The organism is Alteromonas sp. CH_MED4-4 (genome assembly GCF_037029575.1).
Lineage (GTDB): Bacteria > Pseudomonadota > Gammaproteobacteria > Enterobacterales > Alteromonadaceae > Alteromonas > Alteromonas macleodii.
The window spans coordinates 115,343-172,905 of the sequence record NZ_JAYMEU010000007.1 but is presented as its reverse complement, the minus strand read 5'-3'; the positions used below and the strand labels follow the sequence as shown (position 1 = coordinate 172,905).

At 45.8% G+C, this 57,563-nt stretch carries 41 protein-coding genes (1 of these 41 cut by a window edge); 23 read left to right on the top strand and 18 right to left on the bottom strand.

Annotated elements, in window-relative coordinates; genetic code table 11:
- Positions 1-63 precede the first annotated feature (63 nt).
- From WA381_RS07245 to WA381_RS07220, 6 genes are all read right to left on the bottom strand, one after another.
- Positions 64-897: a hypothetical protein gene (locus tag WA381_RS07245; protein ID WP_197044431.1), complete on the bottom strand. Its 834-nt coding sequence runs from the start codon at positions 895-897 to the stop codon at positions 64-66.
- A 558-nt stretch (positions 898-1,455) separates the two neighbouring features.
- On the bottom strand, positions 1,456-3,279 hold the full coding sequence (locus WA381_RS07240) for a DUF885 domain-containing protein (RefSeq protein WP_156087220.1): 1,824 nt from the start codon (positions 3,277-3,279) through the stop codon (positions 1,456-1,458).
- 144 nt (positions 3,280-3,423) lie between these two features.
- Positions 3,424-9,561 (bottom strand): pectinesterase family protein, encoded by a 6,138-nt coding sequence (locus WA381_RS07235; RefSeq protein WP_156087218.1) that lies wholly within the window; start codon positions 9,559-9,561, stop codon positions 3,424-3,426.
- A gap of 98 nt (positions 9,562-9,659) precedes the next feature.
- Positions 9,660-12,593: a TonB-dependent receptor gene (locus tag WA381_RS07230; protein WP_156087216.1), complete on the bottom strand. Its 2,934-nt coding sequence runs from the start codon at positions 12,591-12,593 to the stop codon at positions 9,660-9,662.
- Between the two features lie 147 nt (positions 12,594-12,740).
- A complete protein-coding gene (locus WA381_RS07225; protein WP_156087214.1) occupies positions 12,741-14,063 on the bottom strand; it encodes a pectate lyase family protein in 1,323 nt (440 codons plus the stop codon).
- Positions 14,063-14,806, bottom strand: coding sequence for an IclR family transcriptional regulator (locus WA381_RS07220; protein WP_231506588.1), 744 nt, complete (start codon positions 14,804-14,806; stop codon positions 14,063-14,065). Before WA381_RS07220 ends, WA381_RS07225 begins: the two co-directional genes overlap by 1 nt.
- A 516-nt stretch (positions 14,807-15,322) precedes the next feature.
- Between WA381_RS07220 and WA381_RS07215 the strand changes: the two genes are divergently transcribed.
- From WA381_RS07215 to cyoE, 6 genes are all read left to right on the top strand, one after another.
- Positions 15,323-15,730, top strand: coding sequence for a hypothetical protein (locus tag WA381_RS07215; RefSeq protein ID WP_014951265.1), 408 nt, complete (start codon positions 15,323-15,325; stop codon positions 15,728-15,730).
- 150 nt (positions 15,731-15,880) lie between these two features.
- Positions 15,881-16,822 carry a ubiquinol oxidase subunit II gene (gene cyoA / locus WA381_RS07210; RefSeq protein WP_014951264.1) on the top strand — a complete coding sequence of 314 codons (942 nt, stop codon included), beginning with the start codon at positions 15,881-15,883 and terminating at the stop codon, positions 16,820-16,822.
- A gap of 2 nt (positions 16,823-16,824) precedes the next feature.
- Positions 16,825-18,813 (top strand): cytochrome o ubiquinol oxidase subunit I, encoded by a 1,989-nt coding sequence (cyoB, locus tag WA381_RS07205; protein ID WP_014999972.1) that lies wholly within the window; start codon positions 16,825-16,827, stop codon positions 18,811-18,813.
- Positions 18,810-19,427 carry a cytochrome o ubiquinol oxidase subunit III gene (cyoC, locus tag WA381_RS07200; protein ID WP_014977735.1) on the top strand — a complete coding sequence of 206 codons (618 nt, stop codon included), beginning with the start codon at positions 18,810-18,812 and terminating at the stop codon, positions 19,425-19,427. Before cyoB ends, cyoC begins: the two co-directional genes overlap by 4 nt.
- On the top strand, positions 19,427-19,798 hold the full coding sequence (gene cyoD / locus WA381_RS07195; protein ID WP_014977734.1) for a cytochrome o ubiquinol oxidase subunit IV: 372 nt from the start codon (positions 19,427-19,429) through the stop codon (positions 19,796-19,798). Before cyoC ends, cyoD begins: the two co-directional genes overlap by 1 nt.
- A 197-nt stretch (positions 19,799-19,995) precedes the next feature.
- The gene (gene cyoE / locus WA381_RS07190) at positions 19,996-20,892 is read left to right on the top strand and encodes a heme o synthase (RefSeq protein ID WP_156087212.1); all 897 of its coding nucleotides are present in this window, start codon (positions 19,996-19,998) and stop codon (positions 20,890-20,892) included.
- Positions 20,893-20,976: 84 nt separating this feature from the next.
- Here cyoE and WA381_RS07185 read toward each other — a convergent pair whose 3' ends face one another.
- Positions 20,977-21,489, bottom strand: a complete 513-nt coding sequence (locus WA381_RS07185; RefSeq protein WP_071960224.1) for a YgjV family protein — start codon at positions 21,487-21,489, stop codon at positions 20,977-20,979.
- A gap of 185 nt (positions 21,490-21,674) precedes the next feature.
- Here WA381_RS07185 and ppiC point away from each other — a divergent pair, with 185 nt between their 5' ends.
- Complete coding sequence (ppiC, locus tag WA381_RS07180; RefSeq protein WP_012520075.1) at positions 21,675-21,956, top strand: peptidylprolyl isomerase PpiC; 282 nt, start codon at positions 21,675-21,677, stop codon at positions 21,954-21,956.
- A 93-nt stretch (positions 21,957-22,049) separates the two neighbouring features.
- Here the strand turns inward: ppiC and WA381_RS07175 are convergent, their stop codons facing one another.
- The 3 genes from WA381_RS07175 to WA381_RS07165 form a co-directional block, all read right to left on the bottom strand.
- Positions 22,050-22,796, bottom strand: a complete 747-nt coding sequence (locus WA381_RS07175; RefSeq protein WP_024017216.1) for a hypothetical protein — start codon at positions 22,794-22,796, stop codon at positions 22,050-22,052.
- Positions 22,797-22,972: 176 nt separating this feature from the next.
- On the bottom strand, positions 22,973-24,079 hold the full coding sequence (locus tag WA381_RS07170; protein ID WP_156087210.1) for a FecR family protein: 1,107 nt from the start codon (positions 24,077-24,079) through the stop codon (positions 22,973-22,975).
- Positions 24,072-24,662, bottom strand: a complete 591-nt coding sequence (locus WA381_RS07165) for a sigma-70 family RNA polymerase sigma factor (protein ID WP_014951257.1) — start codon at positions 24,660-24,662, stop codon at positions 24,072-24,074. The genes WA381_RS07170 and WA381_RS07165 overlap by 8 nt, the downstream gene beginning before the upstream one ends.
- Positions 24,663-24,872: 210 nt before the next feature.
- Here WA381_RS07165 and WA381_RS07160 point away from each other — a divergent pair, with 210 nt between their 5' ends.
- On the top strand, positions 24,873-28,037 hold the full coding sequence (locus WA381_RS07160; protein ID WP_231506587.1) for a TonB-dependent receptor: 3,165 nt from the start codon (positions 24,873-24,875) through the stop codon (positions 28,035-28,037).
- 35 nt (positions 28,038-28,072) lie between these two features.
- On the opposite strand, the gene WA381_RS07155 is transcribed toward WA381_RS07160, so the two are convergent.
- Complete coding sequence (locus WA381_RS07155) at positions 28,073-28,255, bottom strand: DUF6435 family protein (RefSeq protein WP_039229326.1); 183 nt, start codon at positions 28,253-28,255, stop codon at positions 28,073-28,075.
- 164 nt (positions 28,256-28,419) lie between these two features.
- The gene (locus WA381_RS07150) at positions 28,420-30,747 is read right to left on the bottom strand and encodes a TonB-dependent hemoglobin/transferrin/lactoferrin family receptor (RefSeq protein ID WP_156087208.1); all 2,328 of its coding nucleotides are present in this window, start codon (positions 30,745-30,747) and stop codon (positions 28,420-28,422) included.
- Between the two features lie 225 nt (positions 30,748-30,972).
- Here WA381_RS07150 and WA381_RS07145 point away from each other — a divergent pair, with 225 nt between their 5' ends.
- From WA381_RS07145 to WA381_RS07135, 3 genes are read left to right on the top strand one after another with little or no spacing between them, the layout of a single operon-like run.
- Entirely contained in the window at positions 30,973-31,767 is a 795-nt protein-coding gene (locus WA381_RS07145) for a DUF4198 domain-containing protein (RefSeq protein WP_156087206.1), read from the top strand.
- A 25-nt stretch (positions 31,768-31,792) separates the two neighbouring features.
- Positions 31,793-32,692, top strand: coding sequence for a calcium-binding protein (locus tag WA381_RS07140; protein ID WP_156087204.1), 900 nt, complete (start codon positions 31,793-31,795; stop codon positions 32,690-32,692).
- Positions 32,692-34,131: a DUF2271 domain-containing protein gene (locus WA381_RS07135; protein WP_156087202.1), complete on the top strand. Its 1,440-nt coding sequence runs from the start codon at positions 32,692-32,694 to the stop codon at positions 34,129-34,131. The genes WA381_RS07140 and WA381_RS07135 overlap by 1 nt, the downstream gene beginning before the upstream one ends.
- Positions 34,132-34,235: 104 nt before the next feature.
- Here the strand turns inward: WA381_RS07135 and WA381_RS07130 are convergent, their stop codons facing one another.
- The 4 genes from WA381_RS07130 to WA381_RS07115 all read right to left on the bottom strand — a co-directional run bounded on the left by WA381_RS07130 (position 34,236) and on the right by WA381_RS07115 (position 40,251).
- On the bottom strand, positions 34,236-34,943 hold the full coding sequence (locus WA381_RS07130; RefSeq protein ID WP_075177216.1) for a DUF6445 family protein: 708 nt from the start codon (positions 34,941-34,943) through the stop codon (positions 34,236-34,238).
- Positions 34,922-35,665: a SapC family protein gene (locus WA381_RS07125; protein ID WP_014951249.1), complete on the bottom strand. Its 744-nt coding sequence runs from the start codon at positions 35,663-35,665 to the stop codon at positions 34,922-34,924. The genes WA381_RS07130 and WA381_RS07125 overlap by 22 nt, the downstream gene beginning before the upstream one ends.
- A gap of 26 nt (positions 35,666-35,691) precedes the next feature.
- Complete coding sequence (locus WA381_RS07120; protein WP_156087199.1) at positions 35,692-37,260, bottom strand: tryptophan halogenase family protein; 1,569 nt, start codon at positions 37,258-37,260, stop codon at positions 35,692-35,694.
- A gap of 84 nt (positions 37,261-37,344) precedes the next feature.
- Positions 37,345-40,251 carry a TonB-dependent receptor gene (locus WA381_RS07115; RefSeq protein ID WP_156087197.1) on the bottom strand — a complete coding sequence of 969 codons (2,907 nt, stop codon included), beginning with the start codon at positions 40,249-40,251 and terminating at the stop codon, positions 37,345-37,347.
- Positions 40,252-40,792: 541 nt separating this feature from the next.
- Between WA381_RS07115 and WA381_RS07110 the strand changes: the two genes are divergently transcribed.
- From WA381_RS07110 to speA, 5 genes are all read left to right on the top strand, one after another.
- Positions 40,793-41,950 carry an NAD(P) transhydrogenase subunit alpha gene (locus tag WA381_RS07110; RefSeq protein ID WP_156087195.1) on the top strand — a complete coding sequence of 386 codons (1,158 nt, stop codon included), beginning with the start codon at positions 40,793-40,795 and terminating at the stop codon, positions 41,948-41,950.
- Positions 41,951-41,952: 2 nt separating this feature from the next.
- The gene (locus WA381_RS07105; protein ID WP_014951245.1) at positions 41,953-42,234 is read left to right on the top strand and encodes an NAD(P) transhydrogenase subunit alpha; all 282 of its coding nucleotides are present in this window, start codon (positions 41,953-41,955) and stop codon (positions 42,232-42,234) included.
- 11 nt (positions 42,235-42,245) lie between these two features.
- A complete protein-coding gene (locus WA381_RS07100; RefSeq protein ID WP_156087192.1) occupies positions 42,246-43,634 on the top strand; it encodes an NAD(P)(+) transhydrogenase (Re/Si-specific) subunit beta in 1,389 nt (462 codons plus the stop codon).
- Positions 43,635-43,820: 186 nt separating this feature from the next.
- Entirely contained in the window at positions 43,821-44,243 is a 423-nt protein-coding gene (locus WA381_RS07095) for an arginine decarboxylase (RefSeq protein ID WP_156087190.1), read from the top strand.
- 158 nt (positions 44,244-44,401) lie between these two features.
- Positions 44,402-46,312, top strand: a complete 1,911-nt coding sequence (gene speA / locus WA381_RS07090; protein ID WP_014951242.1) for a biosynthetic arginine decarboxylase — start codon at positions 44,402-44,404, stop codon at positions 46,310-46,312.
- A 43-nt stretch (positions 46,313-46,355) separates the two neighbouring features.
- On the opposite strand, the gene WA381_RS07085 is transcribed toward speA, so the two are convergent.
- Entirely contained in the window at positions 46,356-47,504 is a 1,149-nt protein-coding gene (locus tag WA381_RS07085) for a serine hydrolase domain-containing protein (RefSeq protein ID WP_039229068.1), read from the bottom strand.
- Positions 47,505-47,803: 299 nt separating this feature from the next.
- On the opposite strand from WA381_RS07085, the gene WA381_RS07080 reads away from it, so the two are divergent.
- From WA381_RS07080 to WA381_RS07070, 3 genes are read left to right on the top strand one after another with little or no spacing between them, the layout of a single operon-like run.
- Entirely contained in the window at positions 47,804-49,246 is a 1,443-nt protein-coding gene (locus WA381_RS07080) for a DNA-3-methyladenine glycosylase 2 family protein (RefSeq protein ID WP_156087188.1), read from the top strand.
- Positions 49,247-49,260: 14 nt separating this feature from the next.
- The gene (locus WA381_RS07075) at positions 49,261-49,809 is read left to right on the top strand and encodes a methylated-DNA--[protein]-cysteine S-methyltransferase (protein ID WP_069945168.1); all 549 of its coding nucleotides are present in this window, start codon (positions 49,261-49,263) and stop codon (positions 49,807-49,809) included.
- 33 nt (positions 49,810-49,842) lie between these two features.
- Entirely contained in the window at positions 49,843-50,727 is an 885-nt protein-coding gene (locus WA381_RS07070) for a DMT family transporter (protein ID WP_014951239.1), read from the top strand.
- Between the two features lie 17 nt (positions 50,728-50,744).
- Here the strand turns inward: WA381_RS07070 and WA381_RS07065 are convergent, their stop codons facing one another.
- On the bottom strand, positions 50,745-52,166 hold the full coding sequence (locus tag WA381_RS07065) for a sensor domain-containing diguanylate cyclase (RefSeq protein WP_014977725.1): 1,422 nt from the start codon (positions 52,164-52,166) through the stop codon (positions 50,745-50,747).
- A gap of 237 nt (positions 52,167-52,403) precedes the next feature.
- Between WA381_RS07065 and glmU the strand changes: the two genes are divergently transcribed.
- From glmU to glmS, 4 genes are all read left to right on the top strand, one after another.
- Positions 52,404-53,762 (top strand): bifunctional UDP-N-acetylglucosamine diphosphorylase/glucosamine-1-phosphate N-acetyltransferase GlmU, encoded by a 1,359-nt coding sequence (gene glmU, locus WA381_RS07060; protein WP_069945167.1) that lies wholly within the window; start codon positions 52,404-52,406, stop codon positions 53,760-53,762.
- A 289-nt stretch (positions 53,763-54,051) separates the two neighbouring features.
- Positions 54,052-55,092, top strand: a complete 1,041-nt coding sequence (locus WA381_RS07055) for a Gfo/Idh/MocA family oxidoreductase (RefSeq protein WP_014951236.1) — start codon at positions 54,052-54,054, stop codon at positions 55,090-55,092.
- A 197-nt stretch (positions 55,093-55,289) separates the two neighbouring features.
- On the top strand, positions 55,290-56,102 hold the full coding sequence (locus WA381_RS07050) for a DeoR/GlpR family DNA-binding transcription regulator (protein WP_156078992.1): 813 nt from the start codon (positions 55,290-55,292) through the stop codon (positions 56,100-56,102).
- A 2-nt stretch (positions 56,103-56,104) separates the two neighbouring features.
- Positions 56,105-57,563 carry the 5' portion of a glutamine--fructose-6-phosphate transaminase (isomerizing) gene (gene glmS / locus WA381_RS07045; protein WP_014951234.1) on the top strand. It continues 374 nt past the right edge of the window, so only the first 1,459 of its 1,833 coding nucleotides appear in the window; it begins with the start codon at positions 56,105-56,107; the stop codon falls past the right edge of the window.

Sequence of the window (57,563 nt, the reverse complement as noted above, 5' to 3'; positions counted from 1 at the left end):
TCATGTTCATCTGCCTATCCTTAACTCTCTATAGAGTAAATTGAGATAGGCAGTTACACAAAATTAGTTACAGTCTCCTGAGAGACCTATATGGTCAGTATATAAATCTATTAGTTTTTTCTTGTCATGAGTTCTATAAAGGCTACTCAAAAATTCATATCTTTCGGTTAATTTTTGTTCGCCACTACTAACTAAATGAGAGAATACTTTTATAGTGTCTGTGACTGTAAAACCAAATATGTTGTTAACTTCAAAATCAAAATATGTGTAGAGCTCCGTAATTATTGTTTTAATCTGAGAGTTAAAACCCCAATTACGGACTATTTGAGTATGTCCTCTTAGCAGCTCCTGAATGGTAGATATTGCTTTTTCTTCATTAGACTGATTGAGTTCTGCTGTTCTATATCTACTTAGAGATGAGTTTTGTTGAATTTCTTTTATTAGCTCAAAAACAACTTCAATATCTCTATTCGTAGGCATTTTTGTACCTAACGAATCTTTAGGTATCGTCAGAATTAAAGCTTGTAGTAACTCCACATGAAATTGCTCAACCCCAATAGGAGATTCTTTATTAACAACCCCATCGTCACTGACACCCTGACTTAAAGAATAAGTAGAGACAATTGATAAAGTAGTTAACGGACAGTACTCACAAAGGAACTCCTTTAGGTCATCGATTCCTTCTTTTAGCTTAACTTTACTCTCAGAAGAAATTTTTTCGATTAAAGACTCTTGTTGTTCTCGAGTCAACGAGGATAGAGGATTTTCAATGCTAGTTAAGACTGGACCTCCATCTGATTTAACCTGAGTTGGGGAGAAGTTTTTATCTACGTTATGATTTTTGTTCTTTAACTTCTTTTTCTTCGCGTCACGTCTTGCTTTACTTTTTTTACTCATGGCATTCCTTTCGAGTATTTCCTTAAGGATATTATCGTAAATGACTAAACCTGTTGTGTACACTTACTTACGGTTACCTATGATTCTCTAGTTTTTCTAGATGGTTACTCTCATTGCTGTACCCTTAAGCTTCTTCCCAAGTTGATTCTCTGGATATAGTCAAACCTAGTTCCTGTCCTCTAACAGTCTTCCTTAGGGCTTTCCTAAAGACACCTGCACCATAATATTCAGTCATATTATTGAAGCTCTCCACGGCTTGTTTAACCTGATGATCGGTTTACTCCTAGCCACCTTCGATCGAAGACTTTACATTGCCTATACGCCGTTTGAGATTTTTATTATGAGAAGTGGTATCGGCCATTGAAATGTATACTCTAATTTGTAGTCAAATATAGAGACATTGTTTATACAAGTCCTTTAAATACAAAAAGTTTGGTCTTGGGAGGTTAAACTAACGGCATGATGTAAACATCTCCCAAGCTTAACGCTTAAAAGAAAGGCGCTGCTCATAGAGCAGCGCCTTTTTTAATTGTATAGCAAATCTAGAGCGTAGCAGGGCTATGCGCCCTGTTTTTCTGCAATATACTCGTCCACCAACTCTTCAAGAATGGCAAGTGGCACGGCACCGTTTTTAAGCACCACGTCATGGAAATCGCGTAAGTCGAACTTATCGCCTAATTCTTGTTTCGCTTTTTCACGAATTTCTAAAATCTTAATCATGCCTACTTTGTAAGAGGTGGCCTGCCCCGGCATAACAATATAGCGCTCAATTTCAGACGTAACGTCGCTAAGTGCCATACCTGTGTTGCGTACCATATAGTCAATTGCTTCTTCACGGGTCCAACGTTTATCGTGAATGCCCGTATCTACCACCAAGCGCACGGCCCTGAACAGTTCAGCTTGAAGGCGCCCCAAGTTATCTAGAGGTTTATCTTGAAAGCCCATCTCCCATGCTAAGTATTCTGAATACAAAGCCCAGCCCTCGGTGTAGGCAGTAAAAGGCGACATTTTGCGAATAAAGGGCATGCCTTCCAGTTCCATCGCCAAGGCTACCTGGAAATGATGGCCCGGAATGCCTTCGTGATAGGCCAATGTACGCATGCTGTACTTAGGGGTTGCTTTAATATCATATAAGTTGGCATAAAATCGTCCCGGACGAGAGCCGTCAATAGCGGGCTGCTGGTAGTAGGCGCCAGGAGCAGTTTTCTCTTTAAACTCCGGAATACGTACCACTTCCATGCCAGCCTCAGGGCGAATTCTAAATACATCACTTATACCTGCATCAATCTCATCAAGTATGGTTTGGTAATCTTTTAGAATTTGCTCGCGGCCTTCATCACTGTCTTCGTAATAGTGAGAAGGATCGGCGGCTAACGCGTCCATCGCGCTAGAGAAGCCCTGAGTTACGTCGTAGCCTTCACCAGTAAGAATAGTCAACATTTCGCCCTGAATTCTTGCTACCTCTTTTAAGCCTAGGTTGTGAATTTCATCGGCAGTCATGTCGGTGGTAGTGAAAAAACGCAGCGCATTGGCGTACACTTTGTCGCCGTCAGGTAAATGCCAGTAGCCGTGGTCATTGCCAGCTTTGGCTTGAAGCGTGGTGAAGTAATCTATAAATAGCTGGTAGGCGCGGTCAACGTCATCACCTATGACTGTTTGAGCTTCAGCTAAAAATGCGTCTTGCTGTTCCGCAGAGATTTCTTCAGCCTTAGACATCTTTTCTTTCAGTGAGCTGTAAAGAATATTCTCTTCTATTGGCGAAGATATAAAGCCATTCATTTCATCTAGTACGCGGTCTATCACGAAGCGCGGAGGGATAATGCCTTTTTCTTCACGAAGCTTAAGCCCTTCAAGTACTTGCGCAAATTTTTCATCTACAGCACGCAAACGGCTTAAGTAGTTTTCTACGTCGGCGGCATCATTAATTTGATGCTGACCTTCCATAAAGCTTGGAAACCCGTTTTGTACACCGAAAAGCTGGTTTACTGGGTAGCTGTGATACTGAAATGGCTCGTTACTAATGAGATAATCAAGCAAGTACAGCGTGATTTCTTTTGAAAGCTGCTCATCGTCGTTTAAATCTTCGTCGTCATACGCTAAAACCCTTTCGCGTATGTGGCGCGCTTTGTCGAACAAAGCTGCGTTTTTCTCTATGCTAGCGTCATCAAGTTCGGCGTTATGACCTTTAATACCCACTGATTCTAAGAAACCGAGAGAGGTTAAGGTTTCAGGGCTATCAAAAGCTACTTTCACCATTTCACGGTTAAGTAGGTTATTAAAGTAAAAGGGTTTATCCGCATACCACTCGTGCGCAGCAAATGCACCGCCTGCTAACAAAATTATCAGTAAGCCGGTACCAATCCATTTAAAAAATCGTTTCATCGTTATTGTTGTCCGAATTTTGTCCAATGTTTACGTTAACGGAAAAAGTTAATAAAAGTAAATGGTAATAATGAACTCGATATAAAAAGAAAGGCGCTGCTTATACAGCAGCGCCTTTGTTATTGTTGTTAAACGTTTTTAGGCTTAATTTAACGGAGGAATGTCATCGGCATTCTGGTTAATTTTACCTACGCCCGAGTAGTTGATAACTCGCTGCTTAACCACGTCGGCATCATCTAGTACGTAGTCGTACGGCACTTCGTAGCTGGATGTTGGCGTGGCATCAGGTCCTGCTACAACGTCACCATCAGCTGGCGTTGTCCAAGTTACGCCTTCGCCAAACAGGTTGCCTGACGTGTTCCAATATCCAATAACGTCTGAGTAGAAAGAAACAATTGGGTTTTGCGTGTTCTCAAACACATTGTTTTCTACCTGTAGCTCTGCACCAATTCTTGAATTGATTGCCGTAGAGGATATCTGATTGTAATAGTTGTTATACAAGTGACCGTGACCGTAGCGGAATAACGGTAAACGTGACTCGATATTCTCAAAGCGGTTGTGGTGGAAGGTAATTAAACGCTCGGTATTATCACTGTCTACATCATTCTCAGTGTGGCCGTGTAACGAGGCTTTCCAATGATCATGAAGGTAGTTGTAAGAGATAGTGATGTTTTTCGCGCCGCGTTTACTATCTACTAACCCGTCGTAGAAATCCTTGTCCACAGACAATGTGCTGTAAAGCTCATTGTGGTCAATCCAAATGTTGCTGGTGGTAGAGCCGTCGTTATCACCTTCAATAGAGATAGCATCTTTACCATCAGTAAGCACGTGGTGGATTTTCAGGTTTTGAATGATCACGTTATTTGCACGTCGAATTAAGATGCCAATGCCGTCGAATTCGCCTCTGTCTGCAACCCCGATAATTGACACATCGTTCATGTCTTTTATTTCAATCGGTGAGCCCGTACCGCCATTGTTTGCGTCGGTAATGGTGCCATCTACATAAACCGTCACTGGGGTGTTGCTGTTCGCTGCGCTATCTAGTGCCGCTTGCAGGTCTGCGCCGTTATCTACGGTGACTACTGTACCGCCAGTACCGCCGGTTAATGCATAGTTGTATTGCGCAAAACCGTACGCATCAAGCGTTGGAGCAGGTGCTACATTCGGTAAGTTAGGCTCGCTTGGCACCCAGCCTTCGCCGTTATTAAAGTGAGAGAATATTGCCGTTCTGCTGGTAAGTTCAGTCACTTCGCTGTCGGTAAGAATGTGGGCAAACTGACGGCTTGAAAGATCAAGCGGGTTACCCTGCATATCCATGCTGCCGTATTCACGCCATCCAGCTGCTGCGGTTGCAGGGCTAGGGTTTGGTGCAGGTTGGTCGCGTACTCCTTCGCCCGCCCAGCCGATAGTGGCAATGTGGGTGTCGAAACGGTTATTAATAAGCGTAATATTGTCGAAGTAGCTCGCGCTGCCGCCACTTCTTGCAATATACGTAGAGTCGTCGAGTACACCGTTACCAATAGGGCCTGGGCCATTGGTGAAGCTGCTGTTTAAGAAGATAAACCCTTTATAAGAAATATCAGGTACGCGAGCTTGTAGAATGTAGCCGCCCGCTGTGTCTTCGTCAGGGTTGCCATTTTTAGAGTCGCCAATGGTGCGAATTTCGCTGTTTTCAAACAGTGCGGTATTTACGTAACCCCAAATGAAATCAACGTTGCCGGCAATCAATGAGTTGTAGAACCAACTGAAGCCTTTTAACAGCAGCGTATCTTGTTCACTCACAAAGTTCATATCAACGGCAGTTAGACGACCTGAATCACTGTTAAAGTAAATCGTCTCAGCTTGGTTAGAGTAGTCGTTGCTTCTGATGTGTGAGTTTTTCAAAGTGAAGTTCGTTAGCGTCAGGTTATCTACGCCTTCCACTAAAAATACGCTTCTTCCGCCTGATGGCGTGCCCGCCGCAGGTGCTTCGCTCTTGCCGCTACCGCTGTTAAAGCTTTCAAAGTTATCGTAGTACACCACGGTATTGTCTCGGCTCTCGCCTTGAAGCGTGACATTGTTGTTACCGCGAAGGAACAGCATTTCCTGATACTCGCCGTCACGAATCGTAATGCGAGATGGCGTATCGCTACTTACGTTTTGCATCACGTAATTAAGCGCACCTTGCACCGTGCGGAAATCCGCTTCGCCGTCATCATCTACGGTAACATTCGCGCCAGAAGGTGCAGCGGCTCTTGTTGCAAAGCGCCAGTTCGCACTCTTGCCAATACCACTAAAGCTTTCACCATTTAGCGTTGCGCCGGTTACCGTACCATCGCTAATGGCTACGTAATACGACTGACCATATTGAAGAGCATTTGTATGAGGCTTAATCACTAATTTGTTGCCTACAACTGATGCTGGGCGGTAAGCCACTTTGCGCTGTCTGTCTTGGCCTTCAAAGCCAATAAAGTCTTCATCAGCTGCAATATTGATAACGTCTACCAGGGTGTCGTCTGTCGCATTGTAAATGCGCACTTCACCGCTACTTCCTAAGGTGGGTTCGCTGTCGAAGGTTAACGAGAGTAGGGTATCGGGATACGCATTGTTATTGCCCGAATACGGTGTGGTGTCTGGGAATAAGTCGCCATAGGTGGCGGTAGGCATTGTGAAGCCTTCGCCAACATTAACGGCAATGTGTTTGCTTAACGTAGGGTCAGAGCCAGAAGTAAAAGTTACCATTGCGCTGCCGGCAGCGCGAGGGGTAATGGTAACTTGTGGACCTTGCTGCTCTACGCTGACCACACTCGCATCACTGCTGGTTACGGTAAACGTGTCTTCAGTTATACCGTCGTTTTGTACTGCGGTAACGTAAACGAACAACGGATCGCTACTGGTGGTGGTTTCCCACTCTGTTTCTTTGAAATCTAGAGTAAGTTGAACTGGTTTAACAGCGGGGTCACCCACTTTTAAATCGTCCAGCTCGAACGAGCGGTTATTAGTGAAGAGGCCAATCAGTCCCGCTGCACTATAGGTTGTATCTTCTGCTGTACCCATGTTCTCGCCGTCTAAATAAACGGTGAGTTTCTCGTTTTCCATTTCAAAACGTACGCGATACCACGTGCCGTCTGTACCGTCTTTTTCACCCAGTACAATAGGTGACTTAGCTTGGACAGGGCGAGAAATACTACCTTCGGTACTTACCGCTACTTCCACTTGTGTACTGCTTGATGAGTTTTGTACATTCAAACCACCGCCGTACCAGTTTCCAGCGCTATCATAACGACCTAGAAGGAAGATCTGTTTGTTTCGCGTGGTGCTGTTTTGTCTTGGACGAATGCGCGCTTCAACAAAGTAATTTCCATTTTCTGGCAGGTTGCTTAGCGCAGACTCTTTAACCAAGAAAATTTCGCCACCTTCACCGCCAGCGGTGTAGCGCATCACTTTGTTGCCGTCATCTTCTACAATATCAAACGTGCCTTGTGGGCCGTTTGAGCCTGCGTCGTCTGAAATAAGCGTGAAGTTATCTAAAGAGCCCGAAGCAAAATCGTCGCAGAAGTAAAGCTGTGGTTCATTTTCACAGCTAAACTTGCTGTCATCTGGCGCTTCACCCACATACGATATAACAAAGTTATCGATAACTACTTTGCCGCCACTTTCAGTACGTAGCTGTATGAACGAGGTGGGTGTACCAATAAATCCATCGATAGTTAGGCGTTGCCCTGGCACAAGGTTATTAACCAGTTCGCTGTAGAATTTAGAGTCGCCGCCATGTATCGATTTGCTGCTACTGCTGGTGTTGTTATCTACATATATCTGGAAGTTGTTGTCGCCTTCACTGTCTTCAACCGCAATGATGTCCATACTAATGGTATATTCACGGCTTAAATCTAATATACCCGTGGTTACAGTGTCATCAGCGGTTGTGTCTGTATCAGGGGTACTGTTGCCCATGGTAAAGCGTGCACTGTCGATGGCTAGTTGGCCTTCGGAGATCACTAAACCTGAGCCGCCGCCCGTTACGCTATAAAACGGTGTCGCACCACCATCGGTCGACTTGTATTCAGGGCTGAAGAAGGTGTCAGCGTCTGTTTCAAACGTCTCCTCTAACAGGGTGTTTTCATCAATATATTCAATGCGAATATTGTCGATGACCACAATAGAGCCACTTTCCGTTCTAAATTGAAGGTACGAGTTAGGCGTTGCTATCTGTCCTTCTACTGTCATAGTGGTTCCCGGTACTAAATCGAGCACAGGCTCATTAAAGAAACGAGAATCTGAACCTAGGTGTGAGTTGGCGCTGCCAGAAGTATTGTTATCCACGTAAATCTGGAATTTGTTGTCGCCTTCGGAATCTTCAGCAGAAATAACATCAAAGATAACCTTGTAAGGACGGCTCAAATCCAGTGCACCGGTTGATGATGTATCGTCAGACGAGCTTTGGGTATCAGGTTCAGTATTACCAAGGGTAAAGCGTCCGCCGTCAAGCTGAATACCAGTGTCAATTTGCGTTACCGAGCCACCGGTAATGGTAAACATGGCGACTTGCTCACCCGCTGCATTTTCAATCGCGGCAAAGTTTGTCGAGAAAATATCCTCGCTTTCGCCTGCAAAGGTATAGGAAAGCGGCAGCGGTACACTTGGAATAACTTCGGGCTCTTCAGGCTCGGTAGGCTCAGGCTCAACCGGAGGCACTGGGTCAACTGCGTCAGCTACCGTTTCAATTTTTAAGTTATCGATAGTGATAGTGGCACTCGAATCTGTGCGCAATTGGAAGAAACTATTGGTTACCGAGCTGTCGAGAATTTTCGCGTCAGGTGCACTAGGATTGCCGCCACCAATATCGTCACCTGGCTCATAGGTATAGGTAAATCGCGTGCCGGGTACCATTGTGCCGTCCGCTAACCCTTCGCTTACAAACTTAGAAGCAGCACCGTGTACAGAGTTATCTTGCCCTGTGGTGTTGTTATCTACATAAAGGCTAAATGTACCGCCGCCATTGTGAGAAATAACGTCGAAGCTGATGGTAAAACCTTCGCTAAGGTTATAAATACCCATGCCTACCGTATCTGATGCCGACGTATTGGCACCTGGGTTGGCTGCAGCATTACCTATGCTGAATCGATCGCCTTCAAGGGTAAGTTGACCTGTGGTGGCGTCGACTAGTGGGCTACCACCTGTTACATAATAAAGCGCGCCAGCATCTGGCTCTTCACTTAAACGCTTGTACGACGATGAGAAAAACGTATCGGTGTCGGTATCGAAATTCTCTTCAAGCGCTGCCTGGATAGAATTCGCTGCTTCCTCTAACTTTGCCAGTTCAACATCTGCTTGTTCTTGGGTAAATGCAAACAGGTAGTTCTGTGGATCTTCGTTGGCAAGGCAATTTTCAACATGCAGCACTAGCGGCATAGACTGAGCGTTATCTGGGGATATCACGCACAGGCTGTATACCTCGTTAACCGTGTTGAAAGCACGGGAAATAAGATACTCAGTTTGCTCACCGTAGCTAAGGGCAATAACTTTTCGTCCAAAAGAGAATTCATAGCTACCTGTTGTGCTTTCCTCACCGTGCACTCTTACAAAAGTACCTGACAAGTTCGTTTCGTCGTCTGGCGTAAAGGTGTAAGTGGCTTGCGATACACTTCTGCCTTCCAGTGTTGGTGCGTAAATGTCGCCTGTGAAGCAGGTTACATCAAAGGTGTTAGGGAAGAGCGTGCCTAATTCGGCTTCAAGGTAATTTACGAAATGGCTGATAGCCTGTGCTTTATCCACAAGCGTAGCACTGGCTCCGCCAGCGGAACCCAGCCACACCTCTACATCGGCTGCAAAATCTGCATCAGATTGATTAAAGAAGTCTTCAATGGTTTGCCCTTCGTCTAGCGTAGCTACCGCCACATCGCCAGCACTGGCGCTTAGCGATATACCGTTACTTGGGTCGCCATCGGTATCGAGGGATTGTAAAAGTCGAAGCGTGTTTACGACCGACTGGTTAAAAGGGTTGTCAGTTGCGAACAGGTCAAGAGGAGAAATAACGCTTGATGCCGGTGTTTCTGGAAACGTCAGCTGGCCTATGCTGAAAGCGAGCTGCTCGCCTCTGAAGTAAGAGTATTCACCCTGCGCATTGGTAGTGCCGTTTTCCACAGAAGCAGAGGAATAATTGATTCCTTCAACGGGGCTATCAACAAATACGCCAGTAAGTGCTGGGTCGGGGGGGAGGGTTACGTTGGTAGAGCTTTTCTCGCCGCAGGCAGTAACGAGAACAACACCACCCATCAGGGCAGCAATTTTCGTGAGTTTCATGGTACTCAATCTCCATATTTTACTGGGCGTACTACCGCACTACATGTCCGCTCCAGCTTTATTATGTGGAAAAGGCCGGGTTTCCCCGGCACAGACAATTAGTAGAACTTGATATTTACACCCAGCTGATAGCTGCGGCCGTACTCTTCTTTCTGGTACAGAATATTACCGCCGCTTAACGCGTTACCCTGGAAGTAGCGAAGGTCTGACTCCTCGGTAAGGTTGATGGCGTCAAAGTACAATTGTGCGTACTCGGTAATGTCGTACTGAAGTTTAAAGTCTAAGCTTTTAACCGAATCTTGATATTGGTCACCCCAAATCTTGCAGGACTTAGGGTCGTTAAGATCGGCAGTAATTGGGCATGAGCCAATTTGTTCAAGAACTTCAGAACGCACGTTACCAATTAAGCGAGCTGAGAACGTTTCGCTCTCCCAACCAAATACAAGATTGAAGGTGGTATCAGCTTGGTCGGGCAGTGCCACTTTGCCTTGACGAATACTGCTATCCAGCGTGGCTTCACTATCTAGGATGGTGGCGTTACTTTGAATGAATAGACCATTTTCAAAGTACTGGTTGTAGCTAAGCTCTAACCCGATAACCGAGGCTTTGTTGCCGTTAACGGTAATGTTTATCTCGTTAAGATATAAATCTTGCGGAATAACAAACTCAGTCACCTGGTTTACCGGAAGCGTTAGCGGCAGGTCATTAAGCGCCATGCCAATTCCGTTTACATCTACGATAAAGTTGTCGATGTCTTTATAGAAAACTGCCGCTTCCATAAAGAGGTTTTCGCTTGGATACCAGCCAATTGACGCATCGTAGTTAATAGATGTCATTGCAACGAGGTTAGGGTTACCCACATCTAGCGCATTATCAGAACCCAACACGTACTGGCTTAACTGTTGAAGCGATGCGCCACCTTGACTGTCATCACAATCGTCAGAACCAGGAGGACAAAGCTCAATATCGCTGTCAAACACTGCAAATGCACGGGCTTGTTTAAACGACGGGCGAGTAAAACTCGTCCATGCTGCGGCACGCACTAAGAAGTTTTCACTCGGTTCCCATTTAATGTGTGCACTAGGGAAAAACTCACTGTATTTAATAGACGCTTCTGGAAGAGGGATAGCAATATCCAATGCACCAGCCCCTGCGCCATTAAACTCAAAGTCATCGTTCTCTAAAGACAAAAAGCCGGTAGAAGAGAACTCGGTTTGAGTCCAGCGAACGCCGGTTGTTAGTGTGGCATCTGCGCCTAATGGCAACTCTGCCATTGCGTATACAGCTTGCGTATCTTCGGTAATGCTGTAGTCGCCCTTAGTGCTTTCTATCGACACTTCACCATTTGTGGCAGGCTCAACCGTTTGACGAGTGGCATCAACAATTTGGTCGACAACTGCGCGGCTTTCAAACGGCAGCTGGAATGCACTGTTTGAAGGAATCTGGGTGTCATAGTCGGCAAGGGTAGAATTCACTGCGGCAATACATGCGTCGTCGCTACAGTCGCCGGCAGAAGGGTCGAAACTCCAGCGGTCCTTGTCACGCACGTGATCGCGCTCACTCACCTGCACACCAAATTTAATGGTGTTTAACCAGTCATTAAAAATGTCGGTTCGCAAGTTAAGGTTCACTGTCTTAATTTCATCAATTCGCGTTCCGCCCTCTAAAAACAGGTTATCGAATTGATAATTTGAAAGGTCAGAACCATCGCCACTACCCGACGTTCCAAAAATACTGTTTTCCGGGTCGTAGGTTAGACCTGCGATTTCGGCAGCTTCCTGAGGGCTTAAAATGCGGGCGTTAATGTTGTCGCGACCGCCTTGACCATAAACAATCAGGTCTCGTTCACGGAATTGAACGCGGCGGTCACCAGTGGAGTCTTCTTCAGAGCGAGATTGAGCGTATTCGTAGTCAAACACGAAGCGTTCAGCAATACGGTTTTCGCCCCCTAAGCTGAACGTGATGGTTTTGTTCTTACTTTCTTGTAGGAAATGCTGGTGGAATACGTCTATATCGCTAAGAATAAACTCTTTCGTAGCGCCGTTTACGTATACAATTTCATCGTTTCCGACAGAGCCAGCATCTTGAAAATCGTAAAATTCTCGCTGTGCGCGATCATCATCTTCAAACTGAGTGAACGTGCCTTTGGCATAATAGTAGGCGTCTGCAGAGGGCTTGTATTCAAGGTTTAGTGCTGCTGCTTGACGAGTTCTTCCTGCAATTTCGCGACGAACTTCTAACTGAGAAGGCGCAAGAATTTCGTCACCCTGGGCAATTTCTTCTTCTGTTTTACCCAAGTCGGCGGTATAAAACTTCATTTCGTTGGTGCTGTGGTGGCGCGTTTCGTCTATCTGGGTTTTGCGGTCTTCGTGAGAGATGGCAAAGCCAATACCAAAGGTGTTGTCGAGGAAAAACTGGGTGCCGTCTAAGCTAAATTTCGGAGAGTGCTTTTCGCGCGCTTCTGAATATGCGTCTTGAACACGCATTTTTAATGTGTTTTTGCCGCGATCGAAAGCTGAAATTGCTTTAACGTTGACTGTACCGCCAATGGAATTTAGGTTTTGGTCTGGGGTGAGTGTTTTCAGCACTTCAATGGTACCGAGAAGGTCAGCAGGAAGTGCGTCTAATCCCACTTTCCGTTCTTCGCCTGCACCAGACATTTGTGCGCCGTTCATATTTATGGATACGAAGCCGGGTCCTAAGCCCCGTACGGTGACAAACTTACCTTCGCCTTCAGAGCGCTGTAGCGTAACACCCGGCAGTCGTCGAAGGGACTCCGCCACGTTCTGATCAACAAAATTGCCTAAATCATCGGTAGAAATAACAGAGCTAAAGCCGCTTTTCATGCGTTCTAAGTCACGCGCTTTAAGGTCTGCCTGTTTAACACCCTTTACTTCAACTACTTCAATTTCGCTAGGGGTCTCATTTGTTTCAGTTTGCTCGGTATTTTCCTGAGCGGGTGCAGTTTGCGCCATGCTGGAAAACGCCGTGGACACGGCTAGAGCGAGGGCTGTCCATTGAAACACTTTCATGTTTTGAACTCCTAAATTCCAAAATCGACATAGCTGTAGTATTTGTATTTTGCTATGCCACCGGTGGCATTATTGATCTTGTCAGATAGGAATGCACTAATATTTAACGTTTATTTCACAAATTATTAATATATGAATATTTAGTGATCACAGTGTTGGGACTCCTGCGAGTACCCGCCATGAGTTTTCTTCATGAAAAGTAAGAGAGGGCGCGGGGTTGGCAGTAAAGTAGCTGCTGTAAATTGACCAGTCAACCACATCTAATTCACTATCAATTATCCCATTTTTGCTTGTGTACTGATTGCTTTGTATTTGCTTAAGTATGCGCGAGTCTACAGGGTCTAGATCTTTACCTGTGCGGGTGAGATTAGCACCTACGTCTTGGTTTTCAATCAAGCTTGTCCATGTTTGCTGTGCAGTAAGTTGCGCATCGCCTAATTTATCTATTTCATTCTGATGAAAAGGCGACGTTGAAAGAGAACGAGTGATTACGTCTTTTTCTTTCTTTGAACCGGTTTTGGCGCTCTTAACATCTATGCCTTTACTGTTGTCCTCAGACATGTCGCTATAGCCCTTCATCACGTTTTCAGCAACATAAAGTCGAGTGAGTGATTCCTTATCGTCCCATAATTGGAAAAACCATAGCTTTTTCGTAGCGGGGCCTGGGGCATAAATATTCCCAACCAGATTTGCGGTGCCGTTTTCGCCGCCATAAGCTGAGTTTTTTTGCCAGTTGGCAATAACGTTATTTTTGATATCAACGAATTCTTGCTGCTGTGGGTAAGGCGGGTTCAGTCGCCATCCGTTAATGCGCGGGTTTCTACTGGTATGATTGGCCAATATATTGCGCAAAAAGCTAGCATTACTGCCACCCCAAATGCCGCCATAGCCATGGCTACCTTTGTGATGACCCGCGTTGTTTAAACTCTCTGATAGTATGCTGTATTGCAGTGTAAAGCGTTGGTTATTGTAGAAAGAGCCTACCTCGTCTTTTGACCAACTTAGCGAACAATGATCGATAATGACATCAGTGGTATTTCTAACGGTTACTGCATCGCCTTCTTCACTGTCTTTCCCCGGCCTAAAGCGCATGTGTCGAATAATGACCTGATTAGCTTCAACGCTTGTTGATGCGCCAGAAATTACAATTCCGTGGGGAGATGTCTGTCCTGCAATGGTGACGTTGCCATGTTTTATTTCTAACTCCTTTTCTAGCGCGATCACGCCAGACACATTAAAGACAATCAGTCTGGGATAGTCTTGCGCAATAGCCCATCGCAATGTTCCCTCTTGTGGGCTTTTGGCATTATCAGACAAAGAGCTAACAACTAACACTTTTCCTTGGTTTCCACCTTGCGTGTATTTTCCGAACCCCAGCGCGCCTTCAAACGCCAATGATTGTGCGTGACAGTTAGACAAGGCGAGAAACGCGACGAAAGCGACAATCAGTTGAATTGGAATATGTTTCATTACTGCATGTCCTGCTCGTAAGGGTGGGCACCGGTGGTTGGAAGGCGGGCGATGTCTTTGAGTTTAGCGCTCCATGCTTGGAGTACCTTAACATCGTGGATCATACCCTCTAGTTCTACTGCTAAAATTGATACAAGCTCTCCATCTCGCATGAAGACTGGCACGGCAACAAGCGTTACGTTGCGTGGTGCGAAGTGGCTGACGGCATAGCCTCTGGTACAAGTTGTTGCTCGTAATTTCGCGGCTTGTTGTTCATCAAAGTTTGCGGGGTGTGAGCTGTCGTTCATGTTTTGATACTTGGGATGGTAGGCCAACATGACATGACCCGCAGCAGATTCAAATAAGGGCAGTTTTGTCCCTGGCCTTATTGTTGTTATTTGCTTTTCTCTGGCATCTAAAACGTCAATAACAAACGCGCAGTAGTCGCCTAATGTACAGATAATTGCGCTAGCGTTGGTTGTAGCTATAAGTTTCGAAAGCGCAGGTGCAGTGATTCTCTGAACGTATCTGCTGCGCGAGTTAGCGGCGCTAATTTCGTAAATGCGTGTGCCATAGAAGTATTTTGTACCACGCTTTTCGACTACCCGTTCGCTGGTCAATGTTCTAAGTAACCTAAATACTGATGTGCGGGGAAGTTTAAGCGCTGACTCAATTTCAGAGGCACTTAACCCCGAGCGAGACTCGGCGATGGCTTGACATAGCTGCAGCGCCTGCATAACACTGGGAATAACATACCTTTCCATCTTTTTGCGGTCCCGAAATCAAGATAATACTGCTCGATATTAACACGAATTAAACAAAATGCTACCGGTGGCATTTTAAATTATTGATGATTTTTAAATCAATCACATTGAGAAAAGAGAGAAAACTGCCGTGCAACTCATCGCATCTATAAGAAGGTTAACGCTTTATCAACCGCGTCCGGTAAGCGGTTTAATTTTGTATATTTAAAACAAAAAATTAACATGTGTAGGTGCTGCCGAGGTGCAAGTTGAAGGCTCAGCGAGCGAAAAAGTGAATGAATGCCTGACATCTACGCTAAGGGCGACGATAAATCTGTGGAAGCAGAGTCTTACCTTTTGAATGTTAATAAAATAGTCATTTGTGTCTGGTGCTTTAATTACTAGGTCTTTTTAGCCTGTCGATAGGTGGCTTGTACTTGTCCTTATTTGAGATTACTCTGCCACGCCTGCTTTCTCATTCTCATTGGAAGCAGCGTTAAACTTAGAGCACTGTTCTTGTAAGGCATTACATTCTATATGGCACCACGTTCTTTCGTTTTTTTAGACGAACTGAATTCTTCGATTAGACCCGCAATAAACTACACCAGTGGTGTAGGCGCTATGCTGTGGTTGGCTAATCTGGTGTTACTGCTGAACATTGCGCTAGTTATCAGTGGTACCTTGGCTGACTCGGCAGAATTTGTCAGTGCGTTTAATGAAAGTTTGGTTGTAGAGCCTTTTTTCATTGCACTGGCCAATCACACGCTTTCGCAATTTATTGTTCCCACTATTGCATTAGTGTTAGTTGGTCTCTTGGTTAAAGCCACGGCTATAGCAAAGGCGCAAATAACAAAACAGCGCCGACCTATTCCTTACCTTTGCCCTACATTCCCCCAGCCTTTTGTTCAGACGGTTGGCAGTAGAGCGCCCCCACTTTTTAGTTAAACGTCTCCGATTTGATTATCTAACGCCGAAAGCGTTGCGCAGTATGTGTGACAAAGCTTTACCGGTGTGTTTTTCGATGCTGTAACGCTGCCATTCTCTATTAAGCGGCCCAGTCATCGCCGTTTAACTTGTGGGTTATAGGAACTTGTTTTGTCTATTCGTAACCTTTTTACTTTAATTGTTGCTGGTGCAGGGCTGACGTTGGCCGGTTGCAGCGGTGGCGTGCTTGACCCTAAAGGGCAAGTGGGTATGGATGAAAAGAATCTGATTATTCTTTGCACTATCCTCATGCTGATTGTTGTTGTTCCCGTTATTTTTCTTACGCTTTACTTTGCGTGGAAGTATCGCGCTAGTCGCGATTTCGAAATTTATACCCCTAAATGGGCACATTCGACCAAAATAGAAGCGGTGGTGTGGTCCATTCCAATTCTCATTGTCGTGTCGTTGAGTGTGATCACCTGGCGCTCTACTCACGCACTCGACCCTTATGCACCGCTAGAAGGTCAAGGAGAGCATCTTACTGTTGAAGTAGTCTCGCTTAACTGGAAGTGGCTGTTTATTTACCCTGAACAAGGTATCGCAACGGTCAATGAATTGGTGTTTCCAGCCAATAAACCCGTTGCGTTTAAGATTACTTCTGAAAGCACCATGAACTCGTTTTTTATTCCTCAGCTAGGAAGCCAGATTTATTCCATGGCGGGAATGGAAACCAAGCTTCATCTTATTGCCGACGAGCCAGGTACGTACAAAGGCATTTCTTCAAATTACAGCGGTGCGGGATTCACTGGCATGAAGTTTAACGCTATTGCCACACCTACCGAGGATGACTTCGAGGCGTGGGTTGCCAGCGTTAAGCAGTCGCAAACATCGTTAACGTCAGGTGCCTACGAGCAGCTTGCTGAGCCAAGCGAAAACAATCCGGTGACCTATTTCAGCAAAGTCGATGACGGTTTATTTCATAACATTGTTATGAAATACATGAAAGATCACGGCTCCATGGATTTCTACAACAAGCCGGAAAATGCCGCCATGGGCGAACATCACGCCATGCCTGAAATGCAACACAGCCATCACCAAGAGGATGCACAATAACCATGTCTTTATTAGGTAAATTATCTATTGAGGCCGTGCCCTATCACGAGCCGATTATTATGGTGACACTTGCTGTTGTGGCAGTGGTGGGTGTGGTCATAGCCATGCTTATCACCAAGCACAAACAGTGGGGAACCCTATGGTTTGATTGGATAACGTCTGTCGACCACAAACGTCTTGGTATTATGTACATTGTGTTGGCTATGATCATGCTGCTGCGTGGCTTCGCCGACGCTATTATGATGCGTACTCAGCTTGCAATGGCAACCAATGGTGCGCCCGGGTATCTACCGCCAGAGCACTACGACCAAATCTTCACAGCCCATGGCGTTATCATGATTATCTTCATGGCGATGCCGTTTATGATTGGGTTGATGAATATCATTTTGCCACTACAAATTGGTGCTCGCGATGTGGCGTTTCCATTTTTAAATAACTTAAGTTTTTGGCTGACCGCAGGTGGCGCAATTCTAGTAAATGTGTCTTTGGGGTTAGGTGAATTCGCAAAAACAGGGTGGGTTGCTTATCCGCCGCTAGCCGGGTTGGAGTTTAGTCCCGGGGTTGGCGTCGACTATTACATATGGGCCCTGCAGATATCCGGGCTCGGTACGCTGCTAACCGCCGTAAACTTCTTAGTTACCGTGTTTAAAATGCGTGCGCCTGGCATGAAGTTAATGCAAATGCCTATATTCACATGGACCTGTACGTGGGCAAACATTCTGATTGCTGCTTCGTTCCCTATTCTTACGGCTGTGCTAGCCATGCTAACCCTAGACCGCTACATGGACTTCCACTTCTTCACGAATGAAGCCGGCGGTAACTCAATGATGTATATCAACCTGTTCTGGGCGTGGGGACACCCTGAGGTTTATATTCTGGTACTGCCTGCATTTGGTATTTTTTCAGAAGTTATATCTACGTTTACCGCTAAGCGCCTGTTTGGCTACAAGTCGATGGTGTATGCGTCGGGTGCCATTGCCATTCTTGGTTTTATTGTTTGGCTGCACCACTTCTTTACCATGGGGTCGAGCGCCAATGTGAATGCCTTCTTCGGCATTATGACCATGGTTATTGCCGTACCCACGGGCGTGAAACTGTTTAACTGGCTATTCACCATGTATCGCGGTCGCTTAATATTGAGTGTGCCTGTACTGTGGACGTTAGGCTTTATGGTGACCTTCACCATCGGCGGCATGACAGGGGTGTTACTTGCTATTCCTGGTGCTGACTACGTACTTCATAATAGCTTGTTTCTCATTGCGCACTTTCACAACACCATTATTGGTGGTGCGGTATTTGGCTATCTGGCTGGCTTTGCGTTTTGGTTCCCGAAAGCCATGGGCTTTAAGCTTGACGAAAAAACCGGAAAAGCAGCCTTTTGGTGCTGGCAAATTGGTTTCCTTTTGGCGTTCATGCCCCTGTACGTGCTTGGCTTTTTGGGTATGACACGCCGCTTAAATCACACCGACAATCCTGACTGGAATATCTGGTTATACATTGCTGCATTTGGTGCGTTTGTTATAGCAATTGGTATTTTCTTCCAGCTACTTCAGCTGTTTGTAAGCTTCAAAAACAAAGAGAAGCTTAACGATACAACGGGCGATCCGTGGAATGGTCACACGCTAGAGTGGTCAACGGCGTCACCGCCTCAGTTTTACAATTTTGCCAAGATACCTCACATCAAAGACATTGATGCGTGGACGGATATGAAGGAACGCGGCGAGTCGTATCAACGCCCTGAAAATTACGCGCCTATTCATATGCCAAAAAATACTTCAGCCGGTGTGTTTATGAGTATGAGTTTTACTCTAATGGGCTTTGCCCTTATTTGGCATATCTGGTGGCTTGCTGTTGTCGGTTTAGTGGCGGGAATAGGAGTATTTATTAAGCGTTGCTATACCTCGGATGTTGATTACTACGTGCAGGTAGATGAAGTTGAACGAGTTGAAGCTACGCACTTAAGTGCCAATACAGTGGGAGGTCGCTCATGAGTACTATTGCAACATCAAGCGCCGCATCAATGCCGCATGAACACGCACACGAAGAACATCATGAAAACAACACCGTGTTTGGTTTCTGGTTGTATTTAATGACCGACTGTTTGTTGTTTGCTTCTTTCTTTGCCACCTATGCCGTTCTGTTTATGAATACGGCAGGGGGCGTGTCTGGCAAAGATATTTTTGAACTCAACTTTGTGGCTGTGGAAACAGCTGCATTGCTTTTAAGCAGCATTACCTTTGGCTTTGCCATGATATGTGCTCACCGACAAAACAAGTCAGGCGCCCTTGCTTGGCTGGCAGTGACATGGGCACTGGGTGCGTGTTTTATTGGTATGGAAGTGTACGAATTCCACCACCTTATTGAGCATGGCAACGGGCCGCAGCAAAGTGCGTTTCTAACGGCGTTTTTCTCGTTAGTGGGACTGCACGGACTGCACGTTACAGCGGGCCTTATTTGGATGACAATCATGTTTATTGAAGTAACCCGCCGAGGTTTAGGTGAGCAAACCGTTACTCGACTTAGTTGCTTAAGTCTGTTTTGGCACTTCCTCGATATCGTATGGATATGTGTATTTACCGTAGTGTATTTAATGGGGGCAATGTAATGGCGTTACACGATGCAAAATTAGCTTCAAATACGGACGGTCACGCTTCATCGACCCACAATAGAGATGACGCACATGGCGATGTGAAGTCTTATATTATTGGCTTCATTCTATCTGTGGTACTTACCGCTATTCCGTTCACTCTAGTGATGAATGGCGACCTATCTAAAGTTACCACGATTTGGAGCGTGGTAACTTTGGGCTTGGTTCAAATTTGGGTGCACCTTAAATACTTTTTGCACCTTAACTTTGTTACTGAAGAAGGCAGAGCCAATACGTTTTCATTCTTATTCAGTGCGCTTATTATTTTCATGGTGGTTGGGTTATCCGTTTGGATTATCTACGAATCAAATGCCATGATGATGTATTAGTAAATCTCTGTATATGCGTGGTCTAGCCTGACGATCATGTCAGGCTTTTCAATGTGATTAATTCATCGCGGTCAGTACGTTAAGCCCTCATGTTTCGCCCCTCTATTGGTGCAACCTATTTTGGGGGCAACATTGGGGCTTCTCAGTACACCTTGATACGCGTCTAGATGGGCGTGTTCTAAATTTGGATTTTACCCATGACCTCTACTTATAAACGTTACCTCTCAGTCACCAAGCCCGGCATTATTATGGGCAATGCTATTTCGGTAACGGGCGGTTTCTTGCTCGCGTCCCGTGGCGATATAGATTATTGGCTATTGCTCGCAACGCTCATCGGTTTATCGCTGGTGGTGGCTTCAGGTTGTGTCATTAATAACTGCATTGACCGAGATATCGACGGCAAAATGCAGCGCACGGCTAACCGGGTTACGGTAACAGGCGAGTTACCATTACTTACTGCGATGTTGCACGGTGCTGTGCTGGGTATTGCAGGGTTTGGCTTGTTAGCGCTTTACACCAACCTTACTGCCGTATTTTTTGCCGCTTTTGGCTACGTCATTTATGTGGGTGTTTACAGCCTGTATATGAAGCGAAATTCTGTGTATGGCACCTTCGTTGGCAGTTTGTCGGGGGCCGTTCCGCCCGTAGTCGGTTATTGCGCCGCGAGCGGTCAGTTTGATATGGCTGCAGCTATTTTGCTGGGTATGTTCAGCATTTGGCAAATGCCCCATTCCTATGCCATCGCTATCTTTAGATATAACGACTATAAGGCGGCTGGCATTCCAGTATTGCCTGTATCGCAAGGTATCGCGAAAGCAAAACGCCATATTGTTCTTCATATTGCGTTATTTGCTTTAGTGGTAATGCTGCTTCCACTTAGCGGTTATACGGGGATTGGCTTTTTAACAGTAGCTTTTGCAACAAGCCTTTGGTGGTTATTGATGGCACTGCGCGGATACAGACCCGACATCAACGTAGAAGGCTGGGCAAAACGTGTTTTTGGTTTCTCCATTGTGAATATAACGCTGTTATCTATCGCTATGTCATTGGACTATCATACGTCAGTAACGAGTCTGTTTGCGCTCTCGTTCTAATTGACGTGTTTCGACTCACTCGACGAGGTTGGCTTGAAAGCTTCCAATGCAGTGTGCGTATAGCAACGCATTCACTTTGAGCAATTAGGCCTGACCGAGTGCTTTTTGCCCTCTGTACAAGCGAATAATGGTGAAGCTATTAACTGCCAGTAGCGTAGCTTCAAGCAAGGTGCCGCCAATAGAGCCGACAATAATATTGTTGGTTAGCCAACATATAGCGCCGCACAAAAACGCTAAACGCATGCGTATTCCCGACAAACAAAACAAGGCATAAGTGCCTATACACGTGCCCAAAATAGGGAATAAGTCGTACCAAACTTCGGCCAAATACAGCCCGGCTGCTAGCGATATTAATATAAATAGATAGGCGACACTGCGGGAGCGGGTTTTAATTGAAATGCCTGTTCTTACCACTGAAAGCAAGGCACTTAAGCATGCGGTTACGGCACCAAGTAGCGCAAAATGCAGGGCGTGATTTAAATTCATCACCACCATCATTATTCGCAGGTGCTGATCATCACGCTGATAAAAGCACAAAATGCCAAGCGCAAAACTCAGCATTCCTATCGCTTGGGCCAAGTCAAATTCTGGTAACAAAAGGGAAGGCTCGTCAATGATTGATAAAGGTTAACGATACGCAGTTTTTAAACAGCAGAGTAGCCTTTACATCGCTTTTTTAGCCCAACACATCACATTGACTAATGGCAGGCGGGTTGTTCACTAGGGTATACTTAGCGCGCACGATATTATTCTTAAACCCCGAGACAAATTAGGTCCTTTCCATGGCAACGGCATCCGCACTTCACATTTTGGTTAAAACAGAGAAAGAAGCGCTTTCTATTTTAGAGCAGCTTAAAAAGGGTAAGGATTTTGCGACATTAGCAAAGCGTCATTCTAAATGTCCGTCGGGCAAGCGTGGCGGCGATCTTGGTGAATTCCGTAGAGGCCAAATGGTAAAAGCCTTCGACGATGTGGTATTTAAAAAAGACGTGCTAAAAGTACACGGGCCGGTGAAGACCCGTTTCGGCTACCACCTTATTAAAACGCTTTATCGTAGTAATTAAAACCAGAGCCTTTTAAAACCAAAGCCGCTAAAGGCCGAAGTAAGCCCGATCCATTCAACAAGCGTTTAAAGTATGTCCTAGCTAATTACCTTGTTAATTGCCCGGCTCCCACTTTTCACCGCATACTGAATTTTTGGTAAATATGGCGTACGGGCTGTTGGTGTCGTGCAGTGAATTGCGTAGCGCTGCGCCGTGATCTACCGTAATAAAAGCTGTGTTAGAGGCCTTACCTTGTTCATCCAGCATAAAGTAGTCGCTGGAGTAGCTTGTTAGCATCATGCGATTGTCGTAACCCATATCGCTTAAGCGAACCCGGGTAATGGCTTTAAATTTAGCATCGGGGTTAGAAAGGCCTACGATTTTCTTAAAAAAGTAGCCTTTATCAGACTGCAGCTGGGAAAAACCATTTAACGTGTTTATCAGGGTTTTTAAATCTATTGCTTCGCGCTGCAGCATGAAGTCGTGCTGGATGGCATTGCCATCTTTTCTAAGGCTGTCTTTCGACGGTGCTTTACCAGCAGTATAGGCCTGCTCTGCTTCCATTGAAGAAAGGTGCGCTTGCCCTTCCTCTGTATAGTGAATCAGTGCGCTCGTATTCATGTTTACGTAGTAGTCGCTGATCCCCGCAGGTACCACTTCAAATAGCATAACATCTGGGGTTACGGCGCCTCGCTCTTCGGGCGTTTGAGGGCCTTTAGCCACGCACTTGTCAGAAATGAAATAGTAATATTGGCCAGCTTCAATGGCGAAAGCTGTATTAGATAGCACCGCGCAGGTGGCCAGAAATAGTAGCCTGGAAGTGAGCTGCTTAATTGCCGTTAAAGTACTGCCTATTTGCATATCAAAGACGCCTTATTGTTTGATGCATTTATCTATCATACCAATGCATGCCGACTGGTATAAGGCGTCATTGTAAGGGGGAGTGGGTAAAAGCGCGAGTTAAGCTTTAGAACGCGCTTTGTGTTTAGTTTGTAGCTCAATAATGCTAAGTAAGAACTTATGAGCCAAACCCACTGTTAACGGGGGCGAAGGACAATAGTGTCGCTAGAGTAGTCTGTAGATATCTGTAAATTGTCGGCAAGGGCGGCAATAAGCGCGTCTACATCATTGGTGTTGAATAGCCCTGCTACTTGCATGTTAGCAAGCGCGGCATCACCTAAAACGACCGTTTTATCCGTATATCGGCTTACTTCTTCAATCACGTCAATTAATGGCTCGCCGCGAAATACAATCTTGCCCTCACGCCAGCTTAAATCATTCGCGATATCTTCATCTGACACGGTCTCAACGGTGCTGTTAGGCAAAGATAAAAGTGATTTTTCACCTTGAACTAACGTCAATGGCTGAGCCTGCGGTTTAATAATTGGATCAATAATGCTTTCGCCATTCGCTTTGTTAAGTGTATAACTGGCGACTTCTACCACGCCTTCGGTAACTACCAGTTCAAGGTCGCCGCGGTGATATTGCACATTAAAAGCAGTACCAACCGCCTGTATGGCTTTACCTGCTGCAAGTACATTGAGCGGGCGGGATTTGTCTTTCGCCACTTCGATATGAAGCTCACCTTTGACAAGTTGAATAATCCGTGAGGTTTCAGTAAAAGCGATGTTCACTTGAGAGTTGGTATTAAGCCATAGTGTACTGCCGTCCTCTAAGCTAATGCTTTTGTGCTCGCCCGGTTTGGTCGAAGCTTGTAACGAGTAGCTTGCCATTTGTGCAACAGGTTCGGTTTGGTTAGACGGCGAGAATAAATTTAGCCCCTGATAACTTAACAGCCCGACCATTAAAAACGAGGCAGCAATGGCCAGCGGGCGCTTCCAAGTCACGGTGTTGTTTGCTTTGTGTTTGACGCTAGGCTCAGGTGTATGAGGTACGATCTCAGCCAGTTCGCTAAGCACCGACATCTTGTCCCACAAGGCTACCATTTCGAGGAAGGTGTCTCGATGCAAAGGCGTTGCGAGCCATGTTTTTAGCGCTTGCATTTCTTCGGCATCAAGCCCTTCGTCGAGTTTCACTAGCCATTCGCTAGCGGCATCAAGCACACGCTCATCGCTATTAAACTGTACAACGTTGCTATTGGTACCTGACTTAGCGTTTTTTGTTTCGTTTGTTGAACTATTCATGGGCGTCTCTCTTTACATCCGCCGTACTGTGTTGCCCACCACTTTGATAAGCATTCGGCCGTGTATGCGACGTCGTTTGTCGTCGCATAAACAAAGTGCATCTTTTTATTCCTTCAGCAATATGCTTTTCCACGGTTTTTTCGCTTATCTCTAATTCTTGGGCAATCTCTTTAAGAGAGTATCCATACACTTTCTTCAATACAAATGCGCGCCTGCATTGCTTGGGAAGGGCGCGCACTGCGTCACAAAATAACTTAAACTCTTGCTGGGTGGCGTTGTTGTGAAATGTTTCATCTTCAACACCGCTAATTGCGCTTTCCAGTGCTGCCGCAACCTCTATGCTGTCGTCTACCATGCGTGTTTCTGCACGCTTCAAGTGATCGTAGGCCAAGTTTTTTGCGGTTTTAAACAAAAACGACTTGGGCTCTTTAATATGCTCGGTAGATTTCGCCTGACACAAGCGAACATACGTATCCTGCAGTATGTCATCCACTTCTTTAGGCGGCACAAGGCGCGATAGCATTTTGGCCATCGAGCCGCGCGCCGACATATAGGCATTATGTATGGCTGTTTCTATGGGCATATTGTTATTTTTTATCGTTGTTACTTACTAAGACGACAGCCACGCTATTTTCCCCCAGTATTTTCAACATTATCGCTCAAAAATTAAATTTGTTAATGGGTTGTATATAATGCGACGCTAGTTTAAAACAACACCAACAATAACGTGTAGGGTGACGCATACGCATCACACACTCTAATAATCAATAATAACAATAGCGTAAAACCGAATATGCCTGTGGCAAATGAACCATTCGACACAATAATCATGCTGCCTTTTAAGCCTAAAGCTTTAACGGTTGCACTGTGCATGATGTCGTTCGGCGCAAGTCACACTGTTATTGCACAGTCAGTGCTGCCCCACCAACAAGCAGAAGTGATTACACAGAATACATCGCCGCTCTCCGCAATAAATTTCGCTATTCCTGCACAAAGTGCAGACGAGGCAATCATCGCGTTTGCCAATCAAGCCGAGCTGACTGTGGTCTTCCCCTTCAACAAAGTCAGGCATATTTTTGCAAATGAAGTAAGTGGTAACTATACGCCACAAGTAGCAATAGAAAAGCTTTTGGCTGGTACAGGCCTGAGTGCTGATATTGTCGATAACAACCGAATAAAAATAGTGCCTGCTAGCGATAGTGATGAAAACAATCACTTGCTTGGTCGTCTTTTTAACGCCATTACCGCACAAGACGATAGCTTGGTAACCGTACCTGACGAGCAAGGTAGTTACGACATTGAATACATTGAAGTAAGGGGATTACGAGCGCGTGTTGCTCAATCGGTGGGGATCAAACGCAACGCGAACGTCATCATTGATACTATTCAGTCGGTGGATATGGGCAAGTTTCCCGATCAAAACCTCGCAGAAGCGCTGCAGCGTGTCTCTGGCGTATCTATCGACCGCGCAGAAGGTGAAGGTCAACTTGTTACAGTGAGGGGGTTTGGGCCGGAATTTAATCGGGTGTTATTAAACGGCAGGCCTATGGCAACCGATAAGCTCGGGCGCGAATTCAGCTTTGATACACTGGCCTCTGAGATTGTCAGCAGTGTTACCGTGCACAAACAAAGCCAGGCGACTATGCAGTCAGGTGGCATCGGCGCTACGATCGATGTTCACACCGCTAAACCTCTTTCTTTCAAGGGAATGCGGGCGGCTGGCAGCATCAAAATGCAGTACGATACTAACTCGCAACAATATGCGCCTTCTACCTCTGCTATGTTCAGCAACACTTATTTGAACAACTCGTTTGGCATTCTAGCCTCTTTTACTCAACACAAGCGTCAAGCGCGACTAGAAGAAGCCCAAATTGATGGTTGGTTGGTAAATACTAACGTACCTGAAAGTGAGCTATCTGATGACGTTTCTACGCTATATGTGCCCAGGAATTACGATCAAAGAGTGCGCTTTGACGATAGAACACGAACGGGGTCTGCGCTCGTTTTACAATATCGACCTAATAACAAGCTCGAGCTTACGGCTGATTATCTGGGGTCAACATTCGATGTTGAAACCTCGGCAACCTCAATGGGACATTGGTTTACATCGAGTAACCTTGAAGATGTTACGGTGGATGAAAACGGCACGGCGGTGGCTTTTTCACAAAATAGCGGGCATGCCACCGACTTTCACGCGCGCACATTTAACCGTTCATCGACCTTGAGAAGCTTCGGTTTTACAGCGAACTACATCGCAAGCGATAGCGTAATTGTTGATGCTGATCTGTCTTACTCAATGGCTAATGTCGATGACAACAATGGAGAGGGGAATTCTCTCTCGCTTATCGGTTATCTAAATCGCTCTTCATTCGATCATCGTCAGTCGAATATATTGCCCGCAATATCAGGCTTTGAACAAGCCAATCCCCGTCAGGTAAATGCCTTGGGGGAGCCGGTTGGCGTGTCCCATTACTTAGATCCAGCCAACGGCCGTTCCCACGTGATGTTGCGCAGAGGGTGGAGTATTGATGACGATATAGGGCAAGCAAAAATCAATGTAAGTGTGCTTGGGGATGAAAACTGGTTTAGCAAAATTGACGTTGGTGGAGCATTAACTCAGCGCGAAAAAGCCAACGAAAGAAGAGACAACGAAGCAGACGCAAGACACTGCAGTTTTTGCGGCTATTTTGATGCACCAGATATTCCCGATAGCTTCCAAACCATATTTGACGCAGGCGACGATTTTCTAGGCTCAATTAGTGGGCATGAGAACATACCTCATCAGTGGCTGCGTCACGACGGTGATACATTATTCCGTTACTTAGAAAACGCTGGGGATGTCAGTCTAGCCGCTGAAACACGGGGAAGCTCTTTCGCTGTTAAAGAAACAGTGTATGCGGGGTATATTCAAACCGCTATTGAGAAGGACTACGCGCCTTGGTTTATCGATGTGCATGCAGGGCTACGTGCTGAGTACACTGACGTAAAGGTAAGCGGTGTCGATGAGCAGTTATCGGCGTTAGTTATTTTAGACCAAACCGAACTGGGGCAAGAGTTTGGCGCCTCGGTAAATATTGATAAATCGTCAAGCTACACCAATCTTTTACCCAGCGTGAGCGTTAAAGCCAGCTGGTTAGATAGTTGGGTATTTCGCGCGGCTTATAATCACAGTATCACCCGCCCAACCTTAGAACAGATGGCACCAGGTGTAACTTACACCACCACGCGACAAGGTGGCGACCTGCGGGCGCGTATCGGAAACGCACAGCTATTGCCCTTTGAGGCAAAAAACATTGATTTGGCCATTGAGCATTACTACCAGGAAAATAGCTATATATCGGCAGGTTACTTTAGAAAAACGGTAGATAATTTCATTGTTAATGAAAGCAGTACACAAACCTTTAATAACGTGACTGACCCTAGCACCGGCACAGATCCAAACGCGGTTGATGATGCTGATGCATTAGCGCAGTTTTCCGTAATATCTCCTAGCAACGGTGAGTCTGCAACGGTTGAAGGGGTAGAGGTAGCAGTACAGCATTTGTTTGGCGAGTCAGGGTGGGGAATTCAGGCCAATGCGAGCTTTGTAGACAGCAACGCTGAATTAGACACCGCCAATATCCGTTCAACCTTCGCACTTACAGGGTTGTCGGGTGCAAAAAACATGGTGCTTTTTTATGAAAAAAATGCGCTGCAATGGCGGGTGGCCTGGAACCAGCGAGAAGGGTTCTTGCAATCACTGAACCAAACCCAAAGCACCGAGCCTACCTTTGTTAGCCCCTACAAGCAGTGGGATATGAGCCTTTCATACCAATTTAGCCCGAGGGTTTCTGTATTTTTTGAAGGTATCAATATTACTAACGAAACCGTGCATAAGCGCGGCCGATTCAGCAATCATCTCTTGCTTGTGCAAGACGCGGGGGCGCGCTACGCCTTAGGTGTAAACATCACGTATTAGTATTCGGTCACACGCAATGTGCAAGCGCCTAGCATTTATGTTCCTTGTGTATTCTTCTCCAGTGTTTCTATTTCTTTCCACAGTTTTTCTGATTGGGCGGTAAGCAATGAATAAGTCTTTATGTCACCGTTTCTTTGCGCGTGCATGGCTTTTTCAAGAAGGGCGTCATACTGCTTCCGCATCTTTTTGGTTGGATTGCTTTTAAAAAGTCCAAACATAGTGAAAGTCCTAAAAAGAGAGATAGCGAGAAAACGTTTGAACAGGAACTTTCGATCACCCATTTTCGTGAACAAACTTTCATAAACATTCATGGGAGAATACTTGAGTGAATAGCAGGCCACTTGGCTAAGTTGAGCTAAGTATGGCCTGCACTTTGGTTACATTAGAACTGGTAAGTGACGTAGGCACTAATACTTCTGCCTGGCTCTGAGTAGCGCTGGTATCCATTACCGCTCACACCGCCAAAGAAACCACCAGTACCGTCTCTTACGCTATTAAGTACTTCCCAGCGGTAATACTCTTTGTCTGTAAGGTTGTAGATCGCCGTGGTAAAGCGCAGGTTTTCAGTAATGTCGTAGTAGGCGAGCAGGTCGAAAACAGCATAGCCTGCAGGCGTATGCGATGGACCTGCACCGTTGTTCAACGAGGTGTAGCTAAGTTGAGTACTTTCTTCTACCCCTTTACTCAAAATTGCGACAAGTTCTGCGCCCCAATCACCTTCATCAGATACGTAGCCTAGTCCAACTGTTGCGGTATCTGGCGATACGGTTTCTAAGTCGTCCCCCGCATTGTTAAAAGCAGACGCGGTGTCGTAGGTACCCTCCAATGCCGTATAAGCAAAACGACCCGCAATGTTATCTGTAAAATTGTAATTAGCAGTAACTTCAAAACCGTCAACAGTCAGTTCGCCCGTATTTTGTGGCTGCGTGAATACATCATCAGTATTGACTACGGTTTCACAACCGAAGCGACCGCACTGCACGGTAGTTACTTCAGTGCCATAAGGCGTTGAATAAGTCTCGTCTTGAATCATGTTAGTGTATTCAGTTCTAAACACCGACACGCTGACATTTCCGTTCTCGAAATCACCAATATAGGTGAGTTCAAAGTTAGTCGATTCCTGAGCATCGAGTTCACTGTTGGCAATACGATCAAGGTCAATAAACGTGTTACCAGTTATGATATCGCTGACTTCATCGCCTGAGTTTGTACCAAAATACAAGCTTTGGAGCGTAGGCGCTTGGTAGCCCTGAGCAATTCGGGCATTTATAGAGTGGCCTTTTACGAATTCGTAGGTAGCACCAATCTCTCCTACCACCGCACTAAACTCGCTGTCTGTGATACTTAACCCTGTGGGGTCTGAAAATGTGCTGTCTACAGTAGGCGTATATTCCGTAGAATCGTAGCGAAGTCCAAGGTTTACGCTTAATTGCTCGCTAAGTTCAACCGTGTCAGCTAGGTAGGCTGTAATTAACGTTTTTTCGGTTTCTGGAACGAAGCTTTGGTCGCGAATAGGGTAGCCGTCTAATATAGGCGAGTCCGCGGTTTGTCCAGCGAACCTGCGGTCAAACATCACCGCTTCAGCGTCCACCTGTTGAAAACTAAAACCATAAATAATCTCATGGTTAAATTCTCCGGTGATTGATTTGGCCAAATCAACATTGAAACTCAATGAGTCCTGGCTGAAATTGCGGTCTTCGGTACGCAATATAGCGTCGCCGTCTGCACTGCCGTAAAGAAAGCTGGTTACACCCGATGAAAACAGCTCTTGATAGTTCAATGTCACATCTATGCTGTCAGCAAACGCTAGGCCCAGGTTTTCGTTGTTAAAGAAAAGCCCAATTCGCTCGCGGTTATTTTCATCCGCTGAGGTGAAGTCGAAATAAGAGTCACTTTGGCGAGAAAGAGGTACGCCGTTCGTTTCTCTGTCCGTTTTTTCGTAAACAAAGCCTAGTTGCTGGTGCTCGGAAAAGTTATAAGCAAGTTTAAGTAAAACTGCATCGACTTGATTATCCATCGGGTCAGCCTGACCACGTGCTGAGCCAGAGATATTCTCACCATGGCTGTGGGCTTCTGTTTCACTACTGTCGCGCATTGTGTATTGTAATAGCGAGTCGAAGTTACCCGTTCTGTTAGCGACGGTGCCGTGTACTAGCCATTCGTCAGAGCGTGCATCAAAACCGGTTTTCAATCTAACGCCTGTGGCATCACCTGTGGCAGGTAAAAAGTCGCTCGCTTCATTGGTCACGTAGGTAACTGAGCCAGCAAGGGAGCCTGGTCCTTGCGCGACAGCGCTTGGGCCTTTAGTGATGTTGACGGCTTTTACGTGTTCCAATTCAATTTCTCCGCGGCTCGATCCATACATTCCATAAGCGGCAAATGAGCTTGGGTTTAGCGTTTCGCCTTGACCGACGCCATCTACAGTTACTGCTACAGCGTCTCCTTCCAAGCCGCGAATGTTGAAGCCATCGTTACCGAAACGGTTACCCGTATCATTAGTTTGTACCCCTGGGATATAGCGAGCGGTATCTTCAATATTTGTAATTGAGCGCTTTGACAGAGTTTGTGCATCCAGCACGCTTTCGACAGTCGTTGTCAGGGTTTCTTCACTTTTGGCCTTTGTAACTGCCAATTCTGATTGTTGAGCTAGGGCAGGAAGTGTTAGCGCACAGCCAAGCGAAATAGCTACCGTTGAGCGTTTAAATTTCATTGTTCTTTTCCAATTTTTAATAAAAGTGCAAATAATTAGTATTTCGTATCAACGCTAAGCCTCCTGTTTGCGTCGGTTGATATCATTTTTATTTTTCTTAAATCGCGCCTGTCAAAGCGATTTCTTGACACTTCGTGCGTCAAAAATCGATCGTAATACTATTGATAACAATTATCATTTGCAATAGTATGATTTCACTTTTACACAACTAGAAAATAAAAAACCATGAAAAAACACACGCTCATCAGTTTACCCTTGCTTATTGCAAGCTGCTTCAGTAGCGCTGCTCTAGCCCACGTGGCTTACCTAAAACCGCTTCAGTTTGAACCGGTTAGAGGCGGTAAAGTCACGCTGGATGCATCTTTTGCAGAACAATTTTTTGTACCAGAAGCGGCAATTACGAATGCATCGTTTGAAGTGGTAACCCCTAGCGGCAAGCTAGTGAGTGTGGAGAAGGTTGTCGATCTTTCTACCCGTAATGTTCTTGAGCACACTTTAGAGGAAGAAGGGACTTACCAGTTTTCAACCGGAAAACGCATGGGGGCAATTTTTCGCGTGTATGAAAAGGACGGTGAGCGTGGCTCTATGCGAGGTAATGAAAAGCCTCTACCTGAAGGTGCGATACTAAAAGAGCACTTTCAATCAGTTACGTCTGCAACGACGTACGTAACGAAGAAAGGGCCAAGTGAACAGGCGTTAGCGCCAAGAAATGACGGCTTAGAGATCGTGGCAGTTAATCACCCTAACAGTTTGTTTGCCAACGAGAGTTTTAATTTCAAAGTTCTGTTTAACGGTAAGCCTGTTACCGATCATGAAGTCTCGGTGTACCAAGGAAAAGATCAGTTCGCCGAAGAATCTGATGTAGAAAAAATAACGACAAATGCTAAAGGGCAAGCATCATTCACTCCTTCAGCACAAGATGTCTATTTGATGCAAGTAAGACTGCGTACCGATGCGCCTGAGGGTGTAGACGTGCCTACCTATAGTTACACCACCACACTTTCGTTCGAAGCCTACTAATTAACAAGGGTACAAGGAGATAATTATGTTTAAAACAGTAAGTTTAGCCGTTGTATCTGCGCTTTGTATTAGCGCTTCGGCAGTAGCTGCACCACATAGCGCCAGCGGCATTATATTGACCTATGACTTAAACAAAGACGAGTCACTTCCATTAGAAGAGTTCGTTGATGCCAGACGTGCTCGCTTCAATGCGTCTGATACCAACAAAGACGGTGTACTTGATGAAAGTGAATATGTTTATGAGTGGGAAGGCAAAGTAGAAAAACGGTTAGCTGAAGACAGAAAAGCATCGGTAAAACAAACTCACATACGTTTCCATGCTGTTGACAGCAACGATGACGAGTTCATTACTATTGATGAAGTCAATGCGGTGGGTGAGCGAAGTTTCTCGCGTATGGACAGTGATAATGATGGTGTAGTTGCACTGGGCGACCCTGAACCAGCGCCCCGTCGCTCGACGTCACAGGAAAAAGATGACAAACCTGAGCTAGTACAGCGCCCTATGTTGCGCATGCCGACCAGTCACAATATTGAAGGCTTTGTTACCTTATACGACCAGAACGGTGACGAAAAGGTAACAAAGGAGGAGTTTCACGCCGTTCGCAAAGCGCAGTTCCAGCGCACAGACGAAAACAGTGACGACAAACTCACAGAGCAAGAATATGTACTTGAGTTTGAAGACAGACTGGATGCACAGATTGAGAAAACCCATGAAGGACAAATTAAGCAAACTTACGTTCGCTTTGAAGTTCTAGATACAGACGAGAACGGCAAAATGACATTTTCAGAGTACATGGTGTCTGGGTTTAATGCTTTTCATCGCTACGACACTAATGGTGATGGCTACTTAACGTTAGCTGATCCAGCGCCTGCGCCACGTCAGCAGGAGCAAAGTGACACCAACACTGCACAAGTCAGCGAATAATGGTTGGGCGTTTCCTCTTATATCTGGCGGTGTTCACCGCCAGCTATGCCGTTAAGGCCGAGTTGTATGTGTTTCCCGCACCATCACCAGAAGCAACCACCCACACTCTTAACACAGAAATAACCCTGTACGAAGAGCAGACTCTTAGCGCCATTGAGCAAAAGAATATTGATCTACTGATTAAAGACACCTATCAAACGTTAGACAAATCAAACACAACGAGTGCGCTTAGCGAAATTAATCGACGTTTCGAAGGTACACTTCCGGCATGGCTGTACAGTGCCATTAAGCGGTGTGAAGCTTGGTTTAGCCGAACTGAAGGAAACATAAGCTGCCGTAACGGTGAGCTGTACAACTATTGGGAAGAATATATTCAGGGTAAGCATGACCTTTCACGTCGCGAAGTGAGACGTCGTGCTCGTGTGGCGCGCATTGCTGAGGTCAATTTTAACGACGATAACAGCATGGCGTTTGCGTCACCTATCCAGTGGGATTTGTCTGAGTTCGCAGCGTCCCTTGCCGTAGAACGCATTGCTAACTACCTGACATCACTTAATATTCGCTCTTACCACATTAGCGCGCAAGGGCTAGAAACCCACGCCTCGAACCAAGGTTTTAGTTGGCAGGGAACTGTGGCTCAAGAAGCTGTTACCCAAACTGGCCGCACAACAGACGCTGTTAGTATTCACAGCACCATCGCATACATCAGACCGTGGCAGCGCCCAGTACTTTCCACTTCGAAGCTGGTGTCTTTAGAAAAAGGCGTGTTAAGCCACAGTGACGGTTGGCCTAGCGCCAAGTTTCAAGCCATATCAGTGGCGGATAACGCATTTGAAGCGATGTTGTTAGCACACTTTTCGGCAACCAAAACAGCGCAGCAAGCCATGGAGTTAGTTAACGCGAACCCATCACTAGCGCTGAAGTTAATTGATGAAAATGGCAGGGTATTTACCAGCAACACCTATACAGCTCGCACGTCGGGTAAAAACAAGGCTGAAAAAAATGGCCACGCCATCTCAATTGATATCACCTTACCGCTATTTGACATTGCAGATTATCGCGGTCCTTACGTAAGCGTGTGGATAAGCGACGAAAAGAACCGGCTAGTAAAAAGCTTGGCGCTTCGCGGCACCAGCGAAAGATGGCTAGGCGAGCTGCGCACATGGTGGCGAAGAGTGGGTCGGAAAAATGAAGGTCTAGTCGATGGGTTTGCCGGGGCTACAAAGAAAAACGCGCCCTTGCACATAGAGTGGGATGGATTGGACGATTTTGGACAAAGCGCAAACTCGTCGTCGCTAATACTTCACATTGAAGTGGCGAGAGAACACGGTGGTCGAAGCTATGAGAAAATTCCATTTACCTTTGATAGCCTGACTTCACCAATAACCGTAACGGGCACGGATGAAATCGCGTCTATTACACTTTCACTAATGAATTAGTCGTCAATCTTAAAATTGCAGTAACGTAACGAGCACTACCAAAGGCAGCTATCGCAAATCGCTATCTGAAGTTTTCATAGCCCTCATTATTAGGGCTGAGCGTTTTACCCTTTAAACGTGATACTGGCGTTTGCGGTTAGCCTGCCTTCTTTCACATCAGCATAATCCGAAATATCGTTAGGTAAACAGCCGCTGTGCAGCAAGTTGGCTGGATACAACACGGCGCGATTAAACATAGGCTCAATACGGGCGATTTGGGTGAACATGGCGGTATCACCGTTTATGTACGCTTTAGGTGGTAACCCTACGCTGGTGGCTTGACGTTTTAAGGTTTTAAAATAGCCTTCGTATTGCGCTGCATTAACCCGCTCTAACCCCGTTTCAATATGTCGATAGAATGCAGTACCGCCCAAAGGCGCGCTAAACAGATAGTGCACCAATGCCCATTCATTATCCTTTTGCGTATCGATGTGCGGAATACATTGAATGGGCGATAAACTTTTCGGCGCTTGATTGGCTATGGAAAGTTGCACTAGGGGTATTTGAAGCGGCTTTTCCACGCCAAAATCTTGTAGCCCATTATGCGAAGCAAGTTGGCTAAACAACAACGGAAGCGAGGTATGTAGGTGTTTGACATACTCCTGAGGCGGGTGACTTCTCACCCCAGGATAAAAGTCGCCATCTTGTTTTGTAAATGGGTGGTGTTGAGCAATTGTTTCTACCAAACTCAGCGGGTCTGGTATGAAACCATCGATAACAACAATCGGTGTGGCTTGCTCACCAACCTTAATCAATTCGTAGTTTGAAACCATGCGTCTGCGTTTTTATTCGCCTTGTTCTTTTTGTCGATAAGGGCATAGATTTGTGCGTTTGACGCTATGAGCGTGTAAATGCTTTGCAGCATGTGTTGTGCATGCAAATCAGCAATCGCGTCAGCACTAAGCGCCGCTAGCTTATCTTCATCAATGGTATATAACCCTGTTATAGACGTTTTGCTTTCGTTTTCAAAGGTAATATCTAGGGTGAATGGTGTGATAAGGTTGTGCTGTTGCAGCGCGGCAATAAAACGTTGATTTTGCGTTTCACCGTCAAGAAGCTGAGCAAGGATCTGCTGCTTTTCTAACAGGTAGTTACTGGGCTCTCCCGTGTTATCAAAAAGCGGTGTGCCTTTTTCTTCGCTTACTGAAGCGTTATCCATATCAATGCACAGCACCCGGTTGCTGCTGTCAGCGCTTTGCGCTTCCGTTCCTACATAAAAAGGCAGGCGTTCAAACTGTGCCGGAATATAAACCGCATCCCATTCACCTTGTTGCCAAAATAGGTTTTCTTTTTCTTCAAAACCTAATAAGGCAGATAAGCCAAATTGTCCTGAGTCGTCAAACTTGGTGATCACCACGGGATAATGCACCACTAGCTTGTTTAGCTCAGAGACCACCACAGGAACAAGGTGCTGATTGGCACTGAGTGACAGTGCATCGTCGGTTACTTTCAAATCTGCATGTTGTTTATTATTAATGGCAACCATGTGAGTCATACGTAGGCCCTGCTTATTGATTTACGTTAAACGGCCTGCAGGCCGAATTGGTGAATTTTATTAATAAGTTCGCGATGTTTAGGCAGTTTCTCCACCGCCATGCCGCGAGCTTTTCTGTTCTGCATCAACTGTTGCTTAGCAAAGTCGGCGTTCACCCATTGCTGATGTGCGCCTAAATCTGAGGTAAACCCCATACCGTACAGGACATACTGATAGCTTGCCGCGGGGAATACCTCGTTGTTGCTGGTAAAGTCTTTGTCACTAGGTGGGTGGTATTGCCACAGTGCGAGTAATTCTTTTAATGAATCCGGAATAGTATGACTATCGCGATTGTCCCGCCAAAATGCGCTGTCTTCTCGCTTACTCAACATGTAATGCAGCTTTAAGAAGTCGATAATTCGCTGCCAACGGTAAGAAAAGGTGTCATTAAAGCGCTTCGCCACAATATCCATTACGGCTCGATTTGCTGGCAACTGTTCGGCGATCATTGAGGCAGACAGCTCCACCAGTACAAGCGCTGAGGCTTCTAACGGCTCTAGAAAGCCCGCCGCTAGCCCAACAGCCACGCAGTTATTTTGCCAAAAGCGCTGCCTGTGTCCGCTTTGAATAGTAATGTCTTTTACTTTTATCCCATCTATGCCGTTTAACGTGCTGGTTTGGCGAACGTATGTGTCTAAGCGAGCATAGGCGTCATCTTTACTCTGATGCCTACTGGAATAGACGTGGCCTACACCTCGGCGTGACTGCAAACCGATATCCCAAATCCAACCGGCGTCTTGTGCGGTGGAGATAGTGTGGGATGCAATAGGACTTTGCGGGGTGTCATAAGGCACGTGTACTGCTAATGCTCGGTCGATAAAAAGTACATCGTCACAGGGAATAAACGGCACCTTGTAGTGTTCGCCGAGCAGCATAGATTTGAAGCCGGTACAGTCAACAAAGAGGTCGCCTTCTACTGTTACCCCTTGCTCGGTATGAAGGGCTTTGATATCGCCGTTATTGCTGCTTTCGACGCGGTTAACGTCGGCCAGCACATGGTGTACACCTAGTTTTTCAGTGCAGTATTTGGTTAAAAAGGCGGTAAATTTTCCTGCATCTAGGTGATAAGCATAGTTAGCGGTGCCTGCAAACTCTGCGTGGCGTATGCTTTTAGGTGCACAACCTGCTTCGCATATCGCTTCCTGAACACATACTGCATGGGAAAAAGACTCGTTTAATTCTGGTGCTACAGTCTGCCAGTAAGGACCTAAATTTGTTTGCGAAAACCCTTGGGGCAGCATGAGAGGGTGGTAGTAAAAATCGTGCTCTTCACCAGTGGTCCACTTAGCAAACTTTGCTCCTTGCTTGAATGTGGCGTCGCATTCTTTGATGAAAGTGGTTTCGCTTATACCCAATGCAATTAGTGTTGAGCGCATGGTTGGCCAAGTGCCTTCTCCCACGCCAATAATAGGCACATTGGGGCTTTCTATTAAGGTTACTTTAATGTTTTTGCGGGTAGCGCATTTATGTTGCGCTGCAATACGACCAGCCGTTAGCCACCCTGCGCTACCGCCACCAACTACTACAATGTGCGTTATGGGAGTTGCTGTTGTCATACTGATTTCCTGAATAAAAACTGTGGCTACCAAATGGTAGCCACGAATGTGGGACCAACAAATGCCGGCCCCAATTACGCGAAACTAAAAGTTTCCGCGCACACCGAAGGCCCAACGTCTGCCGCTGTCTTCAACCAACAGCAAGTGATTAGAGAAGCGACCGCGTTTATGTACAAACTCTTCTGTAAGGTTAATACCTTCAAAGAAGATTTCTACATTGTCTGTCACGCTGTAGCTACCGCTAATGTCAAGCTGTTGATAAGACTCAACAATGGTTGGGCCGTCACCCTGCCCTTGTGTTAACGACTGAACAAACTCATCACGCCAGTTATAGGCAAGACGAATTTGATAATCGTCAGTTTCATAAAATGCCACCAAGTTGTAAGAATCACTTAACCCGGTTAGTGCAAATACCTGATTAATATCGAATGGATCGAGTTCGGCGTCACTGTCAACGATAGTTCCGTTGGCAAGCACCCCAAAGCCATTATCGAAAGTGTGCTGAAGCGCAAGCTCGAAGCCGTCTACCGTCGCGTCTTCACCGTTATTTGGCAGAGTATTGGTAAACACAGCAACGTCGTCACTCGCATCTGGCGCGCTAGCGTTAGTGCCTGTAGAAGGGTCGGTTAGCAGGCTGCCGTCAGCAAGCTCGAAGGTTTTGTCTTCTTGGCTATTGACAATAAAGTTCGATACCAACTTTCTGAAGTAACCAATTGATGCATAACTTGCTTCGTCGTAGTAATACTCTAGTGACAAGTCCAAGTTGTCCGATTTGAATGGCTCTAGTGCAGGGTTACCACTGGTAGACGTTAAGTCACCACCTTGGCGGGTGGTCGTAATTACTGTTACTGGTGACATGCTGTTGAGCGTAGGGCGAGTAATGGTAGAGCTCGCCGCAAAGCGCGCAATTAAATCGTCGGTAATTTCTAAACGTACGCTGAAGTTAGGTAATAGCACGTCGTAATCAGACTCAGTGGCAATACTTTGTGCATTACCAAAACCAGCCAGCATTTCAGTTTGATCCAGAATCGTTAAGCCCGTTATTGGCGCTTGCGTTCCGTTAACCGTCACATCCGTCATTTCATAACGCACCCCTGCGGTTGCGCTTAAGAACATGTCTGCAACTTCGCCTTCAAAGTCGAATTCCATATAGGTGGAGATAATATCTTCTTCAACTTCAAAGCTGTTGTTACGGCGCACCGCATCAAAACTAATCGAATCACCATTTACGCTTTGATAGTAAGATTCTAAAAAGGCAAAGTTGGCTTCGCCATCGTGGGCAAGCCAAGAGGTGGGCATGCGACCGCTACCACTTACGTCAGAAAGAAAATCGCTGCCTGCGTCAAAAACGTATTGGCTGCCTGCTGGGATCTCAGGCAAGTCTGGGTAACCACAGTAAGTACAGTGAATTCCTACACCTTCATTGTCCCAACGGGTAAGTGATTTGGTTTCGGTGCTGTACTGTGCGCCAAAGCGAATTTCAGTTAGGCCGCTGCCGTCTGTTACGTATTCGCCGTCAAAGCGCAGTTGGCTCACTTCATCTTCTACCGCCCAGCCTCGACGCAGCATTACGTGAGCTCGGCTGTTAGCTTCATCAAGATGATTGCTCACACCATCAGGTATCAGTGCAGGGTTGTATATAGGGAAGCCGTCAGGACCAGTAACAATCGCGCCATCTAGTTCTTGTTGTCCGCTATAAATATTGTCATTAGGCGAAGCGAACATGCTGGCAACTGGTAAAATGTTGTCATCTACTTGGAATCGTACGCGGTTGGCATAACCAATAAGTGAAAGCTGATCGCCGCCACCATTATTGGCTTCGCGTTCGGCTTCTGAATGACTTAAATCAAACGATAAATTCAGATTATCAGAGTACTGGTAATCAAAGTTAAGGCCTATGGCATAGGTATCAGTTAAACGGTCGAACGTTTTGGCGTGCATATCTGTCGCCAAACCTACCTCTTGGTATAAATCGACAATAGTACCGTTTGCATCAACCGTTGGGCTGCGGCGATTGCCGTTTTCATCAAACAGGCTGCCGTCATCGCCTACACCCTGAATGTTAGGTGCGGTAAACCAGTGGCCGTACGACGTTGCTTCAGACTCTACGTCAAAATCTGAATACAGTGCGTCAGCAGTTACAACCAGTTTGTCGTTAGGTGCATATTGGAATACAAGATTAGCGTTTGTACGGGTACGCTCTTCAAAGGTCACTTTGTGATCGTAGTTTCGCGGTGAAAATACATTGCCTGTCCAAGCGTCGCCTGACTGCGTAACAGGGTTTGGCACGCCAACGTTTTCTAGCCAACCGTCCATCTGAGCCTGGTTAAGGCGAGTCTCACGCTCTTGGTGTGAAACGGCAAGTAATACACCGAAGGTGTCGTCATTGAACGTGTTGCTAATAAGGCCAGAAAATTGCGGCGTAGTTTCTTCGCTATTTTCGTCGTACACGCCTTTTACCGAGCCCGCCATTTTAAAACCGTTTAATGCGAACGGGCGCGCGGTATTAATATTAATGGTAGAGCCTACACCACCAGACTGCATTGTGGCCGTTGACGTTTTATGCACATCAAGGCTGCTTACTAACTCAGAAGCAATCGTGTCGAAACTGAACGCACGCGAATCGTTTTCAGACGCCATTTGACGGCCATTTACCAACACGGTGTTAAACTGTGGTCCAAAACCACGTACGGTAATTAGCTGGCCTTCACCGCCTGAACGGTCGATAGATACGCCGGTAATACGCTGTAGTGATTCAGCTAAGTTGGTATCGGGAAAATCACCGATGTCTTCTGCGCTAATGGCGTCGACTACGCCAGCAGAGCTGCGTTTAACATCCATCGATTTTGCAACCGATGAGCGGATACCACTTACCTCAATCACTTCTACGTCTTTATTGGGTTGCGCGTCTTGGGCAAATGCACTATTCGCAGAAATAGCCGACGCTAAAACTGCTGCCACTGAGCATGCAAGCTTGGTTTTCCTATACATGATGGTGTGTGTCCTAATCGTTAATTTTAATGCGCCTTATGGTGTGCACCCCACTTGGCTTTCTTTCACAGCATTTCGCTGTTAATTCATCAAGACGACACGGTTTGTAAAATCCCCCAAATTTATTTAACAATTTTTTAAATTAATTGAATCGCCTTGTTTAAAAGGCGTGATTTCTTCGACATCGATTAGCGTATTTCACCTTTACGTGTGTTTAAAAAATGCGCAATTCTTGATGTATTCACAGAATAAATGCTTCTTTATCTACTTCATTTATTGCCTGTATGCCATTTCTATATAAATATTAGTTATGACTCGTAAGTAAATGATACTAGTGATGTATGCCCATATAGCGTAGCTTTGCCGCAGTTTCGCTTGAAAAATAAGCGGAATAAGGGGTGCTATTCGAAGCAAAATAAATACAGAAATTGCCTGTTCTGTTTTTGATTTCGCTAGAGAATGCTAGGCATAAGTGAATAAAATGGCTTAGTACTGTTTAAAGGGTGTCATTCTCGGATAGCCGGAATGTGAGGAGAAGCGTGTGAAAATCATAATATTAAATGAGTCAAAGGCGCCAGATCCGCTAAATAATGTGGAGAAGCGATGTGCGGCTACACCTAGTAGTGCACAGCGTCTGGTGAAAAAAGGGGCGACCTTACTGCTTGAAGCAGGAGCAGGCGTACACTCAGGGTATTCAGATAAAGAATACAAAGATGTAGGCGTAACTGTCATCGATGATGTGAATGATGCATTATCAACAGCAGATATGCTCGTGGCGGTGAACAAACCCACCGATGCACAGCTAGCGTTGATGAAAAAAGGGGCCATTGTGGTAGGCCATCTCGACCCTTTCTTTCAGCAATCGCTTGTTGAGTCTATTGCAGAAAAGGGGCTAACCGCTATTTCTGTAGAGATGATCCCTCGTTCTTCTCGTGCACAAAAAATGGACGCATTGAGCTCGCAAGCGAGTCTTGCGGGTTACGTAATGGTGATGCAGGCGGCGAATCAGTTGCCATCAATATTACCTATGATGATGACACCGTCAGGAACAATAAAACCAGCAAAGGTATTTATTATTGGAGCTGGCGTAGCGGGTCTTCAAGCTATAGCAACCGCGAAACGCTTAGGCGCAAACGTACTTGCTTATGACACCCGCCCTGTGGTGGCTGAGCAAGTAGAATCGCTAGGTGGCAAATTCCTTAAGATCGACATTGGGGAAACAGGCCAAACGAAGGACGGTTATGCAAAAGAACTGACCGATGAACAAAAAGCGAAGCAGCAAGAAGCGCAACGCGACGCGATTGCCGACTCTGACATTGTTATTACGACAGCGCAGTTATTTGGTCGCAAACCACCAGTGCTTATCTCAAAAGATACATTAGCACTCATGAAACCGGGCAGTGTGGTTGTAGATATGGCCGCAACATCAGGTGGTAATGTTGAAGGTTCGGTTGCTGGCGAAACCGTTGAAGTTAACGGTGTGAAGGTAATTGGTAACGGTAACTGGAGCCAGTATGTGGCTAAAGCCGCCACCGACATGTACGCCAATAACATCTACAACCTTGTGGATGAGTTCTTTGACGATGAAACCAAAACCTTTGGGCTGAATTTAGAAGACGACATTCTGGCCGGCTGTGTTATTACCCACGACGGTAACATTACCAACGACATGCTTAACAACGCATACAAAGGAGCCTAATCATGGAAATCATTTACCTACTTTTCATCGTTCTACTGGCTGCTTTTTTGGGTTTTGAGTTAATTCGAAAAGTTCCAGCAACTTTACATACACCCTTAATGTCAGGCTCTAACGCGATATCGGGTATTACGTTAGTGGGAGCATTGGTAGCCTCGGGTAGCGACAACAATTTGCTAACGACCATTCTTGGTACCGCAGCGGTGGCGCTGGCCAGCATCAACGTGGTGGGTGGTTATCTCGTTACTGATCGCATGCTTGGCATGTTCAAGAAAAAAGATAAATAAGGAGTACGCAAGTGAGTGATATCGTAACCGTAATAAACCTTGCGTACGTAGTAGCTGCGGCACTATTTATACTAGGACTTAAGTTACTTAGCCATCCAGATACCGCGAAAAAAGGTAACTTTATTTCTGCCATTGGTATGCTGGTTGCTGTCGTCGTCACCCTGCTTGACCAGCAGATTATTAGCTATCACTACATCCTGCTAGGTTTTGTTATTGGTGGCGCCTTTGGTGCGTGGAAAGCTAAGACCGTTGAAATGACGGCAATGCCAGAAATGGTGTCGTTATTTAATGGCTTTGGTGGCGCAGCGTCATTGCTTCTGGGTTGGGCAACATTAGCCGGAATGAGCCTAATTACTCTTAAAACGGAAAGTGCGTTCACTTTTATTACCCTGTTTTTCACAATTTTAGTTGGGGGCATTACGTTCTCTGGCTCGGTGGTAGCCTGGGGTAAGTTGTCAGGAAAAATGAGCTCTAAAGCCGTTATTTTCACAGGGCTTCGCGAGCTAAGCATCTTGCATCTAATTGGCATGGTGGTGATAGGTTATTTCTTTACTACCGACCCAAGCAACCCACTTTGGATTTACTGTGCTATTGCGTTGTCACTAAGCTTCGGCTTGTGGGCTACCATTTCAATTGGTGGTGCAGATATGCCGGTGGTTATTGCGCTTTTAAATAGCTACTCAGGTGTAGCAGCGTCGGCGGCAGGTCTTGCTACAGGTAACACAATATTGATTGTTACCGGTCTACTAGTAGGCGCTTCAGGCTTAATTCTTACCAATATTATGTGTAAGGCCATGAACCGTTCATTGATGAATGTGTTGTTGTCTGGCTTTGCCAAGCCAGTCGAGGCCGGCGAAAAAATAGAAGGCGAGATTAAAGTACTGTCGGCGCAAGATGCATTTTATGTATTAGAAGCAGCGCAAGCAGTACTGGTGGTGCCTGGTTATGGTATGGCGGTTGCGCAAGCGCAGCATGCGGTACGTGAACTTCAGTCGTTGCTAGAGGAAAATGGCTGTACGGTTGACTACGCCATTCACGCTGTAGCGGGGCGTATGCCGGGCCACATGAACGTGTTATTGGCAGAAGCTGACGTGCCTTATGACCAACTATACGAGATGGATGACGTTAACCCTCGTATGGAAAACTATGACGTGGTTATTGTTATCGGTGCAAACGATGTTGTTAACCCAGCAGCCAAAGAGATGAAAGGCAGCCCTATTTACGGAATGCCAGTTATCGAAGCACATCGTGCGAAAACGGTCTTTGTACTTAAGCGTTCTGCGAATGCCGGTTTTGCCGGTGTAGACAACCCGCTGTTTTTCAAAGACAACACGCGCATGGTTCTGGGTGACGCTAAAGACACTATTAACAGCGTTATTCGCGAGTTCGGAGACGACTAATACAGCGTATCTCTTTGAGACATCTTCTATAAAGGCCTGTTTAAAACACAGGCCTTTTTATTGGGTATTAAACTTAATTATAAAGTACTCAACTATAGTTGTAGTTGATGCTTATCAGCTCTAGTATGTGAATGCTATAGATGTTGAGTTAGCTATTCATATAGTCGCATAGAGATGTACGAGTAAATGTCTACGACCCCTTTTCATATTGAGCCGTTTAGAAATTGTATTTTGGTCACGCTTCGCGGTAAGTGGGATATGTCCACGAACATTCAGTACCTTGCTAAGCTTTCTGATTGCTTGAAAACCCGTAAAGGCCGACCCTTTCACTTATTTGTAGACATGCGTAGTTGGCAAATCCCCAATTCTGATACCTTCAATCAAATAAAAGCGCCCATTAAGTTAGATAGGCGAAGTCAGCTCAGCGAGACATGGCTAGAAGATGAAGCAACAGATGCTGATCACATTGCAGAGAAGTTTTTTAGCGCGCCATCAATTAAACTGGGATTTGAACTTGAACGTACTCAAAGCATCTCAGAGTTTATAACCCTTTGTGAAGAAAAAGCAGATAACGTCGTTTTAGATTATGTTCGAACTTGGATAGGCTAAAAAAGCCCGCGTTCGATAAACAAAATTCGTCGCGACAATAGATATTTTATATCGCAACAACTATCGCGTTCAGTCTTACGTTGACTATAATACGCTGCTTATTTTCGCACTTTCTATGCTAGGTATTGGCCTAGCCCACTTACAAATAGGTGAATAAATTGTCAGATTGGAGCATCGAAGAAGCGGAGCGCGTCTATGGCGTGTCTCAATGGGGTGGCGGCTATTTTCAAATTGGTGAAAACGGCAACGTCCATATTACCCCTGTTCCTGAAGATCCTAGCATTCGAATCGACTTTAATTCGGTAATTGAAGATATCCGCAAAGAAGGCGTACAGTTTCCTGTTGTAGTGCGCTTCCACGATATTCTGCGCTCGCAAGTTGCAGGCTTGAACAAAGCATTTAGAAGCTCCATCGAAGAAGCCGAATACCAAGGCCAGTACCAAGGTGTGTATCCGGTAAAAGTAAACCAAATGCGCGAAGTCGTTGAGGAAATTGTCGATGCGGGCAAGCCATTTAACTATGGCTTAGAAGCGGGGTCAAAAGCCGAGCTTCTGACTGTGCTTGCCATGAATACTAACGAAGAGTCTCTGACTATCCTAAATGGTTATAAAGACGACGAAGTTATGCGTCTTGCGCTGTTAGGAAGAAAGCTGGGTCGCCGCGTTGTGGTAGTAGTTGAAAAATACACCGAGCTTCTTCTTCTGGTAAAAATAGCCAAAGAGCTGGATATCGATCCTATCATTGGTGTGCGCTCAAAAATGACGGTGAAAGGTCGTGGTAAGTGGGAAAGCTCTGGTGGTGAACGTGCGAAATTTGGTTTAACCATTACTGAGATCATTAACGCAGCCCGCTACCTTGAAGAGCAAGGCATGGCGCACTGCTTAAAGCTGCTGCATTTCCATATTGGTAGCCAATTAACAGACATTCGTGCGGTTAAAGAAGCGGTAACCGAAGGCGCGCGTATTTACGCAGACCTTCACAAAATGGGCTTCGAGCTAGATTATGTTGATGTAGGTGGTGGCCTTGGTATCGATTACGACGGCAGTAATTCAACTAATGAATCGTCGCGTAACTACAGCATGCAAGAGTATGTTGCTGACGTTGTCTATGGCATGAAGGAAATGTGCGACCTTGAAGGCGTACCGCATCCGCATCTGGTTAGTGAAAGTGGACGTGCAATCACTGCGCATCACAGCTGCGTTATCACGGAAATTGTGGGCGAAATTAAGTCGAATGCGTCGCAAATGGATACATCAGCAAAAGCGGGTGAACACTTCTTCCTTAAGAATATGCGCGAACTTGCAGACACGTTTGATGAACAAACGAACATGCATGAAATTTACAACGATGCGTCGCAGTATAAAGAGCAAGCGCTAGATGCATTTAAATTACGCGTGTTGTCACTTGAAGAGCTGGGCAAAATCGAAACGCTGTACTGGCAAATTATGGGTCGCTTACAGCAGTGGTATCGCAACGAAGAATATGTTCCAGAAGAGCTTCAAGAGCTAGATTACAGTTTGTCGTCTCAGTACCTTTGTAACTTCTCTGTATTCCAGTCGGCTGCTGATACATGGGCTATCGACCAGCTGCTGCCGGTAGTGCCTCTTATTCGTATGAATGAAGAGCCAACGGTTAATTGCTCGCTAGTGGATATTACCTGTGATAGCGACGGTAAAATTGATCAGTTCACTATTGGCCGTGAAATTACTGACGTACTGCCAATGCACCCACTTAAGAAAGATGAGCCGTACTACATTGGTTTGTTCTTAACGGGCGCTTATCAAGACGTTATGGGCGACATGCACAACTTGTTTGGTCGCTTAAATGAAGTGCATATTTACAGCTATGACGACGATCCTGAAGACTTTTACATTGAAGAAGTGGTAAAGGGCTCATCGGTAGAAGATGTACTTAACGTTATGCAGTATAACCCGCGCGCAATGGCATCAGACGTAAAACGCATGATAGACAAGCAAGTGTGGGACGGAAAATTGAACCCTCGTGAAGGGGTTCGCTGGACTGATTTTTACGAAAACTGTTTGGCAGGTTATACCTATCTAAAACAGTAGCGTTTAATATCTGAATGAAAGTACCGAAAAGCCGATGCCGATATTACTTATCTGCGTCGGCTTTTTTCAAGTAACGCTTCCAAAACTCGGCTGTCGTTGAATTAATCATATTCGACTCTGCATTCATCAGCATCACATAGCCAACTTTGTGTTCAGGCAAAAACGCCACGTCAGCACGATAGCCTTTTACCCAACCCCCATGATAGTTAAGCTGTAATCCATTTAAGTCGTAAATACGCCAACCCAAACCATAGTGAGCATCGTCAATCATGCCGCGCCAACCTCTGCGGTAGGTTTCACGCTTCGTTTTCACGCGCTCTGTAGTGACATAGTCCACCATTTCATCGGATATGACCGTGGGGAACTCGCCTAGCAGCGCTTGCAGATAAATCGTCATATCTGAAATGCTAGCGTTAACGCCAGCAGCTGGAGAGAACCGATAGTAGTTGCTTTCTACCTTTCCTTCGCGCCATTTATTTCTGGCGATAGCAATATGAGGTTGAGCCCATGATTCTGATGCAAGCAATCCGCCTTTTCCAACACTGGCTGTTTTCATGCCTAGTGGTGCAAACAGATTGGCCTGAAGCTGTCGTGAGTAAGAGGTATTATTGTTGCTGAAGTAGTATTCCAGCGCACCAAAGAGTGCATTTTGATAGGTATAGCATTCACCCGGCGCACACAGTGGTTCAAGCTCGCCCAGGGATTTAAGCACGCGCTCCAGCGAGTAGTCAGCTTCAATAAGGTTGTCGTAAGCGTTGGGCATAAAGCCACTAGATTGGCCAACGATATGTTGCAGTTGCAGCGCATTCATTCCTTTGCCTTTAAAAGGAATGTCGGGTAATAAGGTGGTTATCGGCGTTTCCCAGCTAAGCTGGTTTTTTTCTACAAGTTTAGCTGACAACAACGCAGTAAAGGTTTTTGAAACAGAAGCTAGCCTGAATACTGTGTTCTCTGTAACTTTCTCCCCGCCGCGTTTGCGGGTACTTCCATATACGTAAACCCTCGGCGCTTTGCCCTGTTCATAAAACACAAACGCATAACCAGGCACGTTGTATTTTGAGGCTTCCTTTTGAACGTAACTAGCATAGTCATCAAGCCAATCCGCAAAAGCGCTTTGTGTAATGACCATTAGCATCGCTATCAGCCAAATTTTAGACAGGCGCAGCTTGAAGGTGCGCAAAGAGTTCAGCATACAGTCAGCTCGTTAAGCCTGTGGTTTTCTGATACATCCATCAGGCGCTCATTATTATTATCGCATTATTATGCGTTTAGCTGCTCCAATGATCAAATGTCGCTAATTATGCTCACTATCTCTTCAATGATTTGATTTATTCTAGCGGTAAGCGAACCGTTGTAAGAATATGCAAGAAAGGAAGAAAAGTTCGACTAGCAAGGTTTGTAATTATTGAGTTCTGATTTTGTCGCACCAACAGGGCCAATGCACGATACACTAGATAAAGGTGATAAACGACAGGTGGGAAGCGCATTCTAATGGCAGACAATCTTTTTGTCTCAGACATGGGGGCTTCAGAAAACTCAACAACTGCTGAGTCAGTGCTTTCAAAAGCAAGACTTAGCAGAGATCCGCGCTTTGACGGACGATTTTTTGTGGCGGTAAAAACAACCGGTATTTTCTGTAGGCCAATCTGTCCAGCGCGACTTCCTAAAGAAGAGAATGTGACTTACTTTCAACACGCCACACAGGCAATGGCACATGGTTATCGTCCATGTTTTCGCTGCAGACCAGACAGTGCACCTCGTTCAGCGGCGTGGAAAGGCGTGGGTGCAACGATTAACCGGGCGTTGTCGCTGCTATCTGTTATTCCCATTGAGCGCGTTGCGGATATTGCTATGCGGTTGGGTATTAGTGAGCGGTACCTAAATAAATTGGTCGTCAATGCTGTGGGCATACCGCCTAAGCAGTTTCAAAATATGCAGCGCACTTTGTTTGCAAAGCAGCTTATTCAACAAACTCATTTATCTATGACAGATATCGCAATTACGGCAGGCTATCAATCACTGAGACAACTGCAGCGGGCCATAGAGCAATATTGCGCTACGTCTCCTACCCAGCTTAGAAAAAGAGAGCCGGTTCAACAAAAGGCTATCTCTTTATTTCTTTCATATCGGCCGCCGTACAATTGGCACTATGTACGAGATTTCTTGGCAACCCGTGCTATTGAAGGCATGGAACGAGTAACGAACGAGAGCTATGAACGATACTTTTCATTCAATGAAAGTTTAGGCTTTTTTAAAGCCATTCACGACGAGGCGCGCCACGGATTCAAACTTCTCATCGACATGCCTGAATTAGGTCGTCTTCATACGATAATTGAAAATATAAAGCAGGTACTAGATCTTCACGCTGACCCGCTGTTAATTGAACAAAGCCTATTGCAGTCTGGGTTACCGCCGAGCAAGTTAACGCCTGGGCTACGCCTTCCCAGTGCATGGAGCGTATTTGAAAGTGGTTGTCGGGCTATTGTAGGCCAGCAAGTTAGTGTAAAAGCGGCTATTGGCCAGGTGACTTTACTGGTACATCAGCTGGGCGAAACGGTATCTGATGCGCTCCCGTCAAACGGTCTTGAATCTATAACGAATGAACGCTACAGCTTTCCCTCGCCTGAAAGTGTGGCCGAAAACAGTCTGGAATTCTTACGTATGCCACAGGCGAGAAAAGAGGCCGTACGTCACTTTGCTCGTTTATTCATAAACGGTAACATGCCAAGCCATGAAGACATACTCGCCATTAAAGGTGTGGGCCCGTGGACGCTCGACTATTTAAAAATGCGCGGGGAGAGAAACCCTGATATTTACCTTGGCGGTGATTTAATCGTTCGTAAAATGGCGCAGCAGTACCCCATAGCGCCCGAAAAAGCGGCACCTTGGCGCAGCTATTTAACCCTTCAATTGTGGCAGTTAAGCAATCAGTAAAGAGAGTCGTAAGTATGAAATATACAGATTTCGTGAACAGCATACAGGGGCTTGTTAAAGTTGAAGCCACTGATGAAGGCATAACGGCTATCGAGTTCGTGAGTGCCGCTGAATCAGGTAATACGGCCAACGCGAAGCAGGGTGGCATAGGCAGAAAAACTGCAGCGCAAGAAAGCGCGCTAAGCAACGACCTTCATTCGCAAAAAAACGCCATCACCGAAGCAGCGTGCAGTCAGTTACAAGCATACTTTGACGGTACGTTACGCGAGTTTGACCTACCGCTTTGCCCTAAAGGTACGGCGTTTCAGAATCAGGTGTGGGATGCCTTGCAGCACGTTAAATACGGCGAAACCGCTAGCTATTTAGATATCGCAAAAGCCATTGGCAACCCAAAAGCTGTCCGCGCCGTGGGTATGGCAAATGGTCGTAACCCTATTGCTATTGTTGTGCCTTGCCATCGTATAATCGGAAGTAATAAAACCCTAACGGGCTATGCAGGTGGTTTACCGCGTAAGCAGTATTTACTTAATTTAGAAGGAGCCCAAGGGGTGCTGGGGCTATAAAAGAATGGGTGATAAGAAAATGGTGATAAAAGAATGGCAATAAGAGACATTATCTCGCTGCTGGTGTTAGCCGGTATCTGGGGCGGTTCATTTATTTTCATGCGTGTTGCCGCACCAGAATTTGGTATTTATGTATTAGTAGCCATTCGTACCGTGCTTGCTACAGCGGTATTGCTACCATTGCTGTTAATACGAGGGTCGGTAAAAGACATAAAGCGCCACTGGTTGGCTATTGCGCTGGTGGGCATGGCTAACACGGCGGTGCCTTTCGTCCTGTTTAATTACAGCAGCCTGCATTTAGAGGCAGGCGTTAATGCCATTTTAAATGCCACGGCTCCCATGTTTGGCGCCATTGTCGCTTGGCTGTGGTTAGGTGACAAACTAACAAAGTCAGCAGTAGCGGGGCTTTTTGTAGGCTTTGTAGGCGTGACCGTTATTAGTCAGCAAAAGCTCGGCGAGGGCGATATTAGTTTTCTTCCTATTTTGACTGCATTGTTGGCCACCACTGGCTACGGCATAGCGGCGTGTATGATGAAGAAATGGTTGCAGGGGGTTAAACCTCTGGTTGTCGCTACAGGTAGTCAGGCTATGGCCAGCGTGATGCTAGCACCATTCGCGCTTGCGACCTTGCCAGAAACAATGCCAAGCGTTAATGCATGGGTAAATGCGGTAGCGCTGGCTGTCGGTGGCACGGGCATAGCGTATATCTTGTATTTCAAACTCATAGCTGACATCGGCCCAGCCAAAGCCATTACTGTAGCTTACCTAGTACCACTATTTGGCATTATTTGGGGTGTACTGTTCTTGCAAGAGCACTTATCAATTCAAACCATTGTGGGTGGTTTAATGATTTTGTTCGGTGTGGCGTTAACCACAGGCGTTCTCAAAAGAAAACGCCTTAAGGTTAAACCTGCTTAAATTGAATCAAACTTGGGCTAGTCTATCAGCTGCATTCTTACTAAATTGCTGCCGTCGCGCTTGGCTTGATAAAGCGCGTCTTCCGCGTGCGCGGTTACTTCGTGCATAGCGCGCGGTGACGCGGTGTAAGATATACCAATAGACGCTGTAATAAGCAGTTCTGGTAACTCTTGTAGCGGCGGCAAGGTTGCGATGCCGTGACGAAGATTTTGTGCCATATCAAAAGCCACATGCGGGCCGGTATGCGGCAATAGAATAATGAATTCTGCACTGCTCCAGCGTCCCAATACATCCTGCTCGCGCAAGTGCTCAGCCAAGTAGGCCACAACTTTATCTAATAAGTCGTCGCCGGCGTTTCTGCCGTGAGCGTCGACAATGTCAGAAAACTCATCAATGCTAATCAGCATTACGCTTAGTGACTTATGTTCAGCCAGCAACGTTTTGTAGATAAGCTGTAAATTCTCTTTTTCTGGAAGACGGTTAGTATGGCGAACAACCAGATCTGGCTGCATGTCTTTTCTGAAGTAATACAACAGATTGTAGATAAGCAAAAACAGCGAGAATACAACAACCAGTAGTGTTACAACGCTGAATATAAATGCTTGTGAAATTTCAGCCTGACGTTCTTCAAGTGGACTGAGTAAAAACACCGTCCAACCAAATTGATTAAGTTTGACTTCGGCAATAAGGTAATCATTCTGGTCGATAGTCACTAATTTATTGTTGAGTGCCTGCTCGTTCTGGATAGTAAGGGGAAGGCTGGCATACCAAGGCAATTCTGACAAATTGGTAAAATCAGAGTAAGACGCAATAAGATTAGGATCAGAAGACAGCATAATGTCACCCTCACCATCTACAAACAAAAAGTCGTAGCCGTACTCTTGCTTATAGGTATCGAAGACCTCGATAAAACTGCGCAGACTCTTTCCAACACCAAAGAAGCCCAAGAAGCGGCCATCTTCATCGTGGATCTTTATATCAATATAGAAATGGGTGTCTTCCCATTTACCGATATCTGCCACGGCATCGGTAGGGTAGTCCTTGTACTTGAAATACCAGCTTACTTCCCCTTCAATCAGGTTAATTATGCTGCCATCAGAATTATATTGTTTTCTGTCTGCCTCGCTGGCAATAAAGAAAGACAACCCAAACTCGTTTTCAAGACGATCCAATGTTTTGAAAACAGCCTCTTGGTCAATCGTTTCTCCATCCATCAAGTCTACTAACTCGGTGGAATGCCCCAAAGCTTCTGAAATATGGAGTGGTTTTAAAAGTTGCTCCACAATAAGTGAGATTGCGGGCGAAAGTGACTGTTGTTGCGCGCGACTCTGCTCGGCAACAATCTTGGAAATACTAAAATGTACCAGTGTAACGATAGCGATAACCACTACCGCGAATAACACTAAAATGCTTCTATGCAGTGTTCTAAATGTGTTCACAGACTGCGCATGCTCCCTTGCCTGACTGAACTTTACCTATAATGGTAAGTATACCTGTTGCAATATTGAACTACTAGGTGACTATCATTAACTTTAGACTAAATAACAATGAAGGAAAACACCTAGTTTTCGCACTCTGCAAATAGCTTTTTATTACGAATGAACCGCTGACATATGCTATTCCCTTGGTTACACTATGCTCCGATTTTCATTCTCTTTGCGAAATAAAGGAATTATATGGCTTTCTCAGTGGTTGTTTTAGCGGCGGGTAAAGGTACTCGTATGAAATCGTCGTTGCCCAAGGTGTTACACAAAGTAGGTGGTGTGCCTATGGTGCAGCGAATTATCAACACAGTAAAATCACTGGGTGCAGACAATATTCATTTGGTCTACGGTCATGGCGGCGACCAACTAAAGGCAACGGTTGTTGAAGATAATCTAAACTGGTGCTTACAGGCCGAACAGTTAGGTACAGGCCACGCTGTTCAGCAAGCGGCACCTCATATTAAAGACAATGAAGACGTGCTTGTTCTGGTTGGCGACGCGCCACTTATTCGCGAAGAGACACTAAGTGCGTTAAAAGCTGCAAAGGAAAGCTGTGATTTAGCACTACTCACTGTAAATCTAGACGACCCCACAGGCATGGGCCGTATTATTCGTGAGAATGACAACATTACCGCGATAGTTGAGCACAAAGACGCCACTGATGCCCAGCGTGAAATTAAAGAAATTAACACCGGTATGATGATGATGTCTGGCGTTGATCTTAAGCGCTGGTTGGGCGAGTTAAGCAATGATAACGCGCAAGGTGAGTATTACCTTACCGACGTTATTGCCATGGCAGCGGCCGAAGACAAGCGAATTCAGTCAGCACAGCCACAGTCTGCGGTAGAAGTGGAAGGCGTTAATAATCGTTTGCAGTTAGCTAACCTGGAGCGCGCGCTTCAGCGTCGCCAAGCCGAGGAGCTAATGACCAATGGCGTGACCTTGCTGGATCCTGCTCGTTTTGACTTACGCGGCCAGCTTGAAACCGGTAACGACGTAATTATCGACGTTAACGTTATTGTTGAAGGTAAGGTGACACTTGGTAGCAACGTCAATATTGGTGCAAACTGTATTCTGCGCAACTGTACTATTGCCGATAACGCTGTAATTGAAGCTAATTCTATTGTTGAAGAAGCCAGTGTAGGTGAAGCCTGTACGGTCGGGCCTTTCGCTCGACTACGCCCTGGTGCAGTAATGCAGAAAAATGCCAAAGTGGGTAACTTCGTGGAAATGAAGAAGGCTATTTTAGGCGAGGGCGCCAAAGCGAATCACTTAACCTACCTAGGCGATGCAGAAGTGGGTGCCAAAGCGAACATTGGCGCAGGCACAATTACCTGTAACTACGACGGTGTGAACAAGTCCAAAACCGTCATCGGCGACAATGCCTTTATCGGCTCAAACTCGTCGCTTGTCGCGCCTGTAAACATTGGCAAAGGCGCTACCGTAGGTGCTGGTTCCGTGATCACGTCAACCGTAGACGAAGACGCGCTAGCCGTTGCCCGCGGTAAGCAGCGCAATATTCCAAATTGGCCGCGCCCGACCAAAAAATAAAGACGTACCCTTATTAAAGCTCGCTAACGGGTTACATGGTGAGATAGGGCTGGCAAACACAAATAGTGATTAGCTAGCCCAGTTTCTTCTTCAGTCCCATCAAACTATCGCCCAGTCAGAAAGATGACAAAATCAGAGGGCTTAAATTAACGTCTACTGTGTCGCTGTAAACGCAACTCATTCAGCTATCTGTCTTCTAAATAATGAACTATCTAAGGTTTCCCCTATCTATCATTACTGATAGTGTGTGTTTACTTACCTCTTAATTCTCGTTACACAAGGATATGCGATGATATCTACACTTCTGGTTGGCTTTGGATTTTCCGCCACAACCTTTCATTTGCCATTTCTAAATTATCTACCGCAGTTCTCTGTCGATGTGGTTATCTCTTCAAAACCTGATGTGGTTAACGCAGTTTTACCCCATGCTGAAGTGTATGGCTCGTTGGAAGAAGCGCTTAAAATTCACGATGTAGATTTGGTGGTTATTACAACCCCAAATCACCTTCATGGGCCACAGGCGAAACTGGCATTAGAGCACAGCTGTCACGTATTGGTAGAAAAGCCATTTACATTAGATAGTGAAGAAGCAGAGGCTTTAGTAGAGCTTGCACATTCTCAAAATAAACAGCTTTGTGTTTATCACAACAGACGTTTTGATGGCGATTTTCTTACGATTAAGCAGCTAATTAACGATGAAAAACTTGGCGACATTAAACGTTTGGAAAGCCGCTTCGATCGATTTCGCCCAGTACCACGAGACAGGTGGCGTGAAAATGCAGGGCCAGGAAGCGGTATCTTCTGGGATTTAGGTCCCCACTTAATCGACCAAGCGCTACAGCTTTTCGGCGAGCCGGAAGAAGTGTCGGCAAACATACAGGTCTTGCGTGAAAATGGACAGTCAGATGACACGTTCGATGTAACACTTCACTATGTTGATAAAGTTGTAAAGCTAGGTAGTTCAGCTTTTCAGGCCAGCGCGACATTGCGCTACGACTTGCAAGGCACAAAAGGCAGCTTTCGAAAGTTCTATTTAGATCCGCAAGAAGATCAATTGCGTGCAGAGCTATCCTTTGATGATGAACACTGGGCGATTACAAAAGATAACGAGCATGGCGTGCTAGCTGTGGTCAATGAAAGCGGCCAGCTAGTTGAAGAGACGGTGACAACATTGAAGGGTGAATATCTCACGTTTTTCAATCGCCTTGCTCACGCTATTGAAGACGGTAAATTCTCGCCGGCTGACGCGAGTACGGTCGTACCTGTTATCAAAGTCATTGAGCTAGCCATAAAAGCGAGTGCTCAAAAGAAATCGCTGGCGTTTAATTAAACAATTACCTTGATCGTCGTTTCAATTTAACTTACGATGCTTTCACTTTAAAACTAATAACTTTCGTTTTGAAAGTTATGATTGAATGTTGAAGGTGTGTTTGCGGACTGTTTTGCAGACTTTTCATGGCTTGTTCTCAATTGGAACAACGCGTACAGAAAGGTTTAGCGAGAAGGCGGCAAGAGCATGAGGTTATATTGAAAAGTAGTAAATCGGTTGAACAGCGCCGCCAGCAGATAGTGGCGTGGGTGAAAGAGCATGGTCAATCTCAAGTTGAAGATTTGGCCGTGCGTTTTGCTACGTCTGAAGTCACCATTAGAAAAGATCTCGCAGCCCTTTCGCAGCAAGGTTTACTGATTCGACAGTTTGGTGGCGCAGTGCCTGTACCATCATCTACCAACTCAAATGCTGGGCCATCTCAGTTTATTACCAGTGACCCTTTCGCGAATTCAACTACTAGCCCAGCAATTAACGCTATAGGCCAACTTGCAGCGAGCTTGGTCAAACCGGGCAATAAGCTCGTTATAGACTGCGGGTCTACCACCGCATCCATCTTACCCCATTTATCACATGCCGATGATTTAGTGGTAATGACCAACACATTATCAACCGCCAATTACCTTACCCAAAGTGAAAAAGAGCCGACGGTGTTAATGGTAGGGGGCACATGGGATGCCCAATCTCAGTCGTTTCAAGGCGCTATGGCTGAACAGTTGGTTAGTGCCTATAGTTTTGACATTGCGTTTATTGGTGCCGCGGGCATAGATGTCAACAGAGGCACCACCACCTTTAACGAGCTTATTGGTGTAACCCGCGCCATGGCTGTGGCGGCTAGTAAGGTGGTTATAGTAGCCAGCTCAAAGAAATTAACGCATAAAATGCCTAACCTAGAGCTAAGCTGGAAAAACATTTCTGTTTTGATCACTGATGAAGGCATTTGTAAACAAGACAAACTTAATATTGAAAATCAGGGCGTGACAGTACTTATTGCAGCGCCGAGTGGAGAATAATTATGTGTGGAATAGTTGGCGCTGTAGCTGAGCGTAACGTGGTTGAAATCCTATTAGAAGGTTTAAAAAGACTGGAGTATCGCGGCTATGATTCAGCTGGCGTAGCGCTATTGCAAGGCGACGGCACGCTTACGCGTATTCGCCGTACAGGCAAAGTACAAGAGCTTGCTGATGCGGTGGCAGAAGGTGAAGCTTTGGGTACAACTGGAATTGCTCATACCCGTTGGGCAACGCACGGTGGTGTGACTGAAGCGAATGCGCACCCACACTTTTCAACTGAACGTGTAGCTGTTGTTCACAATGGTATTATTGAAAACTACGTTAACTTAAAAGCACAGTTAAAAGAGCAGGGCTATACCTTTACCAGCGACACCGACACAGAAACTATTGCTCACACCGTACACGAAGAGCTTAAGTCAGGTAAGACTTTACTAGACGCTGTGCAAAGTGCCGTTAAAACCTTCCACGGTGCGTATGGCACCGTCATCATGGATAAAGAAGATCCTAGTCGCGTAGTGGTTGCACGTTCGGGCAGCCCGCTTGTAATTGGTTTGGGGCTTGGCGAAAACTTCATTGCGTCAGATCAAATGGCATTATTGCCAGTGACACGCCGCTTTATCTTTTTAGAAGAAGGCGATGTGGCAGAGATTACTCGTCGCGACGTTAAAATCTTCGATAAAGACGGCAATGCCGTTGAACGCGAAGTGATTGAGTCGAATATCGAGCACGACGCGGGTGACAAAGCGGGTTACCGCCACTACATGCTTAAGGAAATTCACGAGCAGCCAACCGTTGTGCGTAATGCGCTTAAAGATCGTATTGACGAAAACGGACTTACTGCTGACATATTTGGTAAAGGTGCTGACGAGATATTCAAAAAAGTACAGCATGTACAAATTATTGCCTGTGGTACCAGCTACCATGCGGGTATGACGGCGCGCTATTGGCTAGAACAATATGCAAATGTGTCGTGCAACGTAGAAATTGCATCAGAATTCCGTTACCGCAAGTCAGTAGTGCACCCAAACAGCCTGCTTATTACCATCTCTCAATCAGGTGAGACAGCCGATACGTTAGCTGCCCTTCGCTTAGCAAAAGAGCTGGGCTATATGTCTAGTTTGACTATCTGTAACGTTCAGGGTTCGTCATTAGTACGCGAGTCAGACCTTGCATTTATGACCCGCGCTGGCGCGGAAATTGGCGTTGCGTCTACCAAAGCTTTCACTACTCAGCTCACTGCGTTCTTAATGCTTACCCTAGCACTGGGCAAAGAAAACGGCATGACAGACGCTGACAGCAAAGCTATTGTCTCTGCGCTTCATAGTCTACCTGCAAAGCTTGAAGAGACCTTAGCGATAACTGGTGGCATTGAAGATTTAGCTGAAGAATTTGCAGATAAGAACCACAGCTTGTTCCTAGGTCGTGGCGATCAATACCCTATTGCCATGGAAGGAGCGCTTA

Excerpts from the sequence above, each read along its gene's own strand:
- WA381_RS07165 (WP_014951257.1), bottom strand. The coding sequence starts at position 24,662 with ATGCCCATAGAAACAGCCATACATAATGCCTATATGTCGGCGCGCGGC.
- WA381_RS07245 (WP_197044431.1), bottom strand. The coding sequence starts at position 897 with ATGAGTAAAAAAAGTAAAGCAAGACGTGACGCGAAGAAAAAGAAGTTA.
- WA381_RS07170 (WP_156087210.1), bottom strand. The coding sequence starts at position 24,079 with ATGAATAGTTCAACAAACGAAACAAAAAACGCTAAGTCAGGTACCAAT.
- WA381_RS07095 (WP_156087190.1), top strand. The coding sequence starts at position 43,821 with ATGTCTACGACCCCTTTTCATATTGAGCCGTTTAGAAATTGTATTTTG.
- glmU (WP_069945167.1), top strand. The coding sequence starts at position 52,404 with ATGGCTTTCTCAGTGGTTGTTTTAGCGGCGGGTAAAGGTACTCGTATG.
- WA381_RS07230 (WP_156087216.1), bottom strand. The coding sequence starts at position 12,593 with ATGAAAGTGTTTCAATGGACAGCCCTCGCTCTAGCCGTGTCCACGGCG.
- WA381_RS07105 (WP_014951245.1), top strand. The coding sequence starts at position 41,953 with ATGGAAATCATTTACCTACTTTTCATCGTTCTACTGGCTGCTTTTTTG.
- cyoD (WP_014977734.1), top strand. The coding sequence starts at position 19,427 with ATGGCGTTACACGATGCAAAATTAGCTTCAAATACGGACGGTCACGCT.
- WA381_RS07135 (WP_156087202.1), top strand. The coding sequence starts at position 32,692 with ATGGTTGGGCGTTTCCTCTTATATCTGGCGGTGTTCACCGCCAGCTAT.
- ppiC (WP_012520075.1), top strand. The coding sequence starts at position 21,675 with ATGGCAACGGCATCCGCACTTCACATTTTGGTTAAAACAGAGAAAGAA.
- WA381_RS07145 (WP_156087206.1), top strand. The coding sequence starts at position 30,973 with ATGAAAAAACACACGCTCATCAGTTTACCCTTGCTTATTGCAAGCTGC.
- WA381_RS07075 (WP_069945168.1), top strand. The coding sequence starts at position 49,261 with ATGAAATATACAGATTTCGTGAACAGCATACAGGGGCTTGTTAAAGTT.
- WA381_RS07115 (WP_156087197.1), bottom strand. The coding sequence starts at position 40,251 with ATGTATAGGAAAACCAAGCTTGCATGCTCAGTGGCAGCAGTTTTAGCG.
- WA381_RS07160 (WP_231506587.1), top strand. The coding sequence starts at position 24,873 with ATGCCTGTGGCAAATGAACCATTCGACACAATAATCATGCTGCCTTTT.
- WA381_RS07085 (WP_039229068.1), bottom strand. The coding sequence starts at position 47,504 with ATGCTGAACTCTTTGCGCACCTTCAAGCTGCGCCTGTCTAAAATTTGG.
- WA381_RS07220 (WP_231506588.1), bottom strand. The coding sequence starts at position 14,806 with ATGGAAAGGTATGTTATTCCCAGTGTTATGCAGGCGCTGCAGCTATGT.
- WA381_RS07070 (WP_014951239.1), top strand. The coding sequence starts at position 49,843 with ATGGCAATAAGAGACATTATCTCGCTGCTGGTGTTAGCCGGTATCTGG.
- WA381_RS07155 (WP_039229326.1), bottom strand. The coding sequence starts at position 28,255 with ATGTTTGGACTTTTTAAAAGCAATCCAACCAAAAAGATGCGGAAGCAG.
- WA381_RS07140 (WP_156087204.1), top strand. The coding sequence starts at position 31,793 with ATGTTTAAAACAGTAAGTTTAGCCGTTGTATCTGCGCTTTGTATTAGC.
- WA381_RS07120 (WP_156087199.1), bottom strand. The coding sequence starts at position 37,260 with ATGACAACAGCAACTCCCATAACGCACATTGTAGTAGTTGGTGGCGGT.
- WA381_RS07125 (WP_014951249.1), bottom strand. The coding sequence starts at position 35,665 with ATGACTCACATGGTTGCCATTAATAATAAACAACATGCAGATTTGAAA.
- WA381_RS07130 (WP_075177216.1), bottom strand. The coding sequence starts at position 34,943 with ATGGTTTCAAACTACGAATTGATTAAGGTTGGTGAGCAAGCCACACCG.
- cyoC (WP_014977735.1), top strand. The coding sequence starts at position 18,810 with ATGAGTACTATTGCAACATCAAGCGCCGCATCAATGCCGCATGAACAC.
- WA381_RS07080 (WP_156087188.1), top strand. The coding sequence starts at position 47,804 with ATGGCAGACAATCTTTTTGTCTCAGACATGGGGGCTTCAGAAAACTCA.
- cyoB (WP_014999972.1), top strand. The coding sequence starts at position 16,825 with ATGTCTTTATTAGGTAAATTATCTATTGAGGCCGTGCCCTATCACGAG.
- WA381_RS07055 (WP_014951236.1), top strand. The coding sequence starts at position 54,052 with ATGATATCTACACTTCTGGTTGGCTTTGGATTTTCCGCCACAACCTTT.
- WA381_RS07175 (WP_024017216.1), bottom strand. The coding sequence starts at position 22,796 with ATGCAAATAGGCAGTACTTTAACGGCAATTAAGCAGCTCACTTCCAGG.
- WA381_RS07235 (WP_156087218.1), bottom strand. The coding sequence starts at position 9,561 with ATGAAACTCACGAAAATTGCTGCCCTGATGGGTGGTGTTGTTCTCGTT.
- WA381_RS07215 (WP_014951265.1), top strand. The coding sequence starts at position 15,323 with ATGGCACCACGTTCTTTCGTTTTTTTAGACGAACTGAATTCTTCGATT.
- cyoE (WP_156087212.1), top strand. The coding sequence starts at position 19,996 with ATGACCTCTACTTATAAACGTTACCTCTCAGTCACCAAGCCCGGCATT.
- WA381_RS07225 (WP_156087214.1), bottom strand. The coding sequence starts at position 14,063 with ATGAAACATATTCCAATTCAACTGATTGTCGCTTTCGTCGCGTTTCTC.
- WA381_RS07240 (WP_156087220.1), bottom strand. The coding sequence starts at position 3,279 with ATGAAACGATTTTTTAAATGGATTGGTACCGGCTTACTGATAATTTTG.
- WA381_RS07150 (WP_156087208.1), bottom strand. The coding sequence starts at position 30,747 with ATGAAATTTAAACGCTCAACGGTAGCTATTTCGCTTGGCTGTGCGCTA.